The 57,671-nt window shown below is 64.0% G+C and carries 27 protein-coding genes and 1 pseudogene (2 of these 28 cut by a window edge); 13 read left to right on the top strand and 15 right to left on the bottom strand.

The window, feature by feature from the left end:
• Window positions 1–259, top strand: the final stretch of a protein-coding gene (locus CPH63_RS20800; RefSeq protein WP_096304645.1) for a hypothetical protein. The gene continues 2,564 nt to the left of window position 1, outside the view; only the last 259 of its 2,823 coding nucleotides appear in the window; the start codon falls outside the window, past its left edge; it ends in the stop codon at window positions 257–259.
• 225 nt (window positions 260–484) lie between these two features.
• Here the strand turns inward: CPH63_RS20800 and CPH63_RS22490 are convergent, their stop codons facing one another.
• Window positions 485–679: a hypothetical protein gene (locus tag CPH63_RS22490; RefSeq protein ID WP_157749695.1), complete on the bottom strand. Its 195-nt coding sequence runs from the start codon at window positions 677–679 to the stop codon at window positions 485–487.
• A 339-nt stretch (window positions 680–1,018) separates the two neighbouring features.
• Window positions 1,019–1,561 (bottom strand): sigma-70 family RNA polymerase sigma factor, encoded by a 543-nt coding sequence (locus CPH63_RS20805; RefSeq protein WP_096304646.1) that lies wholly within the window; start codon window positions 1,559–1,561, stop codon window positions 1,019–1,021.
• Between the two features lie 318 nt (window positions 1,562–1,879).
• Between CPH63_RS20805 and CPH63_RS22495 the strand changes: the two genes are divergently transcribed.
• Window positions 1,880–2,077, top strand: coding sequence for a hypothetical protein (locus tag CPH63_RS22495; protein WP_157749696.1), 198 nt, complete (start codon window positions 1,880–1,882; stop codon window positions 2,075–2,077).
• 235 nt (window positions 2,078–2,312) lie between these two features.
• Complete coding sequence (locus CPH63_RS20810) at window positions 2,313–3,914, top strand: phosphodiester glycosidase family protein (protein WP_096304647.1); 1,602 nt, start codon at window positions 2,313–2,315, stop codon at window positions 3,912–3,914.
• 546 nt (window positions 3,915–4,460) lie between these two features.
• Here CPH63_RS20810 and CPH63_RS20815 read toward each other — a convergent pair.
• From CPH63_RS20815 to CPH63_RS23840, 9 genes and pseudogenes are all read right to left on the bottom strand, one after another.
• Window positions 4,461–5,450, bottom strand: a complete 990-nt coding sequence (locus tag CPH63_RS20815) for an alpha/beta fold hydrolase (RefSeq protein ID WP_096304648.1) — start codon at window positions 5,448–5,450, stop codon at window positions 4,461–4,463.
• A 669-nt stretch (window positions 5,451–6,119) separates the two neighbouring features.
• Window positions 6,120–6,308, bottom strand: a complete 189-nt coding sequence (locus CPH63_RS20820; RefSeq protein ID WP_157749697.1) for a hypothetical protein — start codon at window positions 6,306–6,308, stop codon at window positions 6,120–6,122.
• A 93-nt stretch (window positions 6,309–6,401) separates the two neighbouring features.
• Complete coding sequence (locus tag CPH63_RS20825) at window positions 6,402–7,835, bottom strand: CHRD domain-containing protein (RefSeq protein WP_172892255.1); 1,434 nt, start codon at window positions 7,833–7,835, stop codon at window positions 6,402–6,404.
• Between the two features lie 683 nt (window positions 7,836–8,518).
• Window positions 8,519–9,139 (bottom strand): hypothetical protein, encoded by a 621-nt coding sequence (locus CPH63_RS20830; protein WP_157749698.1) that lies wholly within the window; start codon window positions 9,137–9,139, stop codon window positions 8,519–8,521.
• 18 nt (window positions 9,140–9,157) lie between these two features.
• Window positions 9,158–9,256: pseudogene (locus CPH63_RS23835) on the bottom strand (anti-sigma factor); the annotation flags it as partial.
• The gene (locus tag CPH63_RS20835) at window positions 9,253–9,753 is read right to left on the bottom strand and encodes a sigma-70 family RNA polymerase sigma factor (protein ID WP_241895751.1); all 501 of its coding nucleotides are present in this window, start codon (window positions 9,751–9,753) and stop codon (window positions 9,253–9,255) included. The gene CPH63_RS20835 and the pseudogene CPH63_RS23835, both read right to left, overlap by 4 nt.
• A 308-nt stretch (window positions 9,754–10,061) precedes the next feature.
• Entirely contained in the window at window positions 10,062–10,706 is a 645-nt protein-coding gene (locus CPH63_RS20840; RefSeq protein WP_157749699.1) for a hypothetical protein, read from the bottom strand.
• Between the two features lie 165 nt (window positions 10,707–10,871).
• The gene (locus CPH63_RS20845) at window positions 10,872–14,648 is read right to left on the bottom strand and encodes a 5'-nucleotidase C-terminal domain-containing protein (protein ID WP_096304654.1); all 3,777 of its coding nucleotides are present in this window, start codon (window positions 14,646–14,648) and stop codon (window positions 10,872–10,874) included.
• A gap of 84 nt (window positions 14,649–14,732) precedes the next feature.
• Window positions 14,733–15,290: a CAP domain-containing protein gene (locus CPH63_RS23840; protein ID WP_096304655.1), complete on the bottom strand. Its 558-nt coding sequence runs from the start codon at window positions 15,288–15,290 to the stop codon at window positions 14,733–14,735.
• A 179-nt stretch (window positions 15,291–15,469) separates the two neighbouring features.
• Between CPH63_RS23840 and CPH63_RS20855 the strand changes: the two genes are divergently transcribed.
• The 3 genes from CPH63_RS20855 to CPH63_RS20865 all read left to right on the top strand — a co-directional run bounded on the left by CPH63_RS20855 (window position 15,470) and on the right by CPH63_RS20865 (window position 18,987).
• Complete coding sequence (locus tag CPH63_RS20855; RefSeq protein WP_157749700.1) at window positions 15,470–16,015, top strand: hypothetical protein; 546 nt, start codon at window positions 15,470–15,472, stop codon at window positions 16,013–16,015.
• 456 nt (window positions 16,016–16,471) lie between these two features.
• Window positions 16,472–17,110: an RICIN domain-containing protein gene (locus CPH63_RS20860; RefSeq protein ID WP_172892257.1), complete on the top strand. Its 639-nt coding sequence runs from the start codon at window positions 16,472–16,474 to the stop codon at window positions 17,108–17,110.
• An 848-nt stretch (window positions 17,111–17,958) separates the two neighbouring features.
• Entirely contained in the window at window positions 17,959–18,987 is a 1,029-nt protein-coding gene (locus tag CPH63_RS20865; RefSeq protein WP_096304658.1) for an Ig-like domain-containing protein, read from the top strand.
• Window positions 18,988–18,999: 12 nt separating this feature from the next.
• Here the strand turns inward: CPH63_RS20865 and CPH63_RS20870 are convergent, their stop codons facing one another.
• Window positions 19,000–19,902, bottom strand: coding sequence for a glycosyl hydrolase family 18 protein (locus CPH63_RS20870; protein WP_241895908.1), 903 nt, complete (start codon window positions 19,900–19,902; stop codon window positions 19,000–19,002).
• Window positions 19,903–20,636: 734 nt separating this feature from the next.
• Here CPH63_RS20870 and CPH63_RS20875 point away from each other — a divergent pair.
• From CPH63_RS20875 to CPH63_RS20895, 5 genes are read left to right on the top strand one after another with little or no spacing between them, the layout of a single operon-like run.
• Window positions 20,637–21,908, top strand: coding sequence for a cytochrome P450 (locus CPH63_RS20875; RefSeq protein WP_241895909.1), 1,272 nt, complete (start codon window positions 20,637–20,639; stop codon window positions 21,906–21,908).
• 32 nt (window positions 21,909–21,940) lie between these two features.
• Complete coding sequence (locus tag CPH63_RS20880; RefSeq protein WP_206745600.1) at window positions 21,941–22,918, top strand: hypothetical protein; 978 nt, start codon at window positions 21,941–21,943, stop codon at window positions 22,916–22,918.
• Window positions 22,915–24,537: an AMP-binding protein gene (locus CPH63_RS20885; protein WP_157749702.1), complete on the top strand. Its 1,623-nt coding sequence runs from the start codon at window positions 22,915–22,917 to the stop codon at window positions 24,535–24,537. Before CPH63_RS20880 ends, CPH63_RS20885 begins: the two co-directional genes overlap by 4 nt.
• 16 nt (window positions 24,538–24,553) lie before the next feature.
• Window positions 24,554–24,814 carry an acyl carrier protein gene (locus tag CPH63_RS20890; protein WP_096304662.1) on the top strand — a complete coding sequence of 87 codons (261 nt, stop codon included), beginning with the start codon at window positions 24,554–24,556 and terminating at the stop codon, window positions 24,812–24,814.
• Complete coding sequence (locus CPH63_RS20895) at window positions 24,811–26,067, top strand: cytochrome P450 (RefSeq protein WP_096304663.1); 1,257 nt, start codon at window positions 24,811–24,813, stop codon at window positions 26,065–26,067. Before CPH63_RS20890 ends, CPH63_RS20895 begins: the two co-directional genes overlap by 4 nt.
• On the opposite strand, the gene CPH63_RS20900 is transcribed toward CPH63_RS20895, so the two are convergent.
• The 3 genes from CPH63_RS20900 to CPH63_RS20905 all read right to left on the bottom strand — a co-directional run bounded on the left by CPH63_RS20900 (window position 26,064) and on the right by CPH63_RS20905 (window position 33,112).
• On the bottom strand, window positions 26,064–27,719 hold the full coding sequence (locus CPH63_RS20900) for an MFS transporter (RefSeq protein WP_096304664.1): 1,656 nt from the start codon (window positions 27,717–27,719) through the stop codon (window positions 26,064–26,066). The genes CPH63_RS20895 and CPH63_RS20900 overlap by 4 nt on opposite strands.
• A gap of 1,490 nt (window positions 27,720–29,209) precedes the next feature.
• Window positions 29,210–29,887 (bottom strand): ricin-type beta-trefoil lectin domain protein, encoded by a 678-nt coding sequence (locus tag CPH63_RS23845; RefSeq protein ID WP_371363652.1) that lies wholly within the window; start codon window positions 29,885–29,887, stop codon window positions 29,210–29,212.
• 75 nt (window positions 29,888–29,962) lie between these two features.
• Complete coding sequence (locus CPH63_RS20905) at window positions 29,963–33,112, bottom strand: right-handed parallel beta-helix repeat-containing protein (protein WP_197704480.1); 3,150 nt, start codon at window positions 33,110–33,112, stop codon at window positions 29,963–29,965.
• 619 nt (window positions 33,113–33,731) lie between these two features.
• On the opposite strand from CPH63_RS20905, the gene CPH63_RS20910 reads away from it, so the two are divergent.
• The gene (locus CPH63_RS20910) at window positions 33,732–57,269 is read left to right on the top strand and encodes a hypothetical protein (RefSeq protein ID WP_157749703.1); all 23,538 of its coding nucleotides are present in this window, start codon (window positions 33,732–33,734) and stop codon (window positions 57,267–57,269) included.
• Between the two features lie 86 nt (window positions 57,270–57,355).
• Window positions 57,356–57,671, top strand: the 5' portion of a protein-coding gene (locus tag CPH63_RS20915; RefSeq protein ID WP_096304667.1) for a transposase. 56 nt of this gene lie beyond the right edge of the window; 316 of the gene's 372 nt are visible here — the first part of the coding sequence; its start codon is at window positions 57,356–57,358; its stop codon lies off the right edge, out of view.

The raw sequence follows: 57,671 nt of genomic DNA on the forward strand, positions 1-57,671 counted from the left end.
GGCGGTTGACCGTTCGACATCTCCGGCCCGCATCCTCCTTGCCGAGACGTCGGGTGGGAGACTCGACGAGCGTCGGCGGGAGCGCGCTGAGACGCGCCTGCGCCGGATCGCCTCCGCCCGCGCCGCCAACGGAGTGAGTCAGTCGATCCCGCTGCCCAGCGAGCCGGCCTGGCCACCTTTCACGCTCTTGCCTGGGCTTCTCCCCCACCCTCCGGCGGCAAGTGTTCGTTCTGGCGCCCTAGAGTCAATAGTAGCCTGACGAAACGCCAGCGTACGGGCAACTCAATCTCCGCTCCGTCTACCTCGCTCCCCAAACCAACCGGTCGCGGCGCGGGCGCAGGTAGCCGTTGACAGCTGGATGTCGGTGCGAAGAACGAGATGAGCGACCGCGTTGTCCCCAGCACACCCCGTTCGCCCGGCACTGCGGGAGATGACTATCCGCTGACAATATATGGAGAATTCCTCGCCGTGTACTGACCGGATTCTATCGGAGTGGAACACCCCACCGGGCCTGCCCCGGGCCGCTGGTGATCGCCATGTCCTGCGCGTCGACGATCAGGCTGGTCCGCATATGCGGGGCGAGTTGCCACCCGAGGACCATCCGGGTCGCCAAATCGATCACCGTCGCGGTTGAGCCGAGCTGTAACCCGCCGGCACCCCGACGTCCCCCGCGACGCATCAAACACCCGCTGAACCTGCTCCGCCAAATCCCGCCGCCGGCCTGACTGGGGGTTCGACCCCGTTCACCCACGCGCAATAGCTTGAGCGTGGGACGTTGAGCAGCCGACACATCCAGCTGATCGCGTAATGGGCCTTCCCCGCCTCGATACCGCGCAGCGCTCAACTCCGGCAGCGGGGGACCTTTCGGGTCGGGGTTCGGATGGAGAGCCGGACACTCAGGTAGGGGCACGTCCAGTTCGGGGGGCGGGCCGGGGCGGTGATACAGGTGTCTTGCCAAGTCAGCCAATGTCGAGTTACACCCGCCTGAGTGGATTCATGTACCACGACGGGAACGACCTCAGGCAATCAATTGGGTTTCGTCGCTGCCCGGAGCAGACCGCAGCATACGAAGTGCGTAAAAGACACGGCTCTTGATCGTCCCCTCCGGAACTCCGAGCAGATCCGCGGCCTGGGCCATGGTCCGATCGCTGAGGATCGTCGCTACGATCGCCTCCCGATGCAGCGCGGGCAGTTGGTCAAGCATGTTCGTCACCACCGACTTGCGCAGCACATCTTCGCTGCTGTCCTCGACCGGGCTGCCGTGAGACTCGTCAAAGTCGATTGTCACCGGACGGGTGCGTGCGGCCCGATACCCGTCCATGACGCGATTGTGTGCGACACGCATCAGCCAACCCCGCACCGAGCCCAACTCCGGAGTCAGCCGATCCAGGTGCCGCCATGCGCGAATGAAGGTGTCCTGGACGACATCCTCGGCCCAAGCCGCGTCGCCTCGAGTGAGTCGCGTGGTGTAGTCCAACAGTGGCTGCCGATGCTGATCAAAGAGATCTCGAATGCGGCCCTCGATGTTGAAAGGGGTTTCACACGCTTCATCAGTGGTCATGCATCGAGCTTCACGAATTGCTAGACCAATTTCGGCGGGGTAGGGCCTACGGCTTCAGAGTGCCCTCCCCCGTTGCTGGGGTGGGGATTCCCCTACTACACCAGCCATTCAGCCGCTCGAGGCACTTCACCGCCGCGGCGCCCACTCGGCGTCACGACCGAGGAGCGCCCTGGGCCGGTGAGTAGAGCATGCGGCCAACTAGCACGCCACGCTCGTCCAGCACTTATTGATTCTCGGTTACCGTGCGCTCAGTCGCCGAGTAGGTGAACCAAGACGTCCTCAGCCGGCGTGTAGCAAGTACCCAAGAAGGAGCAGCAAATGACTATGACTACGGAATCAGACCAAACCGAGCGAGTCGAACTGGCCGCACATAAGCTCTTCGATGCCGAGTGCGCACTGCACGTAGCCCACCAGACGCACGTTGATGCCTGGGTCGATGCGGCAAACCGAAAGCTCCACGACGCGATTTCAGATCTCCTGGCCGCCGAAGCTGAGAGTGGCTCGACCTCGTCCTGACGAGGTCGAGCCAGGTGTTGACGGGCAGGCGCTACGAAGCCGGTTTCCGATATTTGTTCAGCATTCGGGGGATAGATCGAATTCCGAGCACCGGGGCTCGCGACACGAACTAGCGTGAAGAACGGGCCGCCCCCTTCCGTGTGGCCCGATGCCGCTCGGGCTCAACCTCTGTCTGCTGGCCAGCCAGAGGAGATTTGGATGAATGGTGGTGAGTAGTTGTCCAGACCAATTGCGGGTGGTAGAAGCTACGCATGACTTCCACCTTCACGCGGCGTGGCACGGCCGCTCTGGCTTCAACCGTTTTGATTTTCGGTGGGCTGGCCGTGGGCGCGTCGCCCGCGTTCGGCTCGCAGCCCGCCCACTGGCCCCGTCATTCGGGTGTGGGTGCCGTCCTGTCCCTGGGCGCGGCGCGGACAACCTCCCCGAGACCCGGACCACGATCACCCTGCAGCCCGGGGTCACCCTGACCACCATCCACCGCGGCGTCCCCGACACCACCGACGCCTGGACCATCGAGGTCTACAGCGCCGACCCGAACCCCGACCCCGACGCCCCGAAACTGGCCATCACCGACCAGACCGAAGCCAACCAATCCGCGGCCACCCTCACCGCCGCCGCACTGACCCCACGAGTCGAAGCCGTGAACACACCCCAGACCGCCGACACCGGCGGACTATTGGGCTACCGCACCCGCGTCAGCACATTCGCCACCGCCGCCGACGCCGCGACCACCCTCACCGCAGTGAAAGCGACCGGCCTCAGCGGCTCCGCGGTCTACACCGGCTGGGACGACGACGCCGGCAGCGCCCCATCCCAAGGCCCATGGAACCTTGACGTCATCTCCATCGACCCCCACACCTTCACCGGCCAACTCGTCGGCGACTACGGCCCCAACCTCTACAACCGCGAACCCACCTTCGCCCTCGCCCCCGGCGACCCCGCAGGCGTCGCCGTCTACCACGGCATCATCGAACGCGAAGCCACCAACGGCCGACCCGCATTCATCGTCCACGCCAACACCGGCCGAAGCGAAATCGCCCGCCTCTGGTGGCACGGCACCCTCCAAGGCGCCCACCACAACACCCTCACCCTCTCCGGCCTCAACCGGGTCCCCGGACTCATCCGCAACTGCGGCGAACCCGGCGACACCCCCACCTCCCAACCCCAACAAGACATCACCTGCACCAAAGCATCCGAAATCGTCGCTTTCGACAACTCCTACGCCACAACAACACCAACCGGACCCGGAACCGAGGTCGTACTCGACGCAACCGGCCGGATCGTGTCAATCAACAACACCCGCGTAACCACCATCCCCGCCGGCGGCCGAACCATCCAAGCAATCGGCGACGACGCCACAGCACTAACCACACTCGCCCAACACAACACCACACTACGAATCGACAGCACACTCTTCACCGAAAACGGCCGACCACTACACCTCACCCCCGACGAAACCATCATCAACGGATCACCACTACTCATCCAACCCGGCCAAATCCACACCACCCCCGCCCAAGACGGCGCCGTCCACCCCGGACAACCCAACTACTACTACGGCTGGGCCCACAAACGAAACCCACGCACCCTCGTCGGCATCGACTGCCAAGGCCGCACCCTCCTCATCACCGCCGACGGACGCAGCACCAACAGCCTCGGCCTCTCCATCACCGAAGAAGCCAACGTCGCCAAATCACTCGGCCTCCAACAAGCAATGAACCTCGACGGCGGCGGATCCACCACCACCGTCATCAACGGACAAGTCATCAACACACCCTCCGACACCACCGGACAACGACCAATCGGCGACGCACTAGAAGTACTACCCCCCACCTAAACACCACCCACTGCGTGGGACAGTGGTGGTGCTCTTCAGCACGGGGGTGTTGAAGAGCATCACCACCGTCCCACGCCGATTTCGTCATAAAGTACTGGCGGATTGAACTCTCTGCCCTGATCAAACTACGTTGTCTTTGTGACCGCGCAACACTTCGAGGGTCATGGTTCGCGTGGCGGCGGCGCAGGCTCGCACAGACCGGCGACAAGGAATCGAGATCGCTCGACACGAAGAAACCGCCCACAGACCGCGACCAACGGCGTGCAGATCATCGGGCTCCGTGTATCCGGAATTGTCTGGTCGGTCCGCTTCGGCGGGCCGGTCCTCGATCCAGTTCGGCTCGGAAATATCTGGCGAAGGTGGCCCGCTCGCCCCTGAGCGCGCCAGCTGGCCGGCCGAAACGCAGCACGATCAACGCCTTGCGCGGTTTCACCGACCGTCTTGGAGTGGCCCCACCGGTAGATCGCCTCGTACGAGGCCGACATCTTCTCCACATCGTGGGGCGGCCCGTCGACGTTAGCGACGATCGCGCAATACCTCTCGCGATCATCGAACGTCAACAAGCTCGCACGAACGGGTTCCTCTCTCGTGGACTATCTCGTCAGGGGCACCGACATTCTGAACTCGCTGGTGCCTCCGGCGCTTGACCTCATGGACGAACGCCTGGACCACCTTCGCGAAGCGCGCGGAATCGTGGCGATGAGGCGAGTGTCCCGCACCTGGAAAGATGACCAATTCACTTCCCGGAACTCGCGACTGCGCCTCTTCCCCATGTCGTATCGGTATCACCTGGTCCCGATCACCCCAGATGAACAAAGTAGGTATGGCGGATTCCGTAAGCCGCCTTAGGGCAGAGACTCGTTGGCCGCCGCCGTCGACGACGGCGCGCAGCGTGGCCAAGAATGCCGCGCGTGTGTCGCTCTCACGCATCGAGTGCCAGACATGGTCGGCGTCTTCAACATCCTTCAGGATTGGGAGTTGTCGATTGAGCACGCCACCAACTGCCCTGACGATATGCGGCAGGACAGACCGGTTCGCAAGCGCGCGCAGGATAATTCCTGCACCCGGCGCAGAGGCGGCTCTGAGAAGTCCGGAGACATCTCCGCCGAGGCCACCGCTGGCGACAAGGACTAGCGCTTCACACCGCGACGGGTACTGATACGCGAACTGGAGAGCAATACCCCCACCGAGAGAGTGGCCAATGAAGGTCGCCTGTTGGAATCCAAGCTCGTCAAGAAGGTCGCGCACGACATTGGCATGCACTCCGGGAGAGTAGTCGGTACGTGGTTTAGCGGATCGCCCGTGGCCCAACAGATCAGGGACCACGATCGTCATGCCTCCATCTACTGCGCAGTCGACAAGATGCGCTAGCGCCCTATCCCAGCTTCGGCCGTCGCCGCCCAAACCGTGCAACAGAACCACCACAGGACCGCGCTCGCCAAGCTGACGGTATGCGATACGGTCGCCGAAGAGCACGACCTCGCGATACTCGCCGAGTTCCGACCTGATATCCGGCCCGCGCTGTGCCTGATCCATGTCTTGTCCACGCCTGATCTGCCCGAAGCGGTTCAACGGATGGTGTGACCCGAACCGATCCAGATGACGGCCGCTAGTGCAACGTCCGGTTGGTGTGAGGTGGTCCTCGCGTGTCGCGCTTCGTGATCTGGTTTGGGAGTTTGAGGCTGTGCACGGGGTGACGTGGCATGGCGATGAAGCCTGAGATCTTTTTCGTGATCTTGATCCGGATGAGGCGCGGCGGTTGGTAAAGATCGCTTGGACGACAAAGGACCGGGTTCGGCTGTGTCGAGCGGGGACGGCGTTGTCGTCGATGCAGGGTCGGTCCGTCATACAAGTTCGGGTGCTGCTCGGCGGCGTTCGGCCCGCAGCGTCCGATCGGGCTGGCCGTTCACGCTGGCACCAGTAACCCGCACCGGACCGGGCACGACGCCACCATTGCCGTCAGCTGCAGTCGACGCTTCGCCGTGGCGACCCCTCGAACTACGCTCGGCTGCAACGTTGGCGAGCTCGCCATGGAATCCATAGTTCACCGCGTCAATGGAGGAATCGGTCCGGTTCTGGGCGCGAGGTCGGCATGCAAAGCCCGATACTCAGGGCCTCGCCTTAGTTGATGGTCTCTACAGACTGGGTGGCGACCAGGGTTTGCCGGGTCATTCCGACACTTACGTCGGGTACCGAACTGAGCGACTACCCGCTCTGGCCGATAGCGTGCTGATATTCGACATCGGCTTCGTGGAGTCTGTCGCTGGCCGCCGCGATCCAGGTGTCGACGCGTGTTTGGTGCGCGATATGCAGTGCGCATTCAGCGTCGTACAGATGTTGCGCAGCAATGCTCAGCGGAATGGCACCTGCTGTCTGCTGGCCAACGTTTGACATGACGATCTCCTTCAGAGTGCTCAAGGGTGTTCACGCATAGCGGACGGATCACGTCTCGCCGAGGTATCGACTGCACCCGACTTAGCGGGAGCGTTATGCCGCGCCACCGGTAGTGGGGAGGTTGGTGCAGAGGAGGGGGCGGAAGCTGAGGGCGGGTTGGCCGTTGACGAGGATGGAGTTGCTGTCGCCCTGGTGGAGGTTGAGATACCAGCCGGTGGCCGGTGGGCTCGTGACACCGGTGATGGTGCGTGTCTGGTCCACGATGTTGCCGTTCTGGTCCGCGGTGAGATCAGCGAGCATGTAAATCGGTGCACCCTGATCGACGCAACTGCCGGAATGGATATGCGCAGCGTGCTGCCCCGGAGTCAGACCCGTCGCGTTGACGGTCACCGTCACCGTCTGCGCAGCCGGGTCGTAACGGAACGCCGCACTGCCGGCCAGCATCCCGGTCGAGTTGCCATTCGGATCGACGCTCACCGGGTGCAGACCGAAGCTGCTGCCCAACGGTGCGCCCGTCAGATCTCCGGAGAAAGCGATAGGTTCGGCCGCCACCGCATTGATGTGACTGTCACCGCCATACAACCCCAGGCGCAACAGGAAACGAGCACCCGCCGGCAACGGACCAGCGAGCGTGTCCACACCCTCAACAGTCCCATGCACCTGACCACTCCCATCCGCAGTCACAGTCTGCAACCGCACAATCGGACGAGTACTACCCGCACCCACGATCTGCGCAGTATGCACCGAACCCGGCGTCAAACCCGACACATCCACCCGCACCGAAACCCGACCCTCATCAACCCCCACACGAACCGTCCCAACCGGCTGCGCCCCCAACACCACACGACTTGAGATCGTGGGGTCAGACGGGCTCGGGCTCGATGGGCTCGAGGTCGGTGCTTGGCTCGAGGGACTCGACGCCATACCTGAGGGCATGCTTGATCCTTGCTTCGGGGTCGTGCCGCGCATGGTTGCGGTAGCGGGGAGGTTGGTGCAGAGGAGAGGGCGGAAGCTGAGGGCGGGTTGGCCGTTGACGAGGATGGAGTTGCTGTCGCCCTGGTGGAGGTTGAGATACCAGCCGGTGGCCGGTGGGCTCGTGACACCGGTGATGGTGCGTGTCTGGTCCACGATGTTGCCGTTCTGGTCCGCGGTGAGATCAGCGAGCATGTAAATCGGTGCACCCTGATCGACGCAACTGCCGGAATGGATATGCGCAGCGTGCTGCCCCGGAGTCAGACCCGTCGCGTTGACGGTCACCGTCACCGTCTGCGCAGCCGGGTCGTAACGGAACGCCGCGCTGCCGGCCAGCATCCCGGTCGAGTTGCCATTCGGATCGACGCTCACCGGGTGCAGACCGAAGCTGCTGCCCAACGGTGCGCCCGTCAGATCTCCGGAGAAAGCGATAGGTTCGGCCGCCACCGCATTGATGTGACTGTCACCGCCATACAACCCCAGGCGCAACAGGAAACGAGCACCCGCCGGCAACGGACCAGCGAGCGTGTCCACACCCTCAACAGTCCCATGCACCTGACCACTCCCATCCGCAGTCACAGTCTGCAACCGCACAATCGGGCGAGTACTACCCGCACCCACGATCTGCGCAGTATGCACCGAACCCGGCGTCAAACCCGACACATCCACCCGCACCGAAACCCGACCCTCATCAACCCCCACACGAACCGCCCCAACCGGCTGCGCCCCCAACACCACACGACGCTGAGTATCACGACGACCGGAATGCCTATCACTCGCGGCTGACTCGCCAGCGGCCACAGGGAGGGTACTGAGCCGGGTCAACGGCCTCTGGCCAGGTCCAGTGCGGTGGCCGGCATTCGTGCTGGCTTGGCTGGCCGCCATCGAAACCCCGACCGAGGATGCGACTACTACGGCTGCGCCGAGTGCGGAGATAAGCATGGACTTGCCTGTAAACGACCTGAATAGCATCTGCATTGTCCTTATCAAGAAGGGAGTTCTCATCGAACCGGTCGAAAGCGTTACGGACAATGGGCCGTTCCGGTTCAACCGATCTTGTCAAGCGCCCTGCCCAATGCCGCTTGTCCCCAAGTCGGATCGATTCGCTGCAGAGTCTCGTCGCCTGCGGTCTTGTCCCGCTGCTTGTTCTCCTCGCACTGGCCTAGCCAGGCGTGCCGGGTGGCTAGAACCCGTGACGGACAAGCTCGAGGCGACCCGCTGATCGGGTCACGTCGAATCTAGATAACGACAGTAACGATGTGAGTGCCAAAGAGCGTACGAACCTGCAGTTGCCCAACGTCGCTAAGTGGAATCGCCGCCGACCCCTCGACTTGGGTGCCGCGTGATCCGCTCCCACCTGGCGCAACCGCCCAGCTGCTCACAACCTGCTGCTCGCCGCTTCGGGATACCGCGATGAGCTCGCAATGCGCATTGCCTGGCTCATCGGCAACGAGCGCGTTGACGCGTGAGAATCCGTGTTCGGGGGTGAGCGTCGCGACGATTGACACACCGCTCACGAGATCGTGAGCCGTACGCGTCTGTGAACCGGGCCCAGCAGCAATTTCCGCTGACGCCACGTGGCGATGGGAGTTGACTTCACCCCCGGCGATACCGCCGCCGACAACGAGCACCGCGGCGGCAGCGGCGACACCGAGCACACGCCGTCGTCGTGTGTGCGCTCGCTGCGAACGTAGCGCGGCCAGCGTTCGGGGCAGGATCAGGTCGTTCTCCAGTTGCGCGCCTTCAGCCTCGAGCTGATCGAAATTCATGCCGTCGATGCCGCTGGAACCGGGCTCCGTCACGTCCGCATCTCCTTTCAGCCGGTCCAGGCGACGGGTCACATCGATCAGATCCGCCACCTCCCGTCGACACTCACCGCAGCTGGTCAAGTGGACAGCCACCGCCCGCTGTTCATCCTCGTCGAGGAGGCCGCAGACGTACGCACCAAGCTGCGGCCGGAAGTCGATTTCGTTCATGCAGTTATCTCCTGCCCCTGCCCGAGCGTCCCGCGCAGCGCCCGGAGTGCGTAGTAAGTGCGGGATTTGACGGTCCCGGCCGGAATTCCTAGCGTCAGTCCAGCCTCTTGGGCCGACTTGTCCTTCAAGTAGACCTCGACCAGCACGGCGCGATGCTCGACTGATAGCAATGCCAGCGCCTTCTCCACGACGAGCTTGTCATCGAGTTCCTGAACAGGGTCGCCCAGCCGCTCAACCCTGCCGGCAGCGTCGGCGAGCTCGCCGTCCACCTCGACCGGACGTGCTCGCTTAGCCCGCACCATGTCTATCCACACATTGTTCGCGACCGTGAACAGCCAGGCACGCACCGAACCACGTTCGGCCGAGAGGTTGTCGCCATGACGCCAGGCGCGCAGGAGTGTCTCCTGAACGATGTCCTCAGCCCGCTGCTGATCACGACACAACCGGTACGAATAGCCCAGCAAAGCGCGCCCATACTCGGCGTAGAGGGTGACCACCAGCGCCTCACCAGACGCGTGCTCTCGAATCGCACGGCGTGCGCGTCGCGTTGATCCAGATCCCAAACTGAATGTCATGCAGTCTCCTGCGCCCCCGCTTGCCACCGCGCAACGATTCGCAGACGCGGCCACAAGCATTACGTTCAAACCTGCGACTTGGTTCAGAGTAAGCGAGATATGACGACACGCCACCACCCTTCGAGTGCGATTCGCGGGCCCAGCTCCGGCAAGCGCTCCGATCCCTCGGCCGCGGCGGTTCATGCTTGCCATCCGGCTTGCGCCAGTCTGCAGGTTGTCGCCGGACTATGTCATGATGCCGGCGGGATGATCGCCGGTGACAGCGGAGTGAAGCCGCCACTCAAAGGGTCCGACAGCCCGGTAGATTCGCCGTCCTGTGGGACGGGATCCTCCTTTCCCGGCATGAACCAGGTCGCCGGTGGGCCTGGGTTTTCTCCATTAGTGTTGACCATCAGCCCGCCTCGGCCGTCGTCGGTAAGATATCCGCCTTCCTTGAAGGCGAACTGCAGGCCGAACACCGGTGTGAACTCCTGGTCGAACTCAGGGAAGTCTCCGCAATTGGTCGACGACACCTGTCTGATTCCACCTCCATGGGCGACCAAACAGTAGCCAGTGGCCGCGTTCTGGATCAGCACGGCTGGTGAGATGTCTTCCCCGGACCAAGGTGATCCAATGAATCGCCAGTTCTGGGTATTCGCCCCATTGCACGGAGCGAGAAAGACAGGAGCGTCCAGGCTGAGCGTGTCGTAACCTGTTGCGGTATCGAGACAGGCGCCAGTCGTTACTACCCGGATCGTCGAGATGTCGTCGGCGCGGGCAGCACCGGCACGAGCGAAGAGCGCCGCCCCCATAGCCAGTGCTACGAGGACGGCGATGAAGGCTTTCGCGCGAAGCGACAATCCCCCCAACGACCGTCGTAGAGACACGAGATTCATAGCGACCTCCGTGGTAGAAGAACAGACGATGTCCTCGTACCCACGTATGCCACGGCCCAGTAAGTTCAACGCAGCAAATCGACGCGCTGTAGACACGACGGCGCCGCTAATCCTGCCGCCGGGCAGCGGCAGGACTAGCGGCGCGCGTGAGGGGGACGGGATACGTCAGTTCTTTACGATGCGTCCGTCTATCGAGTAGGTAAACGGGTCCGGCTGCTTACTCACAAAGTCGACGAGCGCGGTGAGCACCGGCTGAACCTGTTGGACCACGTTCGACGCGCCCTTCAAGACGGTAAACCCGTCGCCTCCGTTTGCGGCAAAGGAGTTGGCTGTAGCAGTGTAGGTCTGTGAGCCGTCGTTGGGAATGGGGTTTGAATCATCGCCGGCCTTACCGAGCCACACCCCGGTGATTGAGCCACTTCCCTGGGTTCCGGTGTAGGCGAAGTGCAGCCCGGAGACCTGCATGATCCCCCCGGTTCCGGTTGCCAACTGCTGTGCGAGCACCGCCCAGACCTGCGCCCCCGTCAGTTCGAAGGTGTCAACATAGTTGTCCTGGAAGGGCTGCGCGGTATACAGACTGCCGAAGGTCACCGGGCCCGCGGTGAACCCCGAGCGGATGCTGCCGGTGTTGACGAAGGCAAGCTGCGTTCCGGCGTAGGCGCGCTGCGCATCGGCGATAAGGTCACCGGCCGGGGACTCACCCGCCGCGCTCTGCCCGTTCTCGCGTTGGGAAGGGATATCGGTGCTGGCGGTATTTATCAGGCGCTGAGTGATGGGGTTGGTGGTCGCTACGGCGTTGTCGACGATCGCCTGCACCTGTTGGTCAATTGGAACGGCTGGCGCGTCCGGATCGGTGGACTGAGGGATGCTCGAGCGCCAGACCGGCACGATGGCCCCCCAGGTCGCCTTGATCGTCTCGGTCTTGCGGTCCAGCAGCAGTTGCACCTGATCGAACGCCCGACCGTACGAAGACGCCTGCACGACGAGTGCCTGACCCACCCGTGTGCTGACCGTCGTGTGAGTGTGTCCGGAGACGACCAGTTTCACCGCCGGATCGAGGTGGGCGGCGATCGAGTTGATGCGATCACTCACCACGCCGACCGGGAAGCTAGTCTGCGTACCGCCCTCGTGGATTATCACGACGAAGGTGTGCACGCCCTGCTTCTCCAGTGCGGCGACAGAGCCGTTGATGGCGGTGACCTCATCCGTGAAGTGAACACCGGCTGTAGCGTCGGTGGTCGTCACGGTTGGCGTAAAGATGGTGGTGGCTCCGATGAAGCCGATCGGTACGCCGGCAACGCGCTTCACGAGGTACGGCGGAAGCAAGGGCTGCCCCGTCGCGTCGCTGATGACATTCGCGTCGACCACGGGGTAGTCCAGTTTGTTGAAATCGATCGACGGGTCCACGGTCGAGGTGCCCCCATTGATCTGCAGTTGAAGTTCCTTCACGCCGCGGTCGAACTCGTGGTTTCCAAGAGTGCCGATATCGAACCCCATGAGGTTCATGGCGTCCAAGGTCGGCTTGTCGCGCAGGAGTGCGGTCTCGGGCGGACTGCCACCCACCATGTCACCCGCCTCGACCGTAACGGTGTTCGGGTTCTCTGAGCGGGCTCGTTCAAGGTCGCCGGCCAGTGCGGCTATTCCTCCCGCCGCGTCCTTTACACCGGTGTACGGATCGCTGTACGTCAATCCATTCCCGGTGATGTTGCCGTGCAGGTCGTTCACGGCCAACAGTTGAGCTTGAACATAGCGATCACCATCTTGGAGGATGCTGGTCAACACATGCCCTTGGGTCTGCAGCGGTGGATCAAATCCGCCGAGGACGGCCAGAGTCGGCGCCACATCGACCTGCTGCACCGACGCGGCGCGACCGTGGTGATCAATGCCCGGTCCAGCGGCGAGGAAGACCGGGGCTGCCGCCTGCTTGCCTCCCGCTTTGTCTGGCCCAGGCAGGTAACCGTCCTCAGCCACCGGACGTATCGTGCTGATCTGTGTTCCGGCCGTTGCACCGGTGAAGGTGTAGGGCGGACGTAGAATGACCGTAACGTCTCCACTGCGAGTGGGGTTCGCCCCGCCCGTCCCGGGCAGATTGGCCAGATCAGACTTGGTATAGACCGCCTGCACGATGCGCTGGCCGGTCGTCGGGTCAACCAGGTCACGGTATGCGTTGACGATCTTCGAGACGGTAGCCGAGTAGTCGGTCGCTGCTACCGTTCCGTCCGGGTCACGCCCGGCCAGTTCGAGATAGATCTGGGTCGTCGCCCCGGTGGAGCAGGCTTTCGCCAGACTGGAACCGACCGCCGCAGGCTGGCAGTTCGCCGATTGCTCTGTATCTTGCAGGCCGAGGTGCACCAGCGGCAGCGCGGGATCGACCGCGCGCCAAGCCGGTGCGACGGCATGGTCGCTCGTGGCGACCACGTCGGTATTCGTACCTAGCAGGCCTTGCAGCGTGCTTATTTCATGATCTGCGTTTCGGTACGCACCCTCAAGCATCGATTGGCGCTGCCGGGTGAGATGATCCCGCCGCCCGGAGCCTGCGAATCGGTCAAAGAAGGGATTGGCGACATCACCCGCTGTAGTTGGGGTCAGCAAGGCCAACAGTTCGCCGTTCGTCTGACTTATGACGTCAGTTCCGGCGAGGACGACATTCGTATGTGGTTGCAACTTGCCCAGGACATAGGAGTCAACGGCTCGCTCGTAGGCCCCACTGAGAAGGCTGGTCTGTTCGTACCAAGTGCGCTCGTCGATGACTCCGGCCTGCAAGGCTGCCGCGTCCCCGTACACAGCGGGCGGCAAGTTCTCGGCCAGGTAGTTGGCGAATCGGCCGCCCCACTGCGAGCTAGTCGGCAGTGCATTACAAGCCGCCGTAAAGCACTGTGCGTTAGCCCGACTGATTGGCGTGTAGTAGAGGCCGAAGTGCGATACATCCGGGCTCAAGGTGGTCAGCTTCACATAGAATCCGGCGGCTGCTCCGGCGGCGATTCCGGTCAGCGAGTTGTCACCCGAGAGCCGAATGGGCGCGAAGTTCCCTGGGGACAGAGTGGCCACCGCGTTGACGCCATCCTTCCCGGCGGACGCAGGGACGATCAGCACCCGGTCGTACCCGCGCCTCGAGGTTGCGTAGATAAACAAATCGAAGTCGCGGTTTGGGTTCACGGCCGATGAAGTCGTCTCGATACTGAAGGTCGATTGCAGGGCCGGTCGGCGGCTGGATGGCACATGACTCCATCCGGTTGCTGCCTCGATGGTGGCCGCCTGGTATCCGAAGCCAGCAGCGCGGACCTCCGTTTCACGTGTCGGTTCGGCCGGGGTCTGCACCACGCCCGCTTGTGAGTACGAGGTTGCACGATCGACCGTCGGTCCGGCAATCCCCGCCGCAAGACCGCCCGGCCAATCAAGTTGGGCAACCAGGCGTCCGGCACCTTCGGCCGACGCGGCCAGCGATTCGGCCTCGTCCGCGCCGGCTGCGGGTCCTGCCGTCACCGCGGTAGCTGTCGATGAGAGCGATGAACTGAACGCTGAACGCGTGTCGAAGTAGGTGTCGCCTGTTGTGCCTGTTCGCGCGGGCCACGCTCCGGTCGTGAGTGCATCTACATCCGGTCCAGTCGCCGCCGGAACCGCAGTGGTGATTCCGGATTCAGCAGATACTCCCTCGCGCTGGAGCCGAGCATAGGCCGGCAATGCTCCTCTCTTTTCGAGACTTTCCAGCGTGCGAGATTGCAGGCCAGCCGCATCAAAGAGGAGTACGGACGAATCAGATGCAGCGTCCCCGTTCTGAGTCGGCATAGCGGACGCCCGTGCATCCTGACCGCTCAGAGCGACCAGTCCGGCCGCGACGGCGGTGGTCATACTCAGCAATGCGAACGACTTCTTCAGGACCTGTGGCCTCATGACGACTCCACTGAAGGGTATTGGTCTAGTCCACATTGGACTAGACAACATGCGCAGAGTGTGCCGGAGATCCAGCTATCAGTCAACCGTTCGCGACCTTGAGATTTACCTGTGGGCGAAGCTGTCCGGCACACATCAATATCCGAAGTTCTGCGTCCAGTAGTAGTTGTGGAGGCCAACACCAAGAGAAACAGCGGTAGGCAGCAAAAGATTGGCCAGGTGCCCAGGGCTTCGGATCCACGCCTCAACCGCCGAGGCCGGGGTGAGCTGGCCATGAGCGATGTTCTCGGCCGCCGGGAGCGGGTAGCCGTGCTCCCGCATCCGATCGAACGGTGTCCGCCCGAGGGCATCGACGTGTCCGAAGAAACGCCGCATCGCCATCTCGCTGCTATGGTCCCGGGCGGCCTGACGCAAGAGTTCACTGGGCACCAATGGACTAAGACCGCGCGCAACACGAAATTCATTGGTCAGTCGCACGACCTCGTCCTCAGCCTGCCGTCGGACGCCATCACCAATGAATTGATGCGCTCGTCGGACGCCAGGCACCGCGGGCGGCGGCGCGGCCGGCTCGGACTGAGCGAGCGAGGCTGCTTGATCCAGTTGGCCTGCCTGGTGCCTGCGGCGTACCGGACGGCCATCACCTCTCCTGCGCTTGCGACTCTTGGGCACTCTGCTCCTTGGATTCAGACGCATGAACCGACCGCAGCCGACACCACTAGACACGCCCACCCGCTCGCCGCTGGTTCAACGAACTGGCGACAGCCGATGCCGGTCCGCCTGATCCATCCGGCTTCGGGCTCAATGAACCAAGCGGATGGTGCCAACCGTGAGTAGCACGCTGTTTGCCATGTTCAATTCAGATGGAGGCTCGAATGTACAGACGGATTCTCAGACGAACGCTTGCCCTACCCCTGCGAGTCAGGGCGCTCGTCGCCATACTCGTCGCACTCGCGGTTGGCGCGGGGTTGGTCGCCAGTGCCGGTTCGGCCCTGGCCGACGGCTACTCGACGCCGATTAGCGTCTCAACAACCGGTGCGTGCATTGACACCGGCTCAGGCGGAGGTGCCTGGCTCGCACCGTGCAACGGATCCAACACTCAGAACTGGCAGATCGAGCCCACACCCTGGGCGGCCGGACCGCAGGTCTATCTGCTTCAGAACGCGGGCACCGGCGCCTGCCTCGCAATGACCGGTACGCCACCGGACGGCCAAACGACAGCGGTTTCAACGGCACCATGTGGCGACCCCAACCTCGCACTCGAAGAGCAGTGGTGGGGTCAGGGCGTCTTTGGCTTCTTGAAGTTCCAATCGTTCGGAGGCAACTTTCTGACCGACAATGGCCAGGGTGGCCTGGTGGCGTCGGCTCACTGGAGCGATCCAGGCGCGCCGGCGACGTGGATCGTCAACGTGCACGGGTGACAGGGAGCCGTCACGCAACGCTCAGTGCATTGCGGAGCGCACTGAGACTGCAATGCGCGATTAGGGGCAAATGCAACTGCTCAGAACTAACCCGGCGCTCCTCACGGTGATGTGACTGTCTGGCCGATATCGACGGCGATCAACACCGCGCGCGCCCAGGCCAGGGCGGTGGCGTGTGGGCGGCCGGGATGCGACGCCACACGCCACCGCCGACTGCGCGTACACATCCAAACCGACACTCGTACGCTCAACAAGCACCGGGACCTCATCCGCAAATGTAGGCACCACCGGCTTAACCCGGCCGACAACCCACGACGACTTGCGCGCGGTCCCGGCCCGAACCCGGTCCCACATACCGTCTGGCAAGAACAAGGGCAGTCCCGTTGTCAGTCGTCATTGACGCGCTCAGATTTGCCTCGCTTCTTGTCCACCCGATGTGTGCCGGAGATAGCTGAAATGAACCGACCGCTGCCGAGTGGCCGTGATTCCACAGTATTGGCCATCGTTTTCGTTCAATCCATGGAGGTTCTCATGAATGTTCTGGTCACCGGACGGCCGTTGGGTCGCTTGTCGCTTCGAGCGAAAGCTCTCCTCGCGACGCTCGTCGCTGTCGCCGTCAGCACAGCCCTCGTCGTCGGCGCCGCCCCAGCGCGAGCCGACGAAATCTCAACGATCAGGATCCTGACGACGGGGGCATGTATCGATATCGATCCAAACACCAACCTCTATGTCTCAGACTCCAGCGTCTACCTGGCACCTTGTGACGGCTCGAATACGCAGAACTGGCAGATCGCCAGGGCGCCCTGGGCCAACAACGATGGCACCTGGTACTGGATTGTGAACGAGGCCACTGGCCAATGTATGACCCCGCTAGATTTTGTGATGGAGTCGACCAGTGGCGTGTTTGCCGGGCCGTGCGACGGTGATGCCGGCACCACGCCGGGGTGGCAGCTTCAAGGAATGTTCGGGACCCTAATCGCGGCACCGGAGGGCAGATGGCTCACTGACAATGGGCAGGGCGGCGTCATCGTGACACCGCACGGATCCGTTCCGGGCGCGTCGGCGACGTGGCTGACCACCCCTCCCATCGGGTGAGGGTCAAACCGGGCCCCGTCGAGGTCAGTGCTTGGTCGACGCTCACCGAGGGTCGACATCATTGGCCGCCTGCTGAAAACGTCGCTTAGACCGCTCTACCCGGCCGCTTTCACGGTGATGGTGTCCCGTTGAAGTGCTCCCACCTCGTCACCCAAAGGTTTGCAGCGACTGCAACGAATCCCAGCACCCGGCTGACGCAGCCCCGCCGACCCAACGACCAAGACGAGACACGGCATCCACAGATCGCTACGAAAGATCTGGCTAGAGAATGCAAACGCTTACTATGGGCAAACTCCGTCTGATATTGCCTCCGCCAAACTCAATCCGCCCGGCAGCGTTGGTGATCCATCTTTACGCTGGCCTGCGGGACGGAATCTGCCCATATCCGTGGTCAACACCCTTATCAGAATTATTTTCGCGAATGTCGCATCACCGAGTGAATTCCATCCGAATGAAGTTGAGGGTCTAGGATAATTCGGCCGATGCGAGTAGGTTGGCCTCGTTGCTCTCGGCCAGCTGCTGTCCGAAAGCAGATAGCCCAGGGGAATCCTTGTAGTCTGGGCAATTTACACGAGGAGCGAGCAATGCAGCAATCGAGATTCGGTAAACATGCTGCGATCCAGTCGATACCCGCCGCCAGCAGAGAGGCGCCTGGCGCCGCCGGTACACGACGGCCCGTCAATGAGGGCCGGCGCGAGCCGACGCGACACTCGCGTGCCCGACACCGCGCCCGGTCAGTGGTCGGATCCATTGTCCTGATTGTCGGCGCATCTCTAGGTTGGTTGGCCACGGACGATGCTTCAGCGATAGCCGAACCCGCATGCGTCTCCTCCCCCGTCGCGGATCCAATGCATGTCACGATCACGCCGGATGCCGACGTCGTCGCTTTTTCAACCGTCAAAGCTACCTTCAGCGGCACGATATCCAATGGACATTGCGCCGGTGACTCATTCTCGTTCGGAATTCCCGCTGCCTTGAGAGTCCAGGATGGCGCCGTATACCTGCTGAAGTCGCCCGACGGGAGCACCGTCGCGACGATGAACGTCACTGGTCAGACGGTGCGAGTGACGTTTTCGACGTACGTGCAGACTCACGAACAAGTTGCGGTCACAGGTTTCCTCAGCGCACAGATCAACGACTCCGCGGCACCCGGAGCGACCCAACAGCTGAGCTGGACGTTTGGTGGAACCACCGTGACTACACCAGTCACGATGGCAAGCTGCCCGAACTGCTCCATCATGCCAACAGATCTTCGGAAGCACGGCGACTACACCGGCCATGCGTTGCTGGCCGTCGTCAACCTTCCTACCTCCACGGCGTCAAACGAATCCTTCAGTTTCTCCGACACGTTGACGAGTCCGGGTCAAGCGATGGCCTGCTCCGAAGCAGTCACGACAGACGGCTTCACCCAGCTCAACGCCTGGGGCAACCCCACTGACGTACAGACTGGGCCCACCCCAGTCATCACATCATGCACCGCAAGCAAGCTCACCGGCACCGTCGTCGTTCCGGCCGTTGGTACGGTAGTCCGCGCATACATTCCGATCTCGGTGACAGACGCGTCGCGAAGCAGCTGGACCGACACTGCGGATGCCACAGCTGCCGGCACAAGCTGGAGTGCGCCAGCGACAATCAGCGAACTGGACGGCGGAGGAGAAGGCGTCGGCGTGGTGCCCACGTCGACCGCGATTGCGACGCCCTCGCCGGCGGCACCGTCACCCGCCGAGCAGAGCCCTTCTGCGGAGACCGCATCGGGCAGCGGCCTGGCGAACACAGGTTCGCGCACAACGGGCCTGCTGGTCCTCGCCGCGTGCCTGCTGCTCCTTGGCGGCGCCGCGGTTGCAGGTAGCTCCCGACGTCGACAGGGGGGCCGGTAGCGGGAGCGCTGCTCACCGCAGCGCGTCGCTCAGACCGAGACTCCAGACCGCCACACCTCCGAGATGCACACTCCTTGCGTACGTCACCCGGGCCGCGTACGTCCTGGCATCAGACCACCAGATGACGGTCCCGCTCGAGAGCGTGGCGTGCCATTCGAGTTGAGTGGCGTCCCAATAGGGCGTGGCGCCGTCCTGCTTCACGATGGCCCGCGCCCCAGCATCAGAGAGTTGGCTACCTGCACCTGACTTCGGCCAGGTATAGCCGTAGCCCGCGATACCGAGTTGCACCTTTGCGGCTGGGATGCTCGTCAGGACGGGTTTGAGCGATGCGATCACCCAGGGCTGTCCACCGACGGGGCCGGCATTCGACCAGGTGGGTCCGTGTTGGTCGTAGGCCATCAACACGATGTGGTCCGCCGCCGCACCGAGGCCAGTCAGGTCGTAGCCCTCGGCGGCATAACCATCAGGTGTCGCCATGAGGCAAATCGACACGCTCTTGCCGGTGCCGAGACTGCTATTGAGCCTGGACACGAAGGATGTCAGACCAGGGGTGTCTTTTCCCGTCAGGCTCTCGAGATCGACGGTTACTCCATCCCAGCCCTGAGCCTTCACGTCGGCAGCTAGATCATTGACGACGCTGGCGATGTGAGCCGATGATTCGAGCAGCCGGTGGCCGATCGCCGGCGAGAAATCGCCTATCGCGTCGTCGAAGTTTCCGATGAGCAGTTCGGCCTTCTTCTGCTGCGCATGCGCCGCTCTGAGGAGAGTCAGGGACTCTGTGGACACCGCTGTGAGCCCGGCGCCGTTCGAGGTGAGGTTGATGCCGTCAACGCCGACAGTGGTCAGGGCGCCACGACTTGCGGCCAGCTGAGCAGTGGTGGTGGCGCCCGCCTCCGCGTAGCCGACTACCTGCATCACGGGCGGCGATGTCGCAGGGACTTGGCAGGACGCAATGCCTCCACCCAGAAGCGCAGCAGCGGCCGCGGCTGCGCCCGCTGAAATGATCACGAGAAAATCCAGTATCGGTTCATTCCCGCAGCCTAGCGACTGACGGTGATCGATGGATGGCGCTGAGCTATCCACAAGCCGCTTAACCACACAGTCAACCAAACGCATATTTAACACACCGCTACGGAGTCGCGGACATTCAAACGCGTTTGGCTTGGCGGTTTTGGACTGCGCAAGGTCAACAGGGGCACCAGCGGCCATTCCGCTGTCGAATCGTCGCGTTCGCTATAGATGCATGCAAGCAGTCGATCATTGACAGTAGTCACGCGATAACACAAATGGTTCATGCGCTCTGCATTGACGCCGAATGCAAGCCTGACAGATCGGCGGCACATTGCCGCGTTTGGGCGTTCAAGTCCGGCAGCTAGCGAGACGGGTCGGAACAGTGAAGGTCAAGGAAGTGATAGGTCAGGATTCGACGGCAATGCAAACGAATCCCCGAGCCCGCATAACCAAACGGTCGGAGCATCCGAAGGTTCGAAGCTGCGCCAGAAACGCTGGTAAGTGACACGTATCCAAAACCTGTTCCATATGATTTACTTCACGAAGTTGTATCAGCGTCGGAGTGAGGTCACATGGCCGTTCCCGTGTCGTCCACGGCATCGGGTCTTGTCACGACCTTTATGCAGGATTCCGCGCGTATGGCCCGTGAGCGGGGCCCAGTTTTTCATCGCAGCCTGTTCCACCTTGAGTTCACTTTCGTCTCTAGTGCGGCGCTCGCCACGGAATTGTCCGATGAACGGCGTTTTAGGAAGTTGGTGCACCCGAGCGTCGCGGTGCTGCGTTCGTTTCTTGGCGACGGGCTGCTCTCCGCCGACGGCGATGATCCGGCGTGGCGGGTCGGGCATGAGCTGCTCATGCCGGCATTCAGCCAGGCCTCGATGCGCCAGTATCACCCGGTCATGCTGGACGCCGCCGATCAGCTCATCGAGACCTGGGACCAGGCCGACGGCGACCCAGTCGATGTCGTCGCCGACACCACCAAACTCAGCCTGGAGGTCATCGGCCGTTCCGGGTTCGGCTACTCCTTCGACTCCTTCCAGCAGGGGCCGACCCACCCGTTCGTGCTCGCACTCTCTGACACGGTCGCCAACGGGCAGCGCACCGTCACCCGCCCACCGATGCTGGGCAGTCTGATCGGTGCGCGTGCCGCGCAGCGGGCGGAACAGAACATCGCCTACATGAACAGCGTCGTCGATGACGTCATCACCCACCGACTGACCTCGGCGAACGACCAAGCTGAAGACCTGCTGGCAATCATGCTGGCCTCAGACCTCCTTGACCCGGTCGCGATCCGACACCAGGTGCTGACCTTCCTCGCCGCCGGCTATGAGACCACCTCAGGCGCGCTTGCGCTTGCGCTGTACTACCTGGCGAGGGATCCAGAAGTGCTGGACCGCGCCCGAGCCGAAGTCGACGCCATCTGGGGTAACGACGAACCGACCTTCGACCAAGTCACCAAACTCCGATACCTACGTCGAGTCGTCGACGAAACCCTCCGCCTCTGGCCGACCGCACCCGGCTACGCCCGGCAGGCACGCGAAGACACCGTCCTCGGCGGGATCCACCCCATGCACGCCGGAGACTGGGTCCTAGTACTCCTACCAGCCGTACACCGCGACCCGGTATGGGGCGAGGACGTCGAATCCTTCATCCCCGACCGCTTCCTACCCGAACAAATAAAACGCCGACCACCCGGAGCCTACAAACCCTTCGGCACCGGCGAACGAGCCTGCATCGGACGACAATTCGCCCTACACGAACTCGTACTAACACTCGGACTGCTAATCCGCCGCTACCACCTAACACTCCCACCCGACTACACACTTCAGGTGGAAGAGGTACTCCTCTTGCACCCGGTGGGACTCACGCTTCAAGTTCATCGCCGTCAGCCTTCGGAGGGTCAGCGATGAGAGTGGACGGCCAGCTGTGGATCGTCTCGGCAGTGACCGAAATCCCTGCCGGACGGCAGGCGCTGACGATCGCGATCGAGCGTGGTGCGGTCGGCGCAGAACAGGCCACCAAATCCGGGGTGAGAAGCCTGCCGGAGGCAGGCCTAGGGCAGACGCGCGAGGACCTCGCGCTCGCAGCTGGTAGTAAAGCACTCGCCGCGGCCGGGATCGAAGGTTCCGACGTCGGTCTCGTCATCTATTCCTGGACTCTCGACACCAATACGGACTGGAAGATCGCCCAGCGGCTATCCCGTCAGCTAGGTGCCACCCATGCCGTGGCAGTCGGGCTGCGCCAGTTATGCAACGGTGGGGCGGCCGGTCTTCATTTTGCCGCGGCACAGCTGCTCACCGAGCCACGACTGCGACACGCACTCGTGCTGACCGCCGACGCACTAGGTCCTGACGCTGGCCGGTTCTGGCTCATGGACGAAGTGGGTGCAGCCATGGGTGACGCCGGTACCGGGCTTCTACTATCCCGGGGCGGAGGTGCGCTCGCGGTGCTATCGATCGCGTCGGCTGCGAGGTCAGATCAGGAAGCCTGGCTCCCACAGAATGATCGGGTTCCTGAAATTTCTGCCGGAGGCGACGAGAGCCAGAGTGTTTCTGCGGTGATATTCGTGCGGCGCCACGGCGTTCGCGCCGCAGTCGATGCCGCACTCGTCGACGCCGACCTAGATCCGCGCGATCCGGACGTGGCTGTCGTGGCGCTCCCCCGGCTGGCCAACGACGTAACGGGGGCCCTCACTGACGGCATGGTGCGCGGGCGTAGGCCGCGTCGAATCGTCCATCTGGCCGAGGAAGGTCATCTCTTCGCCGGGGATCTCACCGCGAACGTGGAGCACTTGTTGCAGCACGAAATGCTCGCGCCTGGTGAGAGGGCACTCATCATCAACATAGGAGCGGGGTTCACCGTGACCTGCGTCGTTGTACAAGCGCCGGGCGCACCCGGGGGCGGAAAGGAAGGAACGTGAACACACTTGTGGAAGTGCTCGACGCACTTGCCTACAGCGACCAACGCGTGGTCTTTCCTGAAACCGGAGAGGTGCTCCCCCACCGCGAACTGCCCGGCTTGGCTCGATCGTTCGGGCGCGTGCTCGCAAACGCCGGGGCTGGACCCGGCGACGTCGTAGGAATCCTCGTGCCGACATCCTCCGACTGGTTGCCCGTCTTCTTCGGGGTAGTCGTCACGGGAGCGGCCGCTTCCGCGCTGCCATTGACGCCATTGGTGTTCGATCCCTCCGTAGCGGCGGCGCCACTGTGCCCGCTCGTTGAAGCGGCCCAGATGCGATATGTAGTCGCAGCTGGACCTGGGCTCGCGGTGGCCGAAGCGCTGGTCGCGCTCTGTCCAGGCCTCACCATCGTCAACGCCGACGGAGCACGCCAAGCAGAGCCGTCGGCCGATCAACGGCCGCCAGTGAGCGCCACTGATTTAGCCGTTGTGCAATTCACGTCTGGTAGCACAGCTCGTCCGAAAGGGGTCGTGCTCAAGCACGGCACCGCCGTTGCTGGTATCTCCGCCATCAACACTCACATCCGCACCACGAGCACCGACGTTCTCGTTCAGTGGCTGCCGCTATTTCACGACATGGGCCTCGTAGCATTGCTCTGCTCCCTCCTCACCCCGAACGATGCCCATCTATTCAGCGCGCTCGCGTTCCTCCGAGACCCGAGCTCCGTGCTGAGGCACATCGCGTCGGTCGACGGTTCAATCGTCACCGGCCCAAACTTCTCCTACGACATGTTCGCGACCGCGGCCGCTCAGATGGACGAGATCTCATTTCGCGCTTGGCGGCTCGCGCTGAACGGCGCCGAGACAGTCCGCGCGCAGACCGTGACCGACTTCAACCGCGAGCTCGGAGCGCGCGGGGTCCCAGCGTCCACGATGTATCCCTGTTTCGGGATGGCCGAGGCGACCTTAGCTGTGACGCTCCCTCGACTGGGTGCCGAACCCCGCGGCGTAAACGTCGATCGCGATGCATTGGAGGTCGGACAACTCGTCACCTACGTCGAGGCCAGCTCATCTCACGCCCGTCAACTGATAAGCCTCGGTGTGCCTGTACCCGGGATTGAGCTGATGATTTCGAACGGTTCGCCGTTGGCCGAAGGCCAGCTCGGCGAGGTGTGTATCCGGGGCGCGTCGGTCTTCGATGGATACCTGAACGACGCGTCGGCGACGGCGGAGGCACTGCGCGACGGCTGGCTGCACTCCGGTGACATCGGCTTCCTGAACGGCGGCGAACTGTTTATCGCCGGACGCAGCAAGGAGGTGATCATCGTGCAAGGCCGCAACTTCTTCCCAGATGACGTCGAGGAGGCCGTCCGCGGTCTGGACGGCATTTATCGAGGTCATTGTCTGGCCGTTGCTCGTACCAATGAAGAGAGCATCGTCGTGGTCGCAGAGTCAGCCGTCCACGCAGATTTGGAGAGCCGCGCGGAGTTGACCAAAGCAATCAGAGGGGCCGCGTCCCGTGCGGTCGGCCTGTCGTCCCTACAGGTCATCCTCGTCCCGCCAAGATCGCTCCCCCGAACCACCAGCGGAAAGTGGCAGCGCGCGCGCGTCCGCGACCTAGTTGACGCGTATTTCGCCTGAGAGGCCGGAGGGGAACATGTCTGAAAATGACTCAAGTTCGGAAGTGGCTGATGCGTTGCGTACAGCCTTCGCCGAGTTGCTGCAGTGCGATCCGATAGAGGTTGATCTCGGGACTCACATCATGGAACTTCCCGGGATGGACTCGATGAAGTTGGTCAAGGCCGTCGTCGCGTGCGAGAAGCGCTGGCAGATTGCGTTGGACGAAGACGAGCTGTTCGAGGTACGGACCGGGGAGGATCTGTGCTTCCTGATCGAGGCCACGATTTCGGGAGAATGAGGCTCACCGTCGGCCCTTCCCAGTTGGCCGCCGAGGAGACTTTTCGAGAACTGCGTGAGCGCGGATCAGTTCTTCCGGTGACCCTTCCGGAGGGCTTGCAGGCCTGGGTCGTCACTCGGCATGCTGAGGGTCGCCAGGTCCTGCGCGATCCGCGATTCGTTAAGGACCTGCCTGCGCTCACTCGCGACGGGCAAGGTTTTCAAGGACATCGGTACGCCGAAGATGTTGTCGTCACCGAAGGCCGACACATGCTGAACAGCGACGGAGCCGATCACATCCGACTTCGCGCTGTAGTGGCACCTCTGTTCACTCCGCATGCTGTCGCCGATCGAGGTGCGGAGATCGCAGACATTGCGGTCGGATTGACAGACCGGCTGACCAAGGGGCCGACTGCAGACTTGATGCAAAGCTACGCTCAACCGTTACCAGAGCAGGTATTGTCCCGAATAATCGGATTCTCCGACGAGATAGGAGAACACGCGGCGGTACTAAGTCGCCAGCTCGGGCGGCGCGCCAATCCTACTGAGCCCGCCATGCGGCGAGCCTACAGTGACATGGTCGACCTGGTTAAGGTCGCGAGTCGCGACCCCGCGCCCGACGACACAGTCATTGCGGCATTGCAGACTGCAGTTGCCGCACGTGTCGTGAATCGTCGAGAGGCGGTCGCGACCATAATGATGCTTCTCGCGGCCGGCATAGCGACCACGGCTGTTGCCATTGGTACCGGGATCGCGCGCTTAATGTGGTCGGGCGCTGTGCTGCGGAGCATGCTGGCCTCCGAGCAGACAGCAAGTCTTCTGGTAGAAGAGCTGCTGCGGCACCATCCACCGGCTCCATTCTCTCCGTGGCGGTTCACTCGGGCAGCGGTCGAGGTCGACGGCACTGTTATCCCGGCCAATTCGGTCGTGTTCGTCTTGTTAGCTGCCGCGAATCGCGACCCAGCCGTCTTTGCCGATCCGGACGAGCTGCGGCCAGGACGGTCAACATCCGGGCATCTATCGTTCGGACAGGGTCCGCACTACTGCATCGGAGCGCACCTCGCCCGACATGAAGTCACCATCGCCTTGCAGATGCTGTTCGATCGACTCCCCCACGTGCGCCCGGCCGTGCCGTACACGGACATCGCCTGGCGCGGATTGCTCTTCGACCGGACCATGAATGCCTTTCCGGTACTGACCGGTGCCGCATCAACGCCAGCCGACGAGCACGTCAAGGCGTCGTGGGATTCGTTGCCGCCGCGTACGCCGAGCTAGCCGAACGCGGCGGGCTCCTCGGAGCGAGAACGCAGCGCGAGACCCGCAAGTGCACCGATCAGAGAAACTACGGCGCACAGGTCATAGACGAGGTGAAAGCCGTCCAATAAGTTGTGCCGGTTGGCGGCGAGAACAGTAGCGACAATTGCCACGCCGACCGCGCCGCCGAGCTGACGGGCAGTCAAGTTCAGGCCTAGCCCCGAAGCAAAGTCCAGCGGAGACACCGCACTCGCCGCGGCAACCGAAATAGCGGTGATGGCGAGGCCGATGCCGAGGCCTCCAAGAACCATGGCCGGGACCCACGTTTCCCAGAGTTGCCTCTCCAGGCCAAGAGCGCTCGAGCCCATCCAGATGTTGGACAGACAAAGCATCCCCATACCCACGGATGCGAATACAAACGTAGTTTCTTCGGTAACTCTTCGCCCGGCTACCGTTGCCGAAACTATCGACGCGAGCGTTGCCGCCGAAAGTGCACCGGCCGACTCCCAGATCGAGTAGTTCCAAATCAGTGCGAGAAACAACGGCGCAGCCAGCCCACCGAGGAAGAGAGCAGTTCCGAATAGAAATGAAGCAACGTTCGCTTTAGCAAAGGTTCGGCTGCGCCAGAGACCGGTTGGTATCGCAGGGTTTGATCGGGTCGACGACCGGATGAGAGCTATTGCTACCAGGGCGATGCCGGCGGCCATCGCCGCAGCGGTTCGCCAACTGATCCACGCCCAGGTCGAGCCCTCAGTAAGGCCTGCGACAACGAGTCCAATGCCGCCGGCAAAGCACAGAACGCCGAGTGGGTCCGGCCATACGGCTCGCTGGGCCGGACGATGCATCGGGACCACACGCACGCTCGTGATAGCAATGACAACCACGAGGGGCACGTTGACGAAAAAGACCGACCGCCAGCCCCATCCAGCGATCAGGGCGCCGCCGATGACAGGTCCAAGCGCCGCCGACAGTCCAGCGACCGCCGACCAGAGTCCGATCGCGGCGGGGATCCGCTGGATGGGGGTCGCGGCAAGCGTGATGGCCAGTGCAGCCGGGATCATGAAGGCTGCCGCCATCCCTTGAACAACCCGAGCGCTGATCAACAAACCTATCGAATTTGAAGCGCCACAGAGCGCTGACGTCACGCCGAAGACAAGCACCGAGGACACGAAGACCTGGCCTCGACCAAGCGTATCCGCAAGCCGACCAGCTGGGCATAACAGCGCGGCAAAGGTCACGGCGTATCCGCTAATGACCCAAGTCAATGTCGTGACGGAAGCACCAGGGAACGCTAGCGAAATGCGTGGTAACGCGATATTCGCGACGGAAATGTCCAGAGTCGCGATGAACGTGGCGGCACAGGCAATGAACAGAACGAAGCCGGCTCGTACCTGCGTCGACGTGGCAGCAGCGTTCTCGTCACCGCCAGGAGGCGGAGATTGTCGCATTGGTCCCTGGTCGACGGATCTGGCAACAGTCGCATCGCGGGTATCAGGACGGTCGCCATTGTGAAACGGTGCATCCTCTTGCGACATCGATACATCCTCGAATTTGTCCGGTACGCCTTTTATGCGGTTATCATGAACATTCACTCGTGCGTCGTCGGCCACTGCTTCAAACGTGACATAGTTCAATCCATCCAGAACTTGGACATCCAATGCATGTCGAAACATTTCAGGCGGCTACAACCTGAGTGCAGGTAAGCACCCACGGTAGTCAGTTGTCGAATTCCGGCTCGGTATTCAATCATGCAGACGATGGTTAGTCTTCGCGCGACATCTAAGGTCTAATCTAGACACGGCGCGTGGTCATGGTCAACAGTTCGGTTAAAACAATCCGATGAGTCGTCAATACTGCCGATCGTCGCGATCGTCCATTCCTCGAGCGGACCCGCACCACGACAACACCGACGAGCATCGTCACTCGAGGACACATGTCACTGGTACGCCGACCAACCTCGATCCGTCGCACTGAGGCCGAGTTGGTCAACTGCTCGGTGTGATGGTCTTCGACTGTTGGGCTGCCGCGAGCGTGCAGGGTTGAATTGCCGGTCTGCCGGCAGATTCGGATCCTTCGGGTGTTGCGGTGATGGTGGTCGTTCAGCCGCGCCAGTGCGCGGCGCGTAGTCCGGCGAACGCGGCGGCGAGGTTCCGCAGGCCGGTCGCCTTGCCGCAGCGGATGCAGCACTGGCGTCACAGACATGGGCCGACCACAGAGCCCAATCCAGTCGCCGACGCGTCCCCGCCCAAGCGGAGACATCGCCAAGCCGACCGGATTGGGCTGAGGTGCGCTTGGCTACGTTCCGCCCTGCGCTGAATCAAAACTACGGGCGGTGGGACCTTCGAACGCGCTTAGGTACCACGTAGCCGGTGGCCCCGGGTTGTTCCCATCGGATGAGACGATAAGACCGCCTTGGCTATTGTCGGTGAGAAAGCCACCCCACGCAGAGACGAACTGCACGCCATACACCGGCGTAAAATTCTGAGCGTCCGCGAGGGGGTCTCCAGCCCATGAGACACACGGCGCTGTCGCCACACGTCTCGCCTCGCCCATCCCTCCGAACGCCGTTAAGCAGGCGCCGGTGGCAGCGTTCTTGATCAATACGGCCGCCGAATAGGGGGCCGCCAACCCGTTGTCTTCGTTGAGACCGGTAGGGGGTGACACAAACCCCCATTCCTGAGTACTCGACCCGGTGCACGGGGCGAGAAATACGCTGGAATCGGGGCCGGTGTCGATACAGGCCCCGGTAGTCACCACGCTAATAGTTGAGAATCCATCAGCGTGCGCTGCCCCGGCCCGGGCGAGTAATGTCGCGCCGAGAGCGACGGCGACGAGAACTGCAGCTACGGCTTTCACCCGAAACGACAGGCCACCCCTCGGGCGTCGTGCAAGTAGTGCGTGCATTGCAACCTCCATTGTTGATTGATAGGACGGACACGCAGAAATCACGCACATAGCTACCTGGTGGGTTCACGTGACCGTCCACGGAATTCGGTGTCCTGGGCCAGGAGCCCACATACCGAACGACGCACTTCGACACGCCGGATCGGCATTATTGACGGACTCGGATCCGCTACGCCGAGAACGGCGCCCCTTCGCGGTGCTCGGCGTCATTCCCTGGTTAATAGACCAGACGGATCGGCTCGGACAAGTGCGGCACTGCCTACTGTGGCGGTTGAGTCTGCCCAAGCGGGAGAAGGGGTTCGACGTTCCCTGACTCGTCAACGAGCACCTGCTTCAGTCGGTCGCTCGCCACTTCTACACCGGGAACGTTCCACGTTGCTGCACCACTTAGCGGTGAGTCGTCGTTCCTTGGGACTGCGATCAGACCGCACTGGCTGTTGTCCGTGAGGAATCCATCTGTCTCCGAAAAGAAGTGGACGCCGGACGACGGGATCCATCCCTGGTGAAAATCAAGGTCGGTGATGTCCGGACTGTCGTCGCATGGGTCCATGGTCATACTCTCGACTTCGTTCGTATTACCAACCGTTGTTAGGCATGCTCCTGAGGCGGTGTTCACAAGTAGTGTGAACGCTGGCCGGTTGGCTGCGGTCACAAACTGCCAATTCTGAGCGTTCGAGCCATTGCACGGGGCGAGATACACATTGGAGTCTGGATCGGCCTGAATACATGCTCCCGTGGTAACGACACTGATCGTCGAGATTCCGTCGGCGCGAGCGGCGTCAGCGCGGTGACCAGAACCGCCACCCCAAGCGTGAGAGTGACGAGCACGGTCGCCAGAGCCTTCGTTCTGAACGACAGACCACCTAATGGCCGTCTGAGAAAGATTCCAGTCATCTATGCCTCCAAGAATTGCCAAGCGACTCCACCTCCTCCTCACGGGCGATACCCTCCAATCGGTTCACGTCGCCGCACACCCTCGCCATCAACTCTCCTTCGTCCCGCGCTGATGGACTCAGTTCTGTTGACTAACGCCGACGGTTCCAGCGTGCGGAATGTCGCTGGGTTTGAGCGTCGCCAGGTCGGTAACGGTAGGCGAAGGTGTCTCGCGCATTCGCTTTGCATGGCGCGTAACTGCTTCATCGAGGACCTGGCGGGCATAGCGACCATTGCCGAAGGTAGCCGTTCGGTCGGTGCCTTCAAAGTGAGCCCGAAGTGCGCTGATAGTGGGGCCGTCGCACTCGTACCCGGCGGCTGACGCGTGCTGGTTCACGATCGTTACTAGTTCATCGGTGCTGTAGTTGCCGAATTGAATGCGGTGGGAGAAGCGGGACTCAAGCCCTTGGTTTGCCGAAAGGAATCGGTCCATGTCCTCTTCGTATCCGGCGGCGATCACTACGACTTCGTCGCGGTGATCCTCCATGAGTTTGACGAGGGTCTCGATCGCTTCGCGACCGAAGTCTCCGCCGTTACCTGTCGATGACGCGAGGGCGTAGGCCTCGTCGATGAACAACACACCGCCTCGAGCCCGGTCGAATGCCTCGGTTGTGCGTTGCGCAGTCTGGCCGATGTAGGAGGCAACGAGGTCTGATCGTCCGACCTCGACAACTTGACCACGTTGCAATACGCCCATCGCGGCGAGGAGTCGCCCGTAAAGGCGAGCGATTGTGGTCTTTCCGGTCCCTGGCGGTCCGGCGAAGATCAAGTGCCTGGAGACCGCTGGCGCTGGCAGTCCGGCCGCTTCTCGTTGCCGCGCTGAGGCGAGCAGGTCGGCCATTCCTTCGACTTCGTGTTTGACGTTGTGAAGCCCGACCATGGCATGCAGCTCGGTCAGCAGCGAGTCGACCTGATCCTTGTCGGCGACGCCAGCGCCGGCGCCGATGCTCCCGCTGGGCAGGGCTCCGATGTCTTCGGGTAGCAGGCGGGTCATGGCCACAGTCGTCAACTCCGGCTCGTCTGCCAGTCGATAGGCCTGATTTCCCAGCATCTCTTCGAACGCCATTCTGGCGCTGCGGCCGTTGCCGAAGGCGGCGTCGCGGGGTAATCGTTCGAAGTAGGAGAGGAGTGCGTTTCGCGTCTCGTACTCCAGACGGTAGTCATGGCTCTGGCAGAGCCCCTCGACTATTGCGACGAGCTCGGCAGGGTTGTAGTCAGCGAACTCGATGGTGCGCGAGAACCGCGACGCGAGGCCGGGGTTGGTCGCGAGGAATGATCGCATTTCATGGGTATATCCGGCAACGATGACCACCAGCTCGTCGCGGTGGTCCTCCATTAGCTTGACCAGAGTGTCAACGGCCTCCCGCCCGAAGTCCGGTCCGCTGCCTCCGGTTGCGGAGAGTGCGTAGGCCTCGTCAATGAACAACACACCTCCAAGTGCCTCTCTAACCCGCTCTGTGGTTTTCAATGCCGTTCCGCCGACGACGCTCGCGACGAGATCACCGCGGCCGGTCTCGATCAGCTGCCCACCTTCTATCACGCCGAGCTCGGCAAGGATTCGCCCGTAGAGTCTTGCCACAGTTGTTTTCCCGGTTCCAGGGTTGCCGGTGAATACGATGTGGCGACTCAGCGGGGGCATCGGCAACCCGGCGCGGGAGCGCTGCTCAGCCATGAGATGCAGACGGACAAGCGTGGCGACCTGGCGTTTCACTTCGTCGAGGCCGACCAACGCGTCGAGTTGGCTCAGCAACGACTTCAGCTCAAGGCTGCCGGCTGTGAGAGGGGCGGTCGATGCGACCACTCTCGCATCCGGGTTGGCGTTGACCGGTGATGTTCCGTCGTTTGATGTTGGCGGTTGCAGTGTGTCGTGCGGCGGAGGTGACCGGCGCAGAGTAGACGTCTGCTTCTCGGTGATGCCGCGGAGTTCGGTCACCATCAGCTGTTGTCCAGTCGAGGTCACCCGCAGTCCGAGGCCCGGATTGTCATCAAGGTGGCAACGCGCGATCTTCAGCGGCGCATCCGTCTCGACGAGGACCGCCTCGTTGCGTGCCTTGCTGACCCTTGTGTCAGTCATACCTCCGGTACTCCCCGGTCGCCAGGCGATGCCAGTCGCGAAGCTCTCCACGGACGCGCCGTCGAGCTCGGCTGAAGCCCCGGGCCCGACTTCGATACCGACATCGCCGCTACCGGACATCTCGCAGCTACGCATCCGCCCGCTCGCGGAATTCAGTACAACCGCTCGTCCGTGCTGCACTCGGACAACACCATCGATGATCTCGACGTCGCCACCGTCGGTGACGGTCACTCCGGTGTCGCTGCAGTCGCTGACAACGAGCTCGACAAGCGACGCAGACGTTCCGGTGCCGTCGATCGTCACTCCGGTAGCTGAGGCGGCGATCTGTATTTGACGCAGGCGTGGGCGGGCCCCCGAACTGATCTGTATTGCACTCTCATGGCAATCACGCAGCTGGAGATCCGACAGCGTTGGGGTTGCGTTCTCCTCGACGACGACACCGACTGTCACGTCGGAGATCAAGGCCGAGGTGAACGTGGTGGTCGAACGGCCAGCGATCGAGATGCCAACGTCAACCCGACCGGAGATCTGCACATCACTCACCCGCCCACCCGCGCCGTCGAGCACCTGGATGCCGTAGCCGCCACAATCGCGCGCGGTGAAGCCTTCAATATCGGCATCTCCGGCGCCGAGTAACACCATCGCCTGGCCCTCGGCTTCGACCACGGTGCAGTCGATTATGTTCGGGTGCGCTCCCGATGCCACGAGAAATCCCGCGCCCTGTGCCTCGCGGATCTCGACACCACGCAGAGTCGTACTCGCATCGCGTTCGATGGCTATCGCGGGGTTTCCCGCACCCGTGACGACACAGTCGGTCACCTCTCCGCGGCCACCGTCGGCGGCTAGAATCGCGCTTCCGTCGAGCTGGCTGAAATGACAGCGATCAAACGTGGGGTTGGCGCCGTTGCCGATCACCACTGCAGAAGTGGCAATCCGCTCGAACCGGCACTGCACGAAGTCGCCTAGAGCTCCATCGGAGGTGATCACCCCCGCGTTCACGGAGTTGCTAATGATGCACTGCGACGCGATTATCGTCGCGTCACCGTAGCACCACACCGCCGCCGCTGAGGCTGCCTCAATGATGCACTCGTCCAGGCGCAGCTTCCCGCCCCCCACCTCGACCGCAACCGACTCGGTACCGTCGTGCACAATCACCAAACCGGAGAGTCGAGCAGCTTCACCGCTTAGCCGCACGGTTGGACTACCGCTGCAGATGATCCGTACCTGACCCGCAGCGCCAGCCGCCGATACCGTTACATCTCGATCAAGTACAAGTGATTCACGGTACGTTCCCGGCTGAACTGACACGACGTCACCGGCCGCCGCTGAAGCCAGCGCGTCACCGATCGTACGGAAGCAGTCCGCGCCATCGGAGGCGACCGTGTGGACAGTGCGACTGCGCGTTGCGGCGTTTGCCATAGCAGGACTCCTAGAGATTCTCAGTTGGTGGCCTACTCGCCGGTCCTACGGCCATGGCCTTGTCATGCAGCCTTGGGCCAGTGGGGTAGGCCCGAGAGCGACGGCCCCGACGGATCGGGGGCTCGGTGACGTTGGATGCGCCGGTGGGTGTGTTGGTCATGGTCTGTCTCCTGCCCGTCTGGTGGCTGTGTGGGGTTGTTCGTCTTCTTAGCCACGGCTGGGTGGGGTGGTGGGTTCATCGGGTTGGTGGTGGGTGGGTGGTTGGTGAACGTGGGGGGTGGTGTTGGGCGTGGGTGTGGGGAGTGGGTTTGTTGGGTGTGGGTGTGGGTGTGGGTGTGGGTTGGGGGTGGTGGGTGTGGATGAGTTGGTGGTGCCGCCGGCGTGGCGTGGGTTGTTTTTGGTGTTGACCGGTGAGCAGTTTCCGGCGGGTAATGAGCAGTTGTTGTTTGGGTGGGCGGATGGGTTGCGTGCGGGTTCGGGGGATGTGTTGGCGGCGGTGCCGCAGATCCGGGCGGCGGTGGCGCGGATTAATGCGTCGTGGTCGGGTCAGGCGCAGCGGCGGTTGGGGGTTGCGTTAGCGCAGTATGTGCAGGGTGATCAGGCGTATCTGCCGTTGTTGTCGGATGGGTTGGTCGGGTTAGCGGATTTGACGTTGGACACCGGGTTGCAGGTGCAGTACGTCAAGTTGATTTCGATCATGGAGATCTTGTTGTTGATCAGCACGATCGCGTGGGCGTTGACGTGGGCGTGGTTGATCGGTCTTGATGTGGCGGCGGCGATCATCACGTTGGCGAAGGAAGCGGCCGGGCAGACGCTGCGGGAGTTGTTGGTCTCCACTGCTGGTCATATCGCGACGGCGGTGGTGACGGGGATCGCGTTGCAGAACAGTCTCGACGCGTTGGTGCAGGTGATCCAGTTCGCTGATCACCGCACCCACTGGAACAACCAGTCCACCGTGATGGCGGTGGTGGTCGGCACGGTCGGGGGGTTGCTGCACCTGCCGTTGGAGAAGATGTGGGAGAAACTCGGCCACAGAATCGCGGCGCTGTTACGCACCTACCTCGCCGACACCGACCACGCCCCCCACCTCCACCCCCACCCCCACCTACCCGACACACTGCCGGACACACTGCCGGAGAAACTGCCCCACACATTGCCGGAGAAGGAGTTGTTGGAGAAGTTGCCGGAGAAGTTGCCGGAGGTGTTGCCGGAGAAGGAGTTGTTGGAGAAGGATTTCACCTTTCCCGCTGTCGTCTCGCAGAAGGCTGGGTTGCCTGGTTCGCAGAAGGCGGGGTTGCCCGTCTCGCAGGAGGGGGCGGGGTTGGGGGTGGGGCAGGTGGATGGGGTGGTGGCGAAGGTGATGGCCGGGGTGCCGGTCCCGGCTCGTTTTGATGTGGCCGGTGTGAAGCAGGCCGCGGCCCAGATCGCGGAGGGGATTCTGTTTCATGGTGGGGGGGCGGTCTCGGCCGGGTTACGGGCCGCGGTTTACCGTTTCACCGCGGAAGGGGTGCATGAGTTCCTCACCGGGCTCGGTGCCACCATCGCTACCGGGCAGCCTCAGGCCAACGGCTACGACTTCACTTCCGGCGGGTTCGGTGCGTTAGCCGGTCTCACCTCCGAATCTCTGCTGCACCACCTCCACACCCACGGGCTGCTGCTGCCCCACCCCACTCTCATCGACGCCACCACCGGACCCGGACACAGACACGGGCCCGGGGACACCGGTCACACCACCGGCACCACCACCGGCACCACCACCGGCACCACCACCGGCCATGGTGTGACTGGTGGCGGGGTGACTGGTGGCGGGGTGACCGGCAGTCTGGTCACCAACACCACCGCCCTGCCCAACGCCACCATCACCAACACCAACCCCGGCATCGAACCCGACCCCACCACCACCCCCGGTGGGGAGCCGAGCCTCAGCCGGGCCAGCACCCTGCCCCCCGCCTACACCACCCCCACCACCCCCACCACACCCACACCCACACCCGCGCTCACCCCGGGCCCGCTCACCGGCCCGCTCACCCTGGACCCGGTCACCGGGTCGGGGAGCGGCCCGTCGAGCCGGGCCAGCACCCCACCCCCCGCCTACACCACCCAACCCACCACCCCGAACACCACCCGACCCACCACCCCGGACACCACCGGCCCGGCGAACACCCAACCCACGACCACGACCACGACCACGACACCACCAGCAGACCCACCACTGACGACGACCCCGCTGTCAGACGCACCACCACCCCACACCAACCCCGCACCCCACAACCCGGCCCCCACCGGGCCGGGTCATGCTGGGCCCGCACCCCACACCAACCCCGCACCCCACAACCCGGGTCATGCTGGGCCGGGTCATGCTGGGCCGGGACATGCTGGGCCGGGTCATGCGGGGCCGGGTCATGTTGGGCCGGGTCATGCTGGGCCCGCACCCCACATCCCGGCCCCCACTGGGCCGGGTCATGTTGGGCCGGGTCATGTTGGGTCGGGGCGGGCGGGGGTGTTGGTCGGGGATACGGCGTCGGTGCGGGCCGGTATCCGTGGGTTGTTGGAAAGCGGTGACCTACAAATCGTCGGGGGTGGGCGGACCCTGGTCGTCGGGGCCAGGCACGACCCGTCCCTGATCGAGGTGGCCGACGCGCACACCGAGGACCGGACCCGGATGGGCGCTGAGGAGTTCACCGTCGTCGGTATCGGCGCCCACGGCGGGATCCGACTGGACAACGACACCATCCTCACCGCCCCCCACCTCGCCGCGTTGATCACCCACATCAACCCCACCACCCTCCCGATCGTGCTACTGGCCTGCGACACCGCGCACCTGGCCGAACCCCTCACCCAATCCCTACGCCGCACCACCGCCGCCCCCCACGGCCAAGTCTGGGCCTTCACCGGCACCGGCCCCGAACAACTCCAAGGCCTCGCCGCCACCCTCCACACCACCCCCACCGGACACCTCCTCCCCACCACCACACCCACCACCACACCCACCACCACCGGGATCGGGATTGGGACCGTCGCCGAACCCGGGACCTGGGCCCGCGCCGTCCACCGCACCCTCCGCACCCCACGAACCGACACCCTCGGCCCCCTCCTCCCCACCCACATCACCACCCACAACCCCCGAAAAACCACCCACGGACACCCCACCGCCGACCACAACTGGAACACCTGGGCCCCCCACATCCACACCACCACCGGACTCCGACACCTCGCCGACAACCCCACCCACTCCGGTCGAGGACGGGGATCGGGCCCGAGCGGTAGAGGCCGAGGACGCGGAGACGGCACTGGAGGCAGAGGAGGACGAGGACAGGGTGCCGCCAGCACCGCCGCTGCGAGCAGCGTCGACGGAGCGCGTCTCGACGCCCCCAGTCCGGGTAGCGCAGACTCGGTCACCAAACCCTTCGCTGACCACGCCGCGAACCCGGTCATAGAACTGGTCACCGACAGCGGCGGGCAGTTGGTGTTCGGCCACATGCTCGGTGACCCGACACGCCCCGGAGTAGTCCTTCTGGGGAAGAAGTCATTCAGCAAGGTGCCGATCCGGGTTCAACGCGACCCGGCCGCCCCTGACCAGATCCGGATATTCAGCAACGCCCAACGTAGCGACGGCAGCGGACTGCCTGGCTGGTCACACTCGGGCGGCAACATCCGCGCCACGGCCGCCGACTTCGCGACAGCGCAGGCCCGCAACCGACTTGACACCGGCGATGAGTCCTGGGCCCCGCCCGGCCACATCACCATCGGCGCAACGGTCCGCGCCAGCAGCGACACAGCTGAGCTGGTAGCGGAACTGGGCCGACGCCAGGTGCGCATCGCGGCAACCGACAGCGAACACTTCACCGACGGCGACACGGTCCTTCTGGCCGTCAACACCAGCGACGGCACCACCCAGGTCCGCAGACTCGACGACACCGACGGCCACGCTGATGCCTGGCACCCGGCCGCCGGAGTCGGCAGCGCCGAGGTCACCTATATCACCGACCACCGCGACTCAATCGACAACCAGTCCGCCCGACCAGCCACTCCCAAGTCGGCGGCATTCATCCCCATACCCCTCGAGGACACCAGCATCTATCCGTTGACGACAGTCACGGTCGACAACGGCGGCGGCTTCGAGTTCAACACCGCCCGATATCACGTTCCGCTACGAAATCAGAACCTGCAGGTTCAACAGCGCGCCGACGGCGGCGTCGTCGCTTACAGCAGCCAATACTGGGCCAACAACACTCAACCACTCTGGTCGATGTGGATCCACGACGCACGTCTCGCGGCATTACGCGAACAAGCGGCGACCAATGACGCCCATGGCAACGGCCTCGCACCCCCCGGTGCCCACACACTCCTGGTCACCAGGGCGGTAAAGGACGCCATCCCACTGGGAAAGAGCACGCGAATCGGGCTCCCTCAAGCGATCAGCCACTCGGCGTGGGACTTCGCAGTCATCACCTTGCCTGATGGCGCGTCCGCGGCAGCAGTCCATTTCCTGACCGCAAACGGTGAGTTCGCGACTGACCCCCAAGGTAACCGCCTGAGCACGAACGCCACCTTCCGTGACACCGCACAGACATGGTTCAAGACTCAAGACCAAGTGATTGAGAAGGCCAGTGACTCAGTCCCGGAACCTGTCCTGGACCCAGCTCTGGCCCCATCGGGCACCCAGCGCTCGTCATCGCCAACAGCCGGTGCACCGCGCATTCGCTCCGTCGACGAGCGTCCCGCCGGCTCGTCCGCCGAGCTGATCGCCCCCGACATGGACCCGGACGCGTCCATGTTCGAGATCGTCGTGCAACAGAACGGCGGCCTGCGTCTGCTCACCAATGAGTACTTCGCGCAGAAGCTCTCGACGTCAGTGGTGGGTAAGCCGCTAAGGGCACAGATCCGGGGCAATGGTGGCGTCGTCCTCTACAACGGCGTCGAGCCTACTGCCGAGCACGGAACGGAGCTGATCTGGTCGATACCGATGCTACGGGTCGCCCGAGCCGAGCAGATCAAGCTAGCGGAGGGGTCCGCCGCCCTCTTCGCCGCCCGCGAGCGCATCCGACCACACGCCTCCGACGGTGCCTGGACCGCCATCATGCAACTACAGAAGGACGGCGAGGACTCCGCGCTGATTCTCGGCCCTCGGACAAACAAATCCAACGAGGACACCGCCAGATTCAAGTTCCCTGATCGGGCTGCGGGCGACCTCGTCGCCGTCACCATGTGGCCTGGCAAGCGCGATGTCCGCCTCGTGCACGTCACCACCGATGGCGATCCGGCAACACTGTTCGATCCCAATCCCCACGCCTCGCGCTGGTCAGTCAACCGCCACCTTAAGGCCTCGAAGCTCGAGACAATCCAAGCATGGTTCTCCTCCGAGCGTCACAAAGGCATCGCAACCATCGATAAGGTCGCCAACCGCTCCCCGCAGCAGCTCGAGCAAGCGCGGGCCAACCGCGATCTCGGTGACGGCTGGCGCGTGCTTGACGGCGTCGTCATCCCGCGTGGCGCCCAGGCTGGGCGGGACGTCCAACCCATGGGCGCCGACGGCACCTACCTGCTTCTCCCGATACAGCACCGCAACGGTCAGGTCAACTTTGGTGGACGAATTCACCGGTTCGTTGCGCGAGACCGGGTCGGCCCGCAGGTCTGGCTCTGGGTCGGCAAGAGCGACGGAGCGATGCGCTTGTATCACCAGGACGTCAATCCAGCCTGGTCACTCGACACTCACGTCGTCGTCGATCCCGACGGCGAGACGATGAAGCGGCTCACGCGACGTGCGCGAACGGCAACGGGGCAGCGTCGGCTGGCCCGCACGCCGGGTATGGTCCCGACTGGCAGTTGGACCGTCGTCTTCAACGTGTCACGAGCCACCAAGTACATCTTCGCGGCCGGCGCTTCGCGCCGAGTGCCAGCGGGCCAGGCCACTGGGCACGTGTATCTCACCGTGCTCCCGGGCCGAACCCACGCTCAATACTTCGGCATCGACGACAACGGAGCGCGATTCGGTGGCGCCACCTCGACCATCCCGCTGACCACCTTTGAGCAATTGAGTGTCATCGACCACCCGAACCGGCACTCTCGGCCGATCCCGGGTGATCAACGGACCCCTGATGTCGTGCGGGCCGACTTCCTGAGCCGGGCACCACGCCCGTTGGTCCTGCCGCCCCGACCAGTGCTGCAGCTTCGACCGGCCTCACTCGCGACCGCACCGACACGTCCTGGGGTCATCACCGGCGCCGACGTGGCACGGCCACTCGACCCGGCTGTGCACCCTATGTGGCAGATCGGTCTCAGTGCGAACGGCTTCCCGAGACTCTCGGATCCTCAGTACGCTACGCACTTCCCCGGGTTTGGTGTCGATTGGGCCCACGTCATCGTCTGGGTGCAGCTCGACGCCGGCCCCGGCACCGATCGCGGTACTGCGATGCTCTTCGGAGCGGACGGATTCTCCATCGAGAACTGGGAGGCACAAACCCCGGCGTGGTCGCTGCACGTCCCGAACATCCGCCAGACCGACTCCGGCATCAACAAGGCCCGCCTGCGCGCGGCCCGGCAGGCGCTGTATCGCGCGGCGGGTTCGACCCAAGACGGGTGGCACGACCAGCTTGCCCATCCCGGAGCAGTGACCCTGCCCCGCAGTGTGTCGTCGGACCTTCGTGGTTCAGTCGTCAAGTTCTCGAACGACGAATCGCATCCACCGCTGCCGGTGGGCAGGCTCGCACGAATGCCACAGGTCGGCGAAAGCCTGATGGTCGCGGTCGCCCTGAACGGCGACGTCTGGGTCGCCGGCATGAACGACGAGTGGATGCCACACCCGGATAATCGGCTCGACCTCGTGACGTACATGCGACGGCAGCCGATGGCGATCGACCGCACCGAGCAGGAACATCCCACCAGCGACACCGCGGAAGATCACCGCTTCGACTACCTCTTCGACGAGGACCCTGCAGGGCACATCTTCGATGAGCAGCCTGCCGCGCTGGACGACAGGCACGGTGTTGAAGGAGCTGTCGAGCACTCCCAAGACGAGCACTCCGAAGACGAGGACGAAAGTGGCGCTGACTCCGACTCCGACTACGAGGACTCCGACTACGAGGACTCCGACTACGAGGACGCCGACTACATGGACGCCGACTACATGGACGCCGACTACATGGACGCCGAGAGCGACGGCGGTCTTGTTGCGCATCCGGTGACGCCGCTGCCCGAGGTCGGGGTGCTCGCGCCGGGAGCGGACGGACGCGCCGCAGCTCTCCAGTTCGCCCGCGAGGACGGCATGGGGCTCGGGATCGTGGCCGCGCTGGGCACGGTGACGGTCGCGGTGACCGCGGCACGCGACGAACCGCTGTTCATCCCTATCAGCGGCGACGACGGCGCGTACCCGACCGGTGCCTACCTCAACGATGTGTTCGTGCCGATCGACACTGTCGACAGCGGCGCAGCATTGGTGACCGTCGGCCGAGACGGCGACGTCGTGGTACACATTCCCGACCGGGACGACCCGAATGGCCCCTGGACCACTCAACACCCGGGCGTGGAATTCACTGACGAGCAGATCGACGCCATCGCAGCTGCGGAAGGCTCGATCGACCGCCGCTCGGAGCATGGGGTCGCAAGCCGACCCGCCGGCACCACCATGCGCACGATCGCCGGCGAGGAGATCGCCGTCCTCGAATCGAGCGCGCCCACCGGACCCGGTTACCAGTGGGACGAGGGGATGGTCAACGACCTCACAATCGACTACATCAACGAAGTGTCCAGCACGCCCCTCGAAGCCGCCGTCGCGCGCACCGGAGGCTTCCGCGCCGCACTAGCGGCCCAGCTCGTGCCGATCATGGACGCAGTCGGTACAGGCCTGATCGACCCATCCGCGGCTCTGCACGACGCCTACACCGCCTACCAAGAGACCGACAACATCGACGAACTCGTCGCCGAGATCACCGGTCCGGGATGGAGGGAACGACACGACCGCATCCTGCCCGCCCTGGCCGCGCACGTCTACGACCTACGCATGGTGACCTACGACGACCACGCCGCGACACTCAACCGCCTCGACGCCGACCTCGCCGACAGCGAAAGCGAAACGGCCGACCCGGCCCCCCGACCCGAGTTGATCGCGCTCAACGAGAACGGACACCACCGCATCCGCCTCGTCCGCGAAACCGACGCGACATCCGGCGAAATCATCCACCACGCCGCCTGGCTGGCCGACACCGCCACCAACAACGCCTCCGATGACATCCAGATGTCCGAGGCCACCACTGCCGACCCCCCTCATCGTGACGGCCACGATCGCCCACCAGCCACCGACGATCGACCGGCGAAGCGCCGACGACGCGGCCCCGTCCCGCCTGCCCCAAACAGCAGCGGTGACGTAGCCATGACCAACGCGACACCCGCGCCCACCGAAGAAACACACGACCACACAGACGCACCAACAACCGGCAACGATGCCCGCCTACGGACGGTGGGTGGATTCCGCCCGCGCAGCGGGAACGGCTGGGGCCGCAGCATGGGGACGATGGCCACCGCGGTCCTCGGTCTCTTCGCGACATTCACCTCCGGTCCGCTCATGGTCTCAGCCGCGCCGAACCCATCGATGCCGCCGCGCTCCGGGCTAGAGGGTCTTCGGACCCGCAGATCGGTGCCTGCGCGGGTCGTCCTGTACCACGACAACTTCTTCACCGGCGGCGAGTACCGCTCCGCGCTCACCCGCGGCGAACGAGACGTCACCGACGTGGTCATCGGCGCAGCACACCTGAAAAACAAGCCGGAACAAGCGCAGTACTCCCGCCCGCCGGTGGACCACCCGCTCGGCGCCGGACGGCAGCACACCCCAGCCGAGGCGGGAAGCAGCACCCGCACATCCGCAGCGATGCCGACCACGCAGAGACGCGACGCGACGGTCACAGCCGCCCCGAAACCAGGCGCGCCGGCGCGACTGGAACCGCCGGCGACCGACGTGACCGCGTCGCCAAGCCACCGCGACTCCGACCCCGTCAGCATTGAACTCGAAAGCTATAGTATCGACGCCGAACGCCTGGCGCCGTTGTGGTCAGACGTCCAACAGCTACAACACAACGGCATCCGTGTATCACTCAAGCTCGGCAGCGGACTGCGCGCCCTGGAACGCGACTTCTCGACCCAGTACCCCGCGCTCCTCGATGGCCTGCGCCGGCACGGATTCAACGGCATCGAGCTGAACCCGGCCGGACACGTCGATGCCCCCATAGTCGCCAAGCTGATCAGGCAACTACGACACGACCTCGACCCTGACTTCGAGATCAACCTGGCCATAGACGCCGACGCCATCAACACCACACCCGAACGGCGGGCCTTTCGACACCTCTGGCTGTCCCACCTCGGCGCACTCGGCTACGCCACCATCCGCTACGCCAACACAACCGACCTCTTCACCGCCCTACCCCTACTGATGACCGCGAACCGCGCCGAGCCCTACACCCTCAACGCGATACTGCTCGCGCAGAACGTTATCCTCGCGACCGACCCGAACACCGCACCAGCATCACCAACAGAGTTAGCGAACACCATCCGCGCCCTACGGGTGATGTATCCCGACCTCGGCGGCGCCGTCGCCACGACAAACACCACCACCGACATCGCCACCGCGCTAACCGACACCCCCGCCCTACCCATGACCGTGCGAGTAACCAACAAAGCCAACGTCGCGGCGTGGGTCGACGTCTTCTTCGGCGACGAACTACTCGGCAGCTCTGCCCTGCTCCTGCCCGGACGCCGCTCAACCACCCTCAACATCGCACTCGGTGAACGACACGGCGAAACCCTACGACGCCGGATCAAACGCCCGATCCACGGACGCCCCGAGCTACGAGTCCGAGCCCGCGTCATCGGAGCCGACCCCAAAGAGAAGGCCGTCACGATCGACGCCGTCGGCAAGGTCGCCGACTTCGAGTTCGCTCCAGATATGCACCTGCCTTTCGAGATCGGCGGCGTCACCATAGTCCCTCCCATGACTCGCGGCGCCCTGTTCGCCCAGGTCGGCACAAACACCATCGACGCCCCGATCGAACTCAAACACGAGTTCGGAAGGCTCTACGACACTCGGATCCAACCCCCTCTCATTCTGGGCTACATGATCAGCTCGATGGCCCCCGGGCTGATAGCTGTGGCCTCCGCACTGGATATCGACGCGCCTCGTGCGCGGCACGCCGTACAGATCTTCGACGCCCTCACTCACGCACCGGAAATCGCCGACACCGCCGCGCACCTGCTGATCGCAGCATCCAAGCGGCTCAGCCACCTCGCGACGCAACTATCCGACGCGTCACAACACCTGAACGGCCCGCTTTCACTGGCCGCGAACCAGTCCGTCACCTACCTGCGCAGACTCGCCGTCGACCTACGCAAAGGCAGCTACCTACTCAACCTCATCACTGGCGCAGCGCAAACCCCGACTGACACCCCTGACTCTGCACCGTCCACCATCAACCCGACCACCTCGTCGGCCCAGCCCCCCGCCTCACCTATCGCTACAGGAGCACCAACGACCGTCGCAGCCGCCCCGCTGCCAACACCGCCGGTAGACCCGGTTATCGACACCGCCCGGAGCGACCTGCAGCCACAGCCCACCTACCGTGCCGCAACCACCGAACAGGTGCAGGACCTCGCGACGATCGTCGCCGGCCCCGGCCGGGGCACCAAGCTAGCCAACTCACCCGCTGCGCCCGGCAACCGCAACACGATCCGCAGCTGGACGGAACAAGCCTGCCTTACCTACAGCCTCGGCATACTCCGCGACCTTGGTCTCACCATCCCCCAGACCACCAGCCTGGACGACACCGCCCTCGACACCGCACACATACTGCGCAGCGGCAACACTCACCACATCGATGACTGGCGAAGACTCATAAACCCGGACCCCGCCACCACCGATACCGAGACCGAAGCAGCCCTATTCATCTCACCCCACCCCACGCCTGGTCAGCCTGCCCATGCCTTCCTCTACCTGCGGACCACCACCGACAGCACCGTCACCGACCTCCATGCCACCCAGACCCCTGATGGCTGGACTCTCACCCCCACCAGCACCCCCACTCGCGACGCCCTGCGCCCTGACGTCACCCACCCCCTGACCCGATACACCACCACCCACGCCTTTCTCTGGCGCAACGGCCGCTTCATCCACCCCACCCACAACATCGATCCCCCCACCATCCCGACCACCACCGCCCGCGCCCTCACCGACCTCCGCGACGCCACCCCTACCACCGCCGGAGCCCGCGAAACGCCCCCAACCCCCACGACCGACGACCGTGCCATCACCGACGACTCGCCACGGATCAACCCTGCTCATCGCCCCAGCGGAGCACACGTCCAGACCAGGGCGATCAACCCGGATCTGCAGGCAAATCCGATTGTTCGCGTTACTCCGGATTCGTTTGGAGGCGTGAGTTTTGGTCATCGCCTCGGGTCACCGAGCGAAGTCGGCCGTTTGCTGCTTGGCAAGACCTTTGTGAGAAATCCGGTCCGGGTCCAGTTGAATTCGGCGGACAACACGATCACGGTATTCAGCGCGACCGACGGTGTCGATGGACTACCGGAGTGGTCGCATCCGTCCGGCAACATCCGCGTCTCAGCCGTGCATTTCGTTGAGGCTCGATATCAGAACGCCCGCGCGGAGGCCACCGCGACCGCACGCGGACGCCTCGCGGGCGGTGACCATTCGATGACACCGATCGGGCACGCCACCATCGCCTCGACCGTCCGAGCCCACGGCGACGAACTCGTCATCGACTTGGGCGAGTCCGTGCTGCCGATCGGCACAGCCAACGACAGCAAGCACACCGCGGGAGACACCGTCCTGCTCGCGGTACACACCGCACGGGGAACCACCCAGCTACGCAGCATCAATCACCCGACCTGGCACGACGGTCCAGGAGTAGGCCAAACCGAAATCACATTCCTACGCAACCACCAACACACCATCGCCAACGAACCAGCAACGATGCCACCAAAACCGGAGAAGGCGTCGACTCGGATCATCCCGCTCCTAAACATCGAACGACACCCTATTCACGACACGGTGTCCAGTTCTAACGGCAAACTCAAGTACGCCGACCGGAGACGACCGATAGGGTTCGGGCTGAAGAACCTGCAGGTCACGCTTCAACCCCGACCTGACGGCAGCATCGTCGCTTACAGCTCGACCCGCTGGGCCAACGGCGACCCTCACTGGTCGATGTGGCTCATCGACAAACGCCTGGAAACCCTACGACAGCGAGCCGAAACCGATGACACGCTGGCCCCACCCGGTACCCACACCCTCATCATCGCCAAGACCGGGGACGGTACCTTTCTGAGACTTTCCGCGCCTGGCGGCAGCCGTGGACTCGGCCTCAGAGACATGCCTGCAGGAGGATGGGAGTTCGCCACCGTCACGCTCGCCCCCGGCAGCTCAACCGTCACCATCCGATTCCATGACAGCGACGGCGCGATCGTCAACAGAGCTGACGGCAGCGCGATGCTCAGAACCAGTACCTTCAACGACGCGCAGAAGACCTGGCTGACCGGCCACGACAACGTGACCGACCGTACCGATGAGGCGCCGGCGGCCTCGCCCGGTGCCGGTTTGACTGAAGCAGTCGTCGACAGTGAGCGAGGTGAATCCCCCGCCGGCGGCCAGGTGTCACGCGCCGACGCCGTGAACGATCGACCGCCTGGAGCATCTGCAGAGCTCGTGCCGCTGAACGAGGTCCATCCCACGATCGAGGCCAAAATCAACAAAGATGGATGGATCCACCTTCCAGGCATGGCACGTTTCGAACGACTTGTCGTCCCGGACAGCTGGGTGGGTAGGTTCGTTCGGGTACAGGTCAACCCCGGCACGCATGGCGTGACCGTCTTCAACGGTGTCGACCAAGCGAGCGATCCAATTTGGACCGTGCCTCTTGACAGACCGGCCATACCTTCATTGCTCGCAAAGCTGGCCCAGATCGTCCAGGGAGATCGACAAGTTCGCCATCGAGCGGACCCGGATCCGGCGGCGGAGGCCAGGCCACCGCACGGCGCTCACGACCAGACGGTGTCGATCAACTCTGATCTGGACGCGAACCCGCTAGTCACCGCCAGAACCGATAGGCGCGGCAATGTGGATTTTGGCCATCGCCTTGGCACTCCGAACGCGGTGGGCCGGATCCAACTTGGTGGTCACTTCGCAGAGCAGGCCGTCCGGGTCCAGTTGAATTCGGCGGACAACACGATCACGGTATTCAGCGCGACCGACGGTGTCGATGGACTACCGGAGTGGTCGCATCCGTCCGGCAACATCCGCGTCTCAGCCGTGCATTTCGTTGAGGCTCGATATCAGAACGCCCGCGCGGAGGCCACCGCGACCGCACGCGGACGCCTCGCGGGCGGTGACCATTCGATGACACCGATCGGGCACGCCACCATCGCCTCGACCGTCCGAGCCCACGGCGACGAACTCGTCATCGACTTGGGCGAGTCCGTGCTGCCGATCGGCACAGCCAACGACAGCAAGCACACCGCGGGAGACACCGTCCTGCTCGCGGTACACACCGCACGGGGAACCACCCAGCTACGCAGCATCAATCACCCGACCTGGCACGACGGTCCAGGAGTAGGCCAAACCGAAATCACATTCCTACGCAACCACCAACACACCATCGCCAACGAACCAGCAACGATGCCACCAAAACCGGAGAAGGCATCCGCCTTCCTTGCTCCACTCCTGGACATCGAACACCACCCGATATACGACCTGCGCTCTACCGTTCACGGCACGATCGAGGTCCCCGGGCGCGACGGTGAAGTACCGTTCGGGCCGAAAAGCCAGCGGGTTGGGCTCCAGGCCCGACCCGACGGCAGCATCGTCGCATACAGCTCGACCCGCTGGGCCAACGGCGACCCCCACTGGTCGATGTGGCTCATCGACAAACGCCTGGAAACCCTACGACAGCGAGCCGAAACCGAAGATGCACTGGCCCCACCCGGCGCCCACACTCTCATCATCCCCGCAGTTGGCCAGGGCATCTACCTGCGGTTGTCCCCCGACCGCAGGCAGGGGTTGAAGCTCCCGGGTATGGATATGGTGCGCTGGGAGTTCGCCACCGTCACGCTCCCACCGGGCAGCTCTACCGTCACCATCCGATTCCATGACAGCGACGGCGCGATCGTCAACAGAGCTGACGGCAGCGCGATCCGCAGAACCACCACCCTCGACGACGGGCAGAAGACCTGGCTGACCAGCCACGACAAAGTGACCGACCGTACCGGTGAACGCGCCTTGTCGCCGACGACCGCCGCCCAACTGTCTCGCCACGGGGCGGTGACTGATCGGCCGCTTGGAACTTCGCTGGAACTCGTGCCGCTATCGGCGACACACCCGACCATCGAGTCGACGATCCTGAGTCTCGGCCGGATCAACCTCCCCGGCGCGGCGTCGTTCGCACGACTAGACGTGCCAGCCAGTTGGATCGGGAGAAGCGTTCGGGTGCAGGTCAATCCGGTCACGCACGGCGTGGTCGTATTCAACGGCCTCGACCAGGGGCATGACCCAATCTGGACGGTGCCATTGAATCGGCCGATCACGACGCACCTGCTCGCCAGGCTGGACCAATGGGTAGAGACGAATAGAAAGTTGTTGGATGTCCGGGAGTTGCTTCGCGCTGATCCTGCCCTCTCCCCGCTCGGTGCTTACACCGCCCTCGCCCGTCTCGGCGGCGACGGTGATCAGGCGGCCCTGATACGTATCGGGGAACGAGGGAACACTGCTCAGAGGTTTTCCTTCCCTAATCGCGTGGTAGGGCAGCACGTCGCGATGAGCGCCACGCCGGGCAGTTCTCTGGTCACCTTCATCGGGCTCGATGTGGCGGAAGACGACGCGGGTGTGGTTACAGAGGTTAGTGCTGCGTGGACGTCACATGGGTTGTTGAAGTATCCGGACGAACAACGGACCTGGTTGCGGGAGACCGGTCCGTTAAAGTTGACGGCGATTGACAAGGTTGGTGCCTCCGGCGCCGGCCACGAGTTGTTGCTGGCTGATCGTCGGTTTACCCCGGATGGTGGGTGGACGCTGATCCGGCCGGTCGAGGTCACCGACGGAGTCGGGTACTACTCCCTCACCGAGGATTATCCGCTGCGTCCGGCGCCGGGCGGACCTCACCGGCAAAGCTCGGGTGTGGTGTCCGTGACGGGCTTTCCTGTCCAGACCATCCTGCGCGTTGTCGGACGTGATGACAGCGGTCGCGTCTTCGGCGCCACCGACCCGCCGGTCCTCGCGACCTTCGCTCAGCGCCGAGCGATCGCCACCCACCCAGATCGGAGCGACCGGACCGGCGGCGCGGACTTCACCACCACCGCTCCCGACTCCACGCCAGGACGTCTCCACCAATCGGCGTCGGAGGGTCACCGCGAGGACCGACGCGGTCCAACCCCATCAACGCGCCTGCCGATGTTGAGTGCCGTCAGAACCGGGCCTTCCGTTGAGTCGCCGGTGGGTGACGATCAGCACCTTGTGTTCGAGCAGACCCTCGACGAACACGGCCGGTTCATCAATCCGGCCGGTCAGGTGACGGACTCGTTCGGCCCAGCGTTCGCTCACACCGCGATACGGGTGCAGGTCAGCACTGGCGGCGAGCATACGGGTGAAGTCACCTATTTCAGCGCAGACGACCAGCCTACGATTCACCGACCGTATTGGTCAGCCGCCGGTACCCGTGATCTCACCCTGGCCGCGGCAGCGGCGACCTCGACCGCAATGCAGATGAGCGATGCCGCCGAAGCAGTTCGCGAACTGGCCAACAGCATGAATGCGTCGGCGGTGGGTTTGTTAGCGACCGGGCGCGAGGGGTTCCGCGCGGTCGCCGCCGCTGCTCACGCCGATGCCGCACAGACCGACACCGCAGGGGCGGGGGTGGTGCGGGTTCTGGCACCGTTGGGGGCGGTCAGTTTTCCGGTCACCGCTGAAGCCACCGGGACCCCCGGCATCGCGACCGGCGTTGGAGGTGTTGTTGAGGATGCCTTCGGGGGCATGGCCAACGCCACCCCCGGTCGCGCGGAGTTGGTGTCGGTGCATGCTGACGGCGCCGTCGAGGTCCGCACCCCTAACCCGATGAACCCGCTCGGGCCCTGGCTACTCGCGCGTCCCCGCGCGTGGGTAGACCCAGGCAGGGTCGAACAGCTGACCGCACGGGAGGGGGCGATCGACCTGCGTGGGCCGGCTGGAGCCGCTGCACGCCCACGCTGGTTGACGGCGACCCGGGTGATGATCGCCGGCACGACTCTGGACGTGTTCAAGTCAGCGCCGCGAACCTCCCGCTGGGAGCAGGCGCTGATCCGCGCCCTCACCCCACAGCTCCTGCTGGCGCACGGCATCAACGTCGAGTCCGAGCCGTCCGCGCTGCGTACCGCGTTGAGCCAACGGTTCCTACCCCTGATGCAGGCCATCGACGCCCAGCGCCTTGACGCCCGCAACACCGTATTGGAACCGGTCTACGCCGCCTACCTCGCCGCCGGCAATGTCTCCATGCTGATCACCGAACTAGGTGGCGCGGGCTGGACCCCGACGCACGCAGTCGTGCTCCCGGCGCTGGCGGCGCATCTGCTCGACCTACGCATCGACACCTACGACGAGACCGCAGCCGAGAGAAACGCAGCCGACCACGACCTCTACGGATCCACCGACGAACCGGCCCCGCTCACGGTCGCCGCGGAGATGAGCACCCTCAACGAGTACGGGCACCACCACATCCGACTCATCACCGACACCACCAACCACTACGCCGCGTGGCTGGCCGACACCACCGGTGTTCCTACCCGACTGGCTGACACCAGCACGCTGACAGCGGCCCGTACTCAGACATCGCGGCTCGGCCACCGACCAGCCGGCAGCATCTCCGCCGCACCGGAACCGAAGCGCCACCGGGGCGCGACCGGCGAGGCCACGAGCGCTACGGGTGCTACGGGTGCGAGGGACCACGCCCATGAGCCAGCGACTGAGCGACGTCTGCCGGCGAGGCCGGCACCGTTGAGGCCGGCACCGTTGAAGATGACACCCGACCACGTCCGGGCCCTGATCGCCAGCGGCGACCTGCGACTCGTGGGGAGCAGGCGGACCCTCGTCATTGGCGCCCGGCATGACCCGTCACTGGTTGCAGTGGCGCGCGCCCACACCCGTGCGCGAGTCCACATCGGCGCGGACGAATTTACCATCGTCGGTGTCGGCACCCAAGGGGGAATACGGCTCGACGCCGACACCATCCTCACTGCAACCCACCTGGCGAGCTTCATCAAACTCATGGACCGGACCAGTACTCGCCCCGTGGTGCTGATGGCCTGCGCCACAGCGCACATGACGAAACCGCTTGCCAACTCCCTCCAGCGGGTCGCTGCCGCACCCGAAGACAAAGTCTGGGCCTTCGGCGACGGCCCCCGGCAGCTGCAAGGCGTCGCCACCGGGACCGAAGTCACCGAGACCGGCCACGTCCTTCCTTCAATCGACACACCCAGCACCTGGGCGCGCTCGATACCCGGATCCGGCAGCGACTCAGAAGCCCACCAGATCGGCCCCATCCTGCCCGTCGACGTCGCCACCTTCGACCCCAGCCGAATAATCGGGGGACTGGCCGCCGCCGAACACCACTGGAAAACATGGGCAAAGCACATCCCCAGAATCACCGAATCCCGACACCTCGCCGACAACCCCGCCCAGGGCACAGGAATCGGCCAGGAATCTAGCGCGATTTATCCAGTCTTGGACGCCAGTACCGCCCGGAACGCCACGACTGTCCCGACGGCCGGACCGGTATCGGATCGCCGTTCCGCGCCGGCGGCCCGGGGCGAGACAGGGAGCGCTCCGCGGGGACGAGCGCGGGATCGGGCGCGAGAACGACGCCGGGCACGGCAGGCGCCCATCGGTGCGCACGAGGCGGCGGTGCCGATGGATCCGGATGTCGTTATGAATCCGGTGATCCTGGCGGTAGTGGACGTGCACGGGTACGTACGAGTGGGGCATCGATTGGGCGACCCGAGTGCGCAGGGTCGGGTTCTGCTGGGTACCGAGTGGAAGGGTTCAGCGGTACGGGTGCAGCTGATGGCAGCGGACCGGACCGTGCTGGTGTTCAGCGAGCACGACGCACGGTCTGGGCAACCACTGTGGTCGGTTCCGTCGGTGAATGTGCGGGTCTCGGACGCCGATCTGGCCGATGCCCGTGGTCGGGTCGCGCGAGCGGAGGCAACGAAGACTGCGCAGTCTCGGCTCACAGCCGGGGATGCGTCGTGGACACCGGAAGGGCACCTGAGCGTGGCCCGCACCGTGCGCACGGACGGGAATGACCGTGTGGTGGACCTCGACCCCGAGCTCGACACAGTGAAGATTGGTGTGGTCGCTGACAGCCCGTTCCGGGATGGGGAGACGGTGATGCTGGCGGTACACACCGGTGACGGCACCACGCAGGCCCGCAAGGCGATCGCCGGGGAGACTGACACGATCGGGGACGCTGCATGGGTTCGGACGCAGGGAGTCGGCCCGCGGCAGGTCGCGTTCCTCCGCACCCATGTCGAGGCGATCGCGAACGCGCCCGCGCGACCGAACAAGCCGAAGTCGGCATCAAAGACATTCACACGGCAGCTGACTTCGGACGTGGATCCGACCCTCTACGCGAGGCCTGGGGCCGATCGCGCGCTGGTCTACGCCGGCCCTGACCCGCACCTGATCACCGGTCAACCGATACTGATCGATGGGCAGCCGGTGCGCGTCACCGACCCGGAAATCCACTACCTTCGGCTGCAATCACGCCCGGACGGGGTCGTGGGCTACAGCGCGAACGACCCAGACGACCCGAACGTGCGAGGTCTGTGGGCCAACGGGGAACCGCTCTGGTCGGTATGGCTGATCGACAACCGCGTCCAGGCCATGCGGCACCGAGCCCGAACCGACTACACCCTGGCCCCTCTGGGCGCGCACACCCTGATACTGCCTCGACCCGACACTCGCACGATGGTCATCGGCGCCGCACGACGAAGCGGGCTGGTTCTCCAACCGCCCGCGTCGGAGGACTGGGACGTAGCCGTCATTACCCTGCCTGCTGGCGAGTCCAAGATCACCGCCCGGTTCGTTCGCAGCGACGCCACCCTTCTCACCGACCGCGCCGGCATCGAGATCACCAGGACGGGGAAACTCAACGACTCACAACGGGGCTGGTTCGAAGCACACCAAGACGTGATCGACCGCAGCGCGCGCAACAACATCCCAACCGAGGGCACAACCCTGTATGTCCATCCGGGGAGCAACGGCAGGTATCTCATCGGTAGCACCAGCGACAGTAACGAAGCAGGTGCTGACGTTTCCGAGGTACTGGCTGATCTCATCAGCGTGAAGCACCTGCGCGCGCACGGAGTGGACATCCGCGACGACGCGACCGGCGCCGATATCGCTGCTGCTATCGGCGAACGCATCGCCAACGCTGCTCACACCGCTGACCCAGCCGGCGCGGTCGGGGAGCTCCTCGCCGAGTTCGCGAAGTGGGATCAGGACAACGAGGTCACCGACGTCATCGCAGGGCTGCGGGCTCCAGGCCAGCATTACCTCCTGGAACCATTGTTCCTACAAATCGCCGGACCCGTCTTAGAAGTCAACATCGCCATCCTCGACCACGACGAGCAAACCATTGAAGTCGTCGGTGACGACATGGCCGACACCTCGACAGTGCACATTGTCCGGCACAACGCGCAAGGGCGCATGCGGGCCGCATGGTCTAGCGCAGAGGCAGCGACCGCCAGCGGTGTTGCCGCAGAAGCTCCGGCGAACGCAACGCCACAACCTCTCGCTTTGAACGACACCCACCCCACCTTCGAGGTCAGGATCATGGCCGACGGCTGGATCGATCTCCCGGGGCAGAAGCAATTTGCTCACCTACAGGTGCCACCGAGCTGGGTGGGCGGCCGGGTCCGAGCGCAGATTAACCCCGACACGCACGGAGTCATCATCTTCAACGGCGTCCACCAAAGCATCAGCTCGATCTGGACCGTCCCCGCAGAGCGCCCGGCCGATCCGGCAGGAATCACCAAGATCACGACGGATGTCGCGGAAGACGGGACTGCCAAACCAGGCGGACTGGCCGAGCTGTACCGCCTCCGCGAAACGATCCGCACCGATCCGGACGTGGCCCCCGAAGGTGCGTATACCGCCATCGTCCGTCTGACCGAGGTGAAAACCGTTGCCGGGCTTCGGATCGGGGCAGTCATTGATGGAGAAAGATACAGACGGCTGTTTCTCTTCAGGGAACGTCGGGCCGGCGAGTACCTTGCGGTGAACATGTTTCCGGACGACCCGCAGATGACATTTCGTCTGCTCCCCGACATGATCCGCACCGGCGCTCGCGCGCATTCTGCCCCGGATGCGCCGTCGCCGATATCCGCTACTCGGAGCGTGCCATGGTCGGCGAACCGGACTATGGAGCTCGCCAGCACTGAGGCGGCGCTGAGACTGTTTCACGAGAGCTTCGGAGCCGACGTGTCCGTGATCGACAAGGTGACCGGACGCAGCGCAGATCAGCTCGACGCAGCCCGTCGCGAACGCGACCTCGGCGGTAGCCGGTACCGGGTCAACGGGGTGACGGTACCTGTCGGCGCCCAGTACGGCAAAAACCTGGTCCCGATGAATAGCGCCGAGCACTACCTGCTGCCGCGACCGGTTCTAGACGGCGTCAAGGTGAATCTCGGCGGAGACGCTTTCCTCTTCACACGCAAGGATGACGCGCCGAATACGGTTTGGTTGTGGGTGGAGAAGGCGACCGGGAAGACCCGCCTCTACAATCACCCAACCACGCCGGTCTGGTCGCTGGAGCTACCCCAGCACCAACTCAACGCCGGCTCGCTTCGCGCCGTCAAAGAGGAGGTCGAACGGTCTGTCGGCCGCCTCCTCGGCGAGGCCGACCCACGGCTGGCTCCCAACGGCGCAAAGACGGTAGCTCGACCGATCCACTCCCGCGCCGACTCGCGCCCCACGTATACCTCGTTCCGGCGTTCGGATCGGCCGGTGCCGGGCGGTCGGAACAGCCCCGAAAGTGGGCATGTCTTCGTCACTACCTACCCGGGGCGCGCCAGCATCCGGGTAATTGCCCGCGGCGACGATGGGCGCGTCGTTGCCGCCGACACTATGCCGGCTCATTGGAGCGTCCTCGCCTGGCAGTCGGCCGCAGCGGCCAAGGACGTGATCGACCGCACCGATGGCGTTGGCTTGCCGGTCACCGCACTCGACCGGCCAGCGCCTCTGCCCCCCACCGCTCGGCAGGTCCGACTGAACCCGCCAGACCCCGACTCACAATCGCTACCCAACCTGATTGGTCTCGTTGTCAGGTCCGATTCGGACGCCGAGCAGCCCGTCATCGATGAGAACCACATCGTCTTTGACCAGACTCTTGGCAAGGATGCCCGGTTCCGGGCAAGTGCCTCGCGGGCGCGTTTCGGGACCAACTTCCGGAATAGGCTGATTCGGGTGGAAGTTGTCGTTGCCGGACCTGACAAGGGCGCGATCGCGTTCTTCAGCGCAATCGGAGCGGCGAGGGCCTGGTCGGCACGGTGGAACCAGGTCAAGTACTCCGACCATGCGATCAACAAATTGCATCGTAAGGTTGCACGAAATGGCCTGACGCAGCTGGCGAAGACCCGGATCGCGGCGGGTGACTTCTCGCTCGCGCCCGACAACAGCGTGACCCTCGCCCGGTCTGTGGACGGCAACGTCAACACCGGGAGCACGAGTACTTCACACCTCACAGTGCATTTCGCCGACGACAACCACGGCCACATCGCGATCAACGTCACGCCGCTCGGGATCTACCAGCAAGATGACACGGTGATGGTGTCGGTTGCGGGTGACGGTGTTGTCTCGGTGCGGGGGGAGTCCGATGCGGGGTGGGGGGTGTTGCCGGCGAGGCGGGTGGATTTGATTGGTGTGTTGCGTCGGCACGAGGAGGCGATCGACCAACTCCCTTCGACGATGTCTGAGCAGCAGCCGACTGGCGTCGCCGGTGGTGAGGGCGTGAGTGGTGAGGACGTTCTGATGGGCGACGCTGCCACCGGTGGGGAAACGTCGTCGGCCGGGCTCGGGTCGTCGGGTCAGACGGGGTTTGCGGCGGTGGTCGCAGCCGCGGGCCGCGATCTCGCAGGTGCGCCGATCGGTGTGAGTGGTCGGACCTTGCGGCGGTTGGTCGCAGTGGGGGCGCTGACCGCCCCGGTGACCGCGGAGCGGGTCGGGCAACTCGGTGTGAACGTGGTCGTCGGAACGTTGCGGCTCGGGGTCGGGGAGGACGTGAGCGACGGTGACACGGTGCTGGTATCGGTGTGGCCGGATGGGTCGGTGCAGATCCGCCGGCCTGACCGGCGTGACTTGCACGGGCCGTGGATCGTGGACCACATCGCCCAGCGGGTTACCGAGGAGGACGCCAAGGTATTCGCGCGCTACCCCCACGCGATCGATCACCGCCTCATCGCGCTCGGCGAACCCCCGCCACGGATCACCCCGACCCAAACCGTCCTCGGCGGTGACCACCTCGATATTTACCCCTCTACCTCAGAGGGCTACGAATGGGAGCAGACGATCACCCGGCTGCTCGCCCCCGGGTTCCTGGACGCCCACGGCATCGACCGCACCAATGCCGGCGCGATCCGGGCCTGGGGCGTTGACCAATTGATGAGCGTCGTCGACGCTCTCGACCACGCCCAGCTCACCCTCACCCCCGTCCTGAAACCGGTCTACGAGCACTACCTCTCCGCACCCAACCCCACCACCCTGCTCACCCACCTGCGCACCGCCGGATGGTCCCCCGACCACCAGCAGATCTTTCCCCCGCTCTTGGCCCACCTACTCGACCTCCGCATCGACACCTACACCACGGCCAGCGGTAGTGACGCTGAACCGGATGCGCGCGCCACCCTTAACCCCAACGCCCACCACCACATCCGACTCGTCCACGACACCACCGCCGGTACCCACCACGCCACCTGGACCACCACAGACGGCGACACCCACTCCGACACCGAGTCTGGGTCAGAGGAGCCGCCGGTGGCGAAACGCCGCCGCCTCGCACCCCCCGCTCAGACACCCGAACCCACCGGTCACGCCGGTGACGCCGCAGATACCGACGACACCGCGTCGTTGCAGGAGATCACGTCCGCCGCGTTCGCCCAGGCCGAGCACCAACATCAGCAGTACCTGCAACTACCGGCCGAGTATCAGAATGCGCAGGACCCCGCCGTACAACGCGGCCTCGCGATGCTCGCTAATATCACCCGCCGCCTGCACCCTGACGGCGAACGCACCCTCATCACCGGCGACGACACCGCCCACACTCCCGGCCCCGCCGACGGCATGACCACGATCACCTCCTGGCACACGCTCGCCAAATACGTCCACAACGGCGGTCACGGATCCCTTGCCGAAATCCTCATCTCCCTCCCCACCGCCCCTGACCACGCCCTCGGGCTCCTCAACTACCACGGCAACCTCCACCTCATCCACGGCGAAGGCACCCACCCCGAACTCCTCCAAGTCAACGACCTACTTGCCCGCGAACCCGAACCCAACGACCCCCACTTCACTCCCCTCACCCACGCCCGCATCACCACTCCCAACATCACGCACCAAGACCACCCCACCCACGGAGCCCACCAACGCACACCTCGACGGGCAGCAACCACAGCGATTGCGAGACGTGCACCCGTGATTGTCAGCGGCGCGCGGATCGTCCCGGCGCCTGCGGTAAATGACGTTGAGGCCCTTGCTGCCGCGTTGGAGAACGCTGCCACCCAAGTCGGCGATGGCACCACTGCGGTGCCGCGGGTGAGGCCAAGCACGTCCAGCTCTCATCGGCTACCTGCGCCCGCACGGCGCCCGGCTGGTTAAGGGAGCAAGGTTGTTGAGCTTCAAGCTTTCTTGGGAGGTGTAACCCATCTGCCGGAACACTGTCACCCATCCCCCGAAGGCCAAAAATGGGAAGTATCAGCCGAACCAACCTCGACTTCCTGCGCCAGATGCGACGCCGCTTCCCGGCCGGGAAGCTCTATGTCATCCTCGACAATTTCAGCCCGCACAGGAAGGCCCAAGTACGCGAGTGGTGCCAGGCCAACGATGTCGAGCTGGTGTTCACGCCGACCAACGCGTCCTCGACGAACTGGATCGAGTGCGAATTCACCGCGCTACGGTACTTCGCCCTCAACGGCAGCGACCACCCCGACCACAAAACCCAGGACGCCGCGATCGGAAAGTACATTCGCTGGCGCAACCAACGCGCCCAACTCAAGACCC

Source organism: Jatrophihabitans sp. GAS493 (genome assembly GCF_900230215.1).
Lineage (GTDB): Bacteria > Actinomycetota > Actinomycetes > Mycobacteriales > Jatrophihabitantaceae > MT45.

Coding starts and splice junctions, on each gene's coding strand:
- CPH63_RS20875 (WP_241895909.1), top strand. CDS start 20,637: ATGGCCCGTGAGCGGGGCCCAGTTTTTCATCGCAGCCTGTTCCACCTT.
- CPH63_RS20845 (WP_096304654.1), bottom strand. CDS start 14,648: ATGTTGTCTAGTCCAATGTGGACTAGACCAATACCCTTCAGTGGAGTC.
- CPH63_RS20815 (WP_096304648.1), bottom strand. CDS start 5,450: ATGGATCAGGCACAGCGCGGGCCGGATATCAGGTCGGAACTCGGCGAG.
- CPH63_RS20840 (WP_157749699.1), bottom strand. CDS start 10,706: ATGAATCTCGTGTCTCTACGACGGTCGTTGGGGGGATTGTCGCTTCGC.
- CPH63_RS20820 (WP_157749697.1), bottom strand. CDS start 6,308: ATGTCAAACGTTGGCCAGCAGACAGCAGGTGCCATTCCGCTGAGCATT.
- CPH63_RS20805 (WP_096304646.1), bottom strand. CDS start 1,561: ATGACCACTGATGAAGCGTGTGAAACCCCTTTCAACATCGAGGGCCGC.
- CPH63_RS20855 (WP_157749700.1), top strand. CDS start 15,470: ATGTACAGACGGATTCTCAGACGAACGCTTGCCCTACCCCTGCGAGTC.
- CPH63_RS20870 (WP_241895908.1), bottom strand. CDS start 19,902: ATGCAGGTAGTCGGCTACGCGGAGGCGGGCGCCACCACCACTGCTCAG.
- CPH63_RS20865 (WP_096304658.1), top strand. CDS start 17,959: ATGCATGTCACGATCACGCCGGATGCCGACGTCGTCGCTTTTTCAACC.
- CPH63_RS22495 (WP_157749696.1), top strand. CDS start 1,880: ATGACTATGACTACGGAATCAGACCAAACCGAGCGAGTCGAACTGGCC.
- CPH63_RS20900 (WP_096304664.1), bottom strand. CDS start 27,719: ATGTTTCGACATGCATTGGATGTCCAAGTTCTGGATGGATTGAACTAT.
- CPH63_RS23840 (WP_096304655.1), bottom strand. CDS start 15,290: ATGCGTCTGAATCCAAGGAGCAGAGTGCCCAAGAGTCGCAAGCGCAGG.
- CPH63_RS20860 (WP_172892257.1), top strand. CDS start 16,472: ATGAACCGACCGCTGCCGAGTGGCCGTGATTCCACAGTATTGGCCATC.
- CPH63_RS22490 (WP_157749695.1), bottom strand. CDS start 679: ATGCGTCGCGGGGGACGTCGGGGTGCCGGCGGGTTACAGCTCGGCTCA.
- CPH63_RS20890 (WP_096304662.1), top strand. CDS start 24,554: ATGTCTGAAAATGACTCAAGTTCGGAAGTGGCTGATGCGTTGCGTACA.
- CPH63_RS20895 (WP_096304663.1), top strand. CDS start 24,811: ATGAGGCTCACCGTCGGCCCTTCCCAGTTGGCCGCCGAGGAGACTTTT.